This is a genomic window from Acinetobacter sp. S40, from assembly GCF_016624705.1.
GTDB lineage: Bacteria > Pseudomonadota > Gammaproteobacteria > Pseudomonadales > Moraxellaceae > Acinetobacter.
Genome location: NZ_JACVTU010000002.1, coordinates 461,374 through 519,044 on the forward strand (window position 1 = coordinate 461,374; position 57,671 = coordinate 519,044).

48 protein-coding genes and 1 pseudogene (2 of these 49 only partly in view) are annotated in these 57,671 nt (G+C 39.2%); 11 read left to right on the plus strand and 38 right to left on the minus strand.

The window, feature by feature from the left end; translation table 11 throughout:
* The 5 genes from IAE19_RS04760 to IAE19_RS04780 form a co-directional block, all read right to left on the minus strand.
* Positions 1–984, minus strand: partial view of a lipase family protein gene (locus IAE19_RS04760; protein WP_200459779.1) — the 5' portion only. Its footprint begins 264 nt before the window's first position; the window shows 984 of its 1,248 coding nt (coding positions 1–984); it begins with the start codon at positions 982–984; its stop codon lies beyond the left edge, outside the window.
* A 24-nt stretch (positions 985–1,008) separates the two neighbouring features.
* Entirely contained in the window at positions 1,009–3,504 is a 2,496-nt protein-coding gene (locus tag IAE19_RS04765) for a TonB-dependent receptor plug domain-containing protein (protein WP_200459780.1), read from the minus strand.
* Positions 3,505–3,723: 219 nt separating this feature from the next.
* Complete coding sequence (locus IAE19_RS04770; protein ID WP_227612190.1) at positions 3,724–5,091, minus strand: amidohydrolase; 1,368 nt, start codon at positions 5,089–5,091, stop codon at positions 3,724–3,726.
* A 180-nt stretch (positions 5,092–5,271) separates the two neighbouring features.
* Positions 5,272–7,122: an ABC transporter ATP-binding protein gene (locus IAE19_RS04775; protein ID WP_200459781.1), complete on the minus strand. Its 1,851-nt coding sequence runs from the start codon at positions 7,120–7,122 to the stop codon at positions 5,272–5,274.
* Positions 7,119–8,951: an ABC transporter ATP-binding protein gene (locus IAE19_RS04780; protein ID WP_200459782.1), complete on the minus strand. Its 1,833-nt coding sequence runs from the start codon at positions 8,949–8,951 to the stop codon at positions 7,119–7,121. The genes IAE19_RS04775 and IAE19_RS04780 overlap by 4 nt, the downstream gene beginning before the upstream one ends.
* A 287-nt stretch (positions 8,952–9,238) precedes the next feature.
* Here IAE19_RS04780 and IAE19_RS04785 point away from each other — a divergent pair, with 287 nt between their 5' ends.
* On the plus strand, positions 9,239–10,291 hold the full coding sequence (locus IAE19_RS04785) for an ABC transporter substrate-binding protein (RefSeq protein WP_200459783.1): 1,053 nt from the start codon (positions 9,239–9,241) through the stop codon (positions 10,289–10,291).
* A gap of 360 nt (positions 10,292–10,651) precedes the next feature.
* On the opposite strand, the gene IAE19_RS04790 is transcribed toward IAE19_RS04785, so the two are convergent.
* The 8 genes from IAE19_RS04790 to IAE19_RS04825 are packed head-to-tail and all read right to left on the minus strand — an operon-like array spanning position 10,652 to position 20,375.
* A complete protein-coding gene (locus IAE19_RS04790) occupies positions 10,652–11,917 on the minus strand; it encodes an acyl-CoA dehydrogenase family protein (protein WP_200459784.1) in 1,266 nt (421 codons plus the stop codon).
* A 27-nt stretch (positions 11,918–11,944) separates the two neighbouring features.
* Positions 11,945–13,774 carry a dipeptide ABC transporter ATP-binding protein gene (locus IAE19_RS04795; protein ID WP_200459785.1) on the minus strand — a complete coding sequence of 610 codons (1,830 nt, stop codon included), beginning with the start codon at positions 13,772–13,774 and terminating at the stop codon, positions 11,945–11,947.
* Positions 13,775–13,776: 2 nt separating this feature from the next.
* Entirely contained in the window at positions 13,777–14,625 is an 849-nt protein-coding gene (locus IAE19_RS04800; RefSeq protein WP_200459786.1) for an ABC transporter permease, read from the minus strand.
* Entirely contained in the window at positions 14,622–15,773 is a 1,152-nt protein-coding gene (locus tag IAE19_RS04805; RefSeq protein WP_200459787.1) for an ABC transporter permease, read from the minus strand. The genes IAE19_RS04800 and IAE19_RS04805 overlap by 4 nt, the downstream gene beginning before the upstream one ends.
* A gap of 5 nt (positions 15,774–15,778) precedes the next feature.
* Positions 15,779–17,353, minus strand: a complete 1,575-nt coding sequence (locus IAE19_RS04810; RefSeq protein ID WP_200459788.1) for an ABC transporter substrate-binding protein — start codon at positions 17,351–17,353, stop codon at positions 15,779–15,781.
* A gap of 11 nt (positions 17,354–17,364) precedes the next feature.
* Complete coding sequence (locus IAE19_RS04815) at positions 17,365–18,558, minus strand: LLM class flavin-dependent oxidoreductase (protein ID WP_200459789.1); 1,194 nt, start codon at positions 18,556–18,558, stop codon at positions 17,365–17,367.
* Positions 18,559–18,591: 33 nt separating this feature from the next.
* Positions 18,592–19,302, minus strand: coding sequence for a class II aldolase/adducin family protein (locus tag IAE19_RS04820; RefSeq protein ID WP_200459790.1), 711 nt, complete (start codon positions 19,300–19,302; stop codon positions 18,592–18,594).
* Positions 19,303–19,316: 14 nt separating this feature from the next.
* Complete coding sequence (locus IAE19_RS04825) at positions 19,317–20,375, minus strand: ABC transporter substrate-binding protein (RefSeq protein WP_200459791.1); 1,059 nt, start codon at positions 20,373–20,375, stop codon at positions 19,317–19,319.
* Between the two features lie 763 nt (positions 20,376–21,138).
* On the opposite strand from IAE19_RS04825, the gene IAE19_RS04830 reads away from it, so the two are divergent.
* Positions 21,139–22,059, plus strand: a complete 921-nt coding sequence (locus IAE19_RS04830) for a LysR family transcriptional regulator (protein ID WP_200459792.1) — start codon at positions 21,139–21,141, stop codon at positions 22,057–22,059.
* Between the two features lie 38 nt (positions 22,060–22,097).
* Here IAE19_RS04830 and madM read toward each other — a convergent pair whose 3' ends face one another.
* The 10 genes from madM to IAE19_RS04880 all read right to left on the minus strand — a co-directional run bounded on the left by madM (position 22,098) and on the right by IAE19_RS04880 (position 31,132).
* On the minus strand, positions 22,098–22,865 hold the full coding sequence (gene madM, locus IAE19_RS04835) for a malonate transporter subunit MadM (RefSeq protein WP_200459793.1): 768 nt from the start codon (positions 22,863–22,865) through the stop codon (positions 22,098–22,100).
* Positions 22,858–23,271, minus strand: a complete 414-nt coding sequence (gene madL, locus IAE19_RS04840; RefSeq protein ID WP_200459794.1) for a malonate transporter subunit MadL — start codon at positions 23,269–23,271, stop codon at positions 22,858–22,860. The genes madM and madL overlap by 8 nt, the downstream gene beginning before the upstream one ends.
* A gap of 49 nt (positions 23,272–23,320) precedes the next feature.
* Positions 23,321–24,247: a malonate decarboxylase subunit epsilon gene (gene mdcH, locus IAE19_RS04845; protein ID WP_200459795.1), complete on the minus strand. Its 927-nt coding sequence runs from the start codon at positions 24,245–24,247 to the stop codon at positions 23,321–23,323.
* A 12-nt stretch (positions 24,248–24,259) separates the two neighbouring features.
* Positions 24,260–24,859 (minus strand): malonate decarboxylase holo-ACP synthase, encoded by a 600-nt coding sequence (locus IAE19_RS04850; protein WP_413784509.1) that lies wholly within the window; start codon positions 24,857–24,859, stop codon positions 24,260–24,262.
* Complete coding sequence (mdcE, locus tag IAE19_RS04855) at positions 24,856–25,683, minus strand: biotin-independent malonate decarboxylase subunit gamma (RefSeq protein ID WP_200459797.1); 828 nt, start codon at positions 25,681–25,683, stop codon at positions 24,856–24,858. The genes IAE19_RS04850 and mdcE overlap by 4 nt, the downstream gene beginning before the upstream one ends.
* Positions 25,680–26,531 (minus strand): biotin-independent malonate decarboxylase subunit beta, encoded by an 852-nt coding sequence (locus IAE19_RS04860; RefSeq protein WP_200459798.1) that lies wholly within the window; start codon positions 26,529–26,531, stop codon positions 25,680–25,682. Before IAE19_RS04860 ends, mdcE begins: the two co-directional genes overlap by 4 nt.
* Positions 26,524–26,823 (minus strand): malonate decarboxylase subunit delta, encoded by a 300-nt coding sequence (locus IAE19_RS04865; protein WP_200459799.1) that lies wholly within the window; start codon positions 26,821–26,823, stop codon positions 26,524–26,526. The genes IAE19_RS04860 and IAE19_RS04865 overlap by 8 nt, the downstream gene beginning before the upstream one ends.
* On the minus strand, positions 26,811–27,710 hold the full coding sequence (locus tag IAE19_RS04870; RefSeq protein WP_200459800.1) for a triphosphoribosyl-dephospho-CoA synthase: 900 nt from the start codon (positions 27,708–27,710) through the stop codon (positions 26,811–26,813). The genes IAE19_RS04865 and IAE19_RS04870 overlap by 13 nt, the downstream gene beginning before the upstream one ends.
* On the minus strand, positions 27,710–29,389 hold the full coding sequence (gene mdcA / locus IAE19_RS04875; protein WP_200459801.1) for a malonate decarboxylase subunit alpha: 1,680 nt from the start codon (positions 29,387–29,389) through the stop codon (positions 27,710–27,712). Before mdcA ends, IAE19_RS04870 begins: the two co-directional genes overlap by 1 nt.
* A gap of 333 nt (positions 29,390–29,722) precedes the next feature.
* Positions 29,723–31,132 carry an iron-containing redox enzyme family protein gene (locus IAE19_RS04880; RefSeq protein ID WP_200459802.1) on the minus strand — a complete coding sequence of 470 codons (1,410 nt, stop codon included), beginning with the start codon at positions 31,130–31,132 and terminating at the stop codon, positions 29,723–29,725.
* A 266-nt stretch (positions 31,133–31,398) separates the two neighbouring features.
* On the opposite strand from IAE19_RS04880, the gene IAE19_RS16800 reads away from it, so the two are divergent.
* The 4 genes from IAE19_RS16800 to IAE19_RS04900 all read left to right on the plus strand — a co-directional run bounded on the left by IAE19_RS16800 (position 31,399) and on the right by IAE19_RS04900 (position 33,416).
* On the plus strand, positions 31,399–31,593 hold the full coding sequence (locus IAE19_RS16800; RefSeq protein WP_413784510.1) for a CinA family protein: 195 nt from the start codon (positions 31,399–31,401) through the stop codon (positions 31,591–31,593).
* 461 nt (positions 31,594–32,054) lie between these two features.
* Complete coding sequence (locus tag IAE19_RS04890; RefSeq protein WP_200459803.1) at positions 32,055–32,225, plus strand: hypothetical protein; 171 nt, start codon at positions 32,055–32,057, stop codon at positions 32,223–32,225.
* Between the two features lie 95 nt (positions 32,226–32,320).
* Positions 32,321–32,641 (plus strand): hypothetical protein, encoded by a 321-nt coding sequence (locus IAE19_RS04895; RefSeq protein ID WP_200459804.1) that lies wholly within the window; start codon positions 32,321–32,323, stop codon positions 32,639–32,641.
* A 97-nt stretch (positions 32,642–32,738) separates the two neighbouring features.
* Positions 32,739–33,416 (plus strand): DUF421 domain-containing protein, encoded by a 678-nt coding sequence (locus tag IAE19_RS04900; RefSeq protein ID WP_200459805.1) that lies wholly within the window; start codon positions 32,739–32,741, stop codon positions 33,414–33,416.
* Positions 33,417–33,704: 288 nt separating this feature from the next.
* Here the strand turns inward: IAE19_RS04900 and IAE19_RS04905 are convergent, their stop codons facing one another.
* Complete coding sequence (locus IAE19_RS04905; RefSeq protein WP_200459806.1) at positions 33,705–33,950, minus strand: hypothetical protein; 246 nt, start codon at positions 33,948–33,950, stop codon at positions 33,705–33,707.
* Between the two features lie 639 nt (positions 33,951–34,589).
* On the opposite strand from IAE19_RS04905, the gene IAE19_RS04910 reads away from it, so the two are divergent.
* The 3 genes from IAE19_RS04910 to IAE19_RS04920 are packed head-to-tail and all read left to right on the plus strand — an operon-like array spanning position 34,590 to position 38,042.
* On the plus strand, positions 34,590–36,209 hold the full coding sequence (locus IAE19_RS04910; protein WP_200459807.1) for a bifunctional 3-(3-hydroxy-phenyl)propionate/3-hydroxycinnamic acid hydroxylase: 1,620 nt from the start codon (positions 34,590–34,592) through the stop codon (positions 36,207–36,209).
* Positions 36,210–36,222: 13 nt separating this feature from the next.
* Positions 36,223–37,167: a VOC family protein gene (locus tag IAE19_RS04915; protein WP_200459808.1), complete on the plus strand. Its 945-nt coding sequence runs from the start codon at positions 36,223–36,225 to the stop codon at positions 37,165–37,167.
* A gap of 20 nt (positions 37,168–37,187) precedes the next feature.
* Complete coding sequence (locus IAE19_RS04920; RefSeq protein WP_200459809.1) at positions 37,188–38,042, plus strand: fumarylacetoacetate hydrolase family protein; 855 nt, start codon at positions 37,188–37,190, stop codon at positions 38,040–38,042.
* Here IAE19_RS04920 and IAE19_RS04925 read toward each other — a convergent pair.
* A complete protein-coding gene (locus tag IAE19_RS04925; protein WP_200459810.1) occupies positions 38,039–39,121 on the minus strand; it encodes an AraC family transcriptional regulator in 1,083 nt (360 codons plus the stop codon). The genes IAE19_RS04920 and IAE19_RS04925 overlap by 4 nt on opposite strands.
* Positions 39,122–39,596: 475 nt before the next feature.
* On the opposite strand from IAE19_RS04925, the gene IAE19_RS04930 reads away from it, so the two are divergent.
* On the plus strand, positions 39,597–41,927 hold the full coding sequence (locus IAE19_RS04930; protein WP_200459811.1) for a TonB-dependent receptor: 2,331 nt from the start codon (positions 39,597–39,599) through the stop codon (positions 41,925–41,927).
* A gap of 299 nt (positions 41,928–42,226) precedes the next feature.
* Here the strand turns inward: IAE19_RS04930 and IAE19_RS04935 are convergent, their stop codons facing one another.
* Positions 42,227–42,922 (minus strand): type 1 glutamine amidotransferase domain-containing protein, encoded by a 696-nt coding sequence (locus IAE19_RS04935; RefSeq protein ID WP_200459812.1) that lies wholly within the window; start codon positions 42,920–42,922, stop codon positions 42,227–42,229.
* 90 nt (positions 42,923–43,012) lie between these two features.
* Between IAE19_RS04935 and IAE19_RS04940 the strand changes: the two genes are divergently transcribed.
* Positions 43,013–43,426 (plus strand): MerR family transcriptional regulator, encoded by a 414-nt coding sequence (locus IAE19_RS04940; RefSeq protein WP_200459813.1) that lies wholly within the window; start codon positions 43,013–43,015, stop codon positions 43,424–43,426.
* 206 nt (positions 43,427–43,632) lie between these two features.
* On the opposite strand, the pseudogene IAE19_RS04945 reads toward IAE19_RS04940, so the two are convergent.
* From IAE19_RS04945 to IAE19_RS05000, 12 genes and pseudogenes are all read right to left on the minus strand, one after another.
* A pseudogene (locus IAE19_RS04945) lies at positions 43,633–44,870 on the minus strand (NADH:flavin oxidoreductase/NADH oxidase family protein).
* An 826-nt stretch (positions 44,871–45,696) separates the two neighbouring features.
* Complete coding sequence (locus IAE19_RS04950) at positions 45,697–47,184, minus strand: aldehyde dehydrogenase family protein (RefSeq protein WP_200459814.1); 1,488 nt, start codon at positions 47,182–47,184, stop codon at positions 45,697–45,699.
* A gap of 120 nt (positions 47,185–47,304) precedes the next feature.
* On the minus strand, positions 47,305–48,582 hold the full coding sequence (locus tag IAE19_RS04955; protein WP_200459815.1) for a hypothetical protein: 1,278 nt from the start codon (positions 48,580–48,582) through the stop codon (positions 47,305–47,307).
* Between the two features lie 85 nt (positions 48,583–48,667).
* A complete protein-coding gene (gene tynA, locus IAE19_RS04960; protein WP_200459862.1) occupies positions 48,668–50,983 on the minus strand; it encodes a primary-amine oxidase in 2,316 nt (771 codons plus the stop codon).
* A gap of 202 nt (positions 50,984–51,185) precedes the next feature.
* Entirely contained in the window at positions 51,186–52,088 is a 903-nt protein-coding gene (feaR, locus tag IAE19_RS04965) for a transcriptional regulator FeaR (RefSeq protein ID WP_200459816.1), read from the minus strand.
* Between the two features lie 137 nt (positions 52,089–52,225).
* Positions 52,226–53,185: a p-hydroxyphenylacetate 3-hydroxylase reductase component gene (locus IAE19_RS04970; protein ID WP_200459817.1), complete on the minus strand. Its 960-nt coding sequence runs from the start codon at positions 53,183–53,185 to the stop codon at positions 52,226–52,228.
* Positions 53,186–53,245: 60 nt separating this feature from the next.
* Positions 53,246–54,199, minus strand: a complete 954-nt coding sequence (locus tag IAE19_RS04975; RefSeq protein ID WP_200459818.1) for a PDR/VanB family oxidoreductase — start codon at positions 54,197–54,199, stop codon at positions 53,246–53,248.
* A gap of 34 nt (positions 54,200–54,233) precedes the next feature.
* The gene (locus IAE19_RS04980) at positions 54,234–54,971 is read right to left on the minus strand and encodes an SDR family NAD(P)-dependent oxidoreductase (protein WP_200459819.1); all 738 of its coding nucleotides are present in this window, start codon (positions 54,969–54,971) and stop codon (positions 54,234–54,236) included.
* Between the two features lie 9 nt (positions 54,972–54,980).
* Entirely contained in the window at positions 54,981–55,466 is a 486-nt protein-coding gene (locus IAE19_RS04985; protein WP_200459820.1) for an aromatic-ring-hydroxylating dioxygenase subunit beta, read from the minus strand.
* A gap of 10 nt (positions 55,467–55,476) precedes the next feature.
* Positions 55,477–56,754, minus strand: coding sequence for an aromatic ring-hydroxylating oxygenase subunit alpha (locus tag IAE19_RS04990; RefSeq protein WP_200459821.1), 1,278 nt, complete (start codon positions 56,752–56,754; stop codon positions 55,477–55,479).
* Between the two features lie 34 nt (positions 56,755–56,788).
* Positions 56,789–57,313 carry a nuclear transport factor 2 family protein gene (locus tag IAE19_RS04995; RefSeq protein ID WP_200459822.1) on the minus strand — a complete coding sequence of 175 codons (525 nt, stop codon included), beginning with the start codon at positions 57,311–57,313 and terminating at the stop codon, positions 56,789–56,791.
* Positions 57,314–57,354: 41 nt separating this feature from the next.
* On the minus strand, positions 57,355–57,671 hold the end of the coding sequence (locus tag IAE19_RS05000) for an acyl-CoA dehydrogenase family protein (protein ID WP_413784483.1). Its footprint extends 850 nt past the window's final position; only the last 317 of its 1,167 coding nucleotides appear in the window; its start codon lies off the right edge, out of view; it ends in the stop codon at positions 57,355–57,357.

The following is a 57,671-nucleotide window of genomic DNA, read 5'->3' on the forward strand; positions in this document are numbered from 1 at the left end:
CTGCTCAAAAGTGCGCTGTAAAGTCAGGTATTTTTCAGAGGGGTACTCCAGCAGAGCATCAGCAAAACTAAGTTGTTCAAAGGCAACATCTGAAAAAATTTGACCTACGCATTGAGAACGTGAATGCTCCACCAAAGCTGCAGCTTTTTCTGTAAAAACATCGGTTGTTTTTAGGCTCGGATCATATTGTTGCAATACATGAAAACCCAAAATTTGATAAGCTAACGCAGGATTGGGTATTTGACGATTTGCAATGTTTAAGGTGGCTTGTTTACTTTGCTTCGGTTTATAAATAACACCCGTTGCAATAGTGCCTTTAATATTTAAGTCAGGGGCATACTTTTCAGAATACGATGCAGCACCAAATGCAGCCGCACCCCCTTGAGATTGACCAGCAATGATAATTTTATTGGCAATTTTAGGATTTGCTTTTAAAGCGGCACGTGCGCTATCCAAAATATTAAAAGACAACTGCGGAATATTGATTAATAAATGCGGTCCTCCAACGCCTAATCCCTGATAATCTGGTTCAACAATCGCATAACCTTGTTTTAACCATTGATTGAGATAATACGCATTACGATATACCCGTCCTGACCATGAGGGTGCGCATTGATCTGCCAGACCAACTGTACCATGTCCCCAAACCAATAAAGGCCATCCCCCTTCAGGCGCTTGCCCCTTAGGAATGAATAATGAGCCTGAAACAAGTGTGGTAGACCGACTATCTAATCCATTAGTAGATGAAAATAAAATGCGGTATTGCTCCTGACTTTCAGCCAATCGAATCCCTTCATCAAGAGGTTCAATGCGCAACAATAATCCAGGATGTTGGGGAATTTTTTCATTCCATTCATAAAATGCTGAGAGAACTTTATCGCCATACAACGAATTTGGTTGAGAGTGTTCAACAGGTACTGGAAGTGCCTGTACCTGCTGTAAGCCAAAACCAAGCAATCCTCCCACCATGAATTTTCTAATCATGTGCATAATCATTGCTCATTCGGCTTAAAAATCGTAACTTACACGGCCATATAGATAGGTTCCATAAGCCCCCTCTGGTGAGTTAAAGCTATATTTCACAACACCATAGGGTTGAGAAGATATCGTGGTATCCGGGTGGCTGTTAAATAAGTTATTTGCCCCTAAGTTAAATTTAAGTCCTTTAAGAACACGATCAGCTTTATAGCCGATATCCAGATCAGCAATCCATTGTTCACTAAAAGTTTGATCCAGACTTGCAGATGCATTACTTAAAATTTTCCATTTCCCATAACGGCGTACTCCTGTATTTACACTCCACGTGTCATTGCTCCATAACACACTTAAAGTGGTTTTACTGGTGGGTGCTGCAGACTCAATCAAGCTACTGGTGTTACGTCCAGCAATTAAAGAAGACGATAATATCTGGCCTGTTGATGTCACAGCATCACGTTCTTCCGTGATTTCATTCTTATTGACTGCAAATCCAAGATTAAAGCCTAAATCACCGTATTTATCCAAATTCACATCGTGTTTAATTGCTAATTCAGCCCCACGGGTACGGGTATCCAGTAAATTATTGAAAAATGCCGCATTATTGATATTTTCGTAGGCTGTACCAGCAAATGCATTGGTCAAAACACTGCCTGTAATATTGTCAGATAATAAAATTCGGTTATGAATATCTATTTGGTAGGCATCTAATGTAAGCGAGGTTTGCTCCCACGGTTTCCACACGAATCCAAGCGAGTAATTGGTCGATTTTTCTGGTTTCAGTTCACTTCCACCTAAAAGACGTGCAGCCTCACTGCCTGCGGCAAGAGTACGTTGCTGTACATCGTGATAGACGCCCGATCCTGTTGTAGTTTCAACAGCTTGTACGCTATAGGTTGAATACCCCAGTTGCGTCAATGAAGGAGCGCGATAACCTGTGCTTGCCGATCCTCTTAACGTAATTTTAGGGTTAAAATCATATTTGAGTGTAAGCTTACCGTTGGTGGTATTACCAAAATCGGAATATTTTTCACTCCGCAAAGCCACGCCTACATTTAATTTATCAATTAAATCTGCTTCTAAATCGAGATATGCACCGTAAACATTACGATCAATTGTACGTTCATCTTCAGCAGTGATTCCCGCATAAATTTCAGGTGCTGTATTTACATTGTAATAAGGACCACGTGTATAGGCGATAGGATCTCCCGCGAGTTGCTTATATTCCTCCCATCGATAGAGCCCACCTATCGACACGGTTAAAGGACTATGTAACCACGAAATCGCCAGATCACGACTATAATCAAGCCCTGTATTAATTTGAGTAAAAACATTATTCCCTAACGAATACGTTGATGCAGAATCAGGCCCATAACTTGGATTAATGCCATTTTCCTGTTCACTGTGTACTTTATTTCGACCATAGGTCACAAAGCCATCTAGTTTCCCTGTTTTTTGCTCTCCTTTTTTAGCACCCGCAGTAATCGCAAAATCATCCACTGTTACAATGCTAAGCGGAATGCGACCATCGGGATAACGGGCTTTGTAGTAAGCAGATTGGTTGACAGTACTGGTAGACGAAGGCGGTTCATAAAAGTTTTCGCCCATTGTTTCTCGGTGTCCATATGTGCCAAAGCTGTATAAAGAGACATCATCGGTTAATGGCAAGTCTGCGTTGTAACTTAAATTAATTTGATCTTTAATCTCAGGGGCACCAAACTTCCATTTACGGTATGGCGTTGTGGTTTCCGTGTATTGCGCATCTGGACTACTATTCGATGTATAAAACGTTCGTGTATCCGGATTTGTACTGTTTGCGGCAGCACGCTTACCTGCATCAAACGCCAGAGTCAGACTTCCATCATTAGGTAAAGAAAATCCCGTCCATCCTGTAATTTTGTGCTGTTCCCCATCTCCTTGCGTATATCCACCCGCTTGATAACTGACACCGCCCCCTGAGTCTCTGGATTTTAAAATAATATTGACCACCCCCGCGATTGCATCTGAACCGAATTGTGCAGCCGCTCCGTCGCGCAAAATCTCAACACGCTCAACTGCACTGATTGGAATAAGACTTAAATCAGTGCCTGCTGAACCACGTCCTCCCGCAAAACTTTGACGTGTAAAATAAGCGGAAGTATGACGACGTTTTCCATTAATCAAAATAAGCGTTTGATCAGTAGAAAGCCCTCTCAGAGCAATGCCAGGTGCGACTGATGCAGAAAATCCTCCTGCGGGTGTACTCGGCAAGGTAGCAGAAGAAGATAATTTAGATAATGCCTTCGCAAGATCGGACTCACCTGTCTGCTGAAGTTGTTGAGGTGAAATCAGATCGACGGGAGCAGGCGCCTCCAATGCGCTCTTTACGGCTCGACGTGACCCTGTAATCACAACCGATTGTAAAGTAATCACATCCTCTTCTGTCTGAATAGGCGTTTGTTGTCCATTAGCAACAGAAATAGAAGTTGCTAAAACACTTAAGGCAAACAGCGAAGATTTTATAACAAATGGTTTTAACGTTTTATTCATTGGTTTCCCCTTAAAGATGCCTCTTTTAGAGCAAACGCAATGCCAATATTTTTAAGTATAGAAATCAAATGTTTAAAATTTTACTGATATGTTTTTTGTTTTTATAGGAACACTTTTTAGATAAATTGTTTGAAAAGTAACTTTTTAATTTTGTCCTTTCTATCCCAGAGAGTTGTATTTTTTACCACTCTCTGGAACACCATTAAATTGAAGAAAAGGCTATTTAACAGCGTTATTTTGCTTGCCCACTGCGAAAAAATCTAAAATGAAATGGGACAAGGCTTGTTCACCAATAATTAAAACTGAATCATCTACCTGAAAAAAAGGAGAATGATTGACGGCTTTTTTAGGATCAATTTTCTGAGGTGTTACGCCCATTCCAAACGAAACCGCAGGTATATATTTTGCGTATTCCCAAAAATCATCACCATGATAACCACTGACTGTATTTAATTGAAATGATGTTCCATATTGCTTTGCCAAAGTTTCTAAAATGGGTTGTAAACGTTTAGAAAGTTCCGGCTGATTATAACCTGCTGGCCAATCATGCGGATCAATAAAAAAATGTCCTGTTCCCCCATAGGCAAGTGGAAGGGTTTCAATTAATTTTTGCATTTTCTGCAAAACAATGGCTCGCTGATCATTGGATTTTGTGCGTAGTGTACCTTCAATAGTGACCTGCTCAGGAATAATATTATGCTTGGTTCCCCCTGAAATTTGGCCAAAACTGATAATCGGCGCAGGGGCATTGACCAAATCGATCTGTCGACTTGGAATTAACTGAAGTGACGAAATGACCTCTGCCGCAATCTGAATAGGATCGACCCCATTCCAAGGCGAGGCCGTATGAGCCTGTTTCCCCTGAATCGTAATTTTGAACCGGTCTGAGCTCGCTGCAGCGATGCCCTGAGTCAGACTTAAACTTCCTGCTTGCCCTGCTCCGACATGCAACATAATGATCGCATCAGGTTTCGGTGCTGTTAAAACTCCTTCTTTAATCATGAGTTTAGCACCACCTTCTTCATTTTCTGGTGGACCTTCTTCTGCGGGCTGAAAAATAAATTTTATGGTGCCACGTAATTCATCTTTATGCTTTGAAAATGCGTCAGCGACAGCCAGTAACATCACAATATGACTATCATGACCGCAAGCATGCATTACATCTACCTGTTGATGATTCCATTGTGTTTTCACGGTAGAGGCAAAACTCAGTCCGGTTTGCTCTTTAATCGGTAATGCATCAAGTTCAGCACGTAAGGCAATAACAGGACCAGTATGTTTTCCTTTTAACGTAGCGACCACTCCAGTTTTTGCAATTCCTGTTTGTACCTCTAGGCCCAGCTTTGTTAAATACTCAGCAACCAATTGACTGGTCTCATATTCCTGATTTGCCAATTCAGGATGAGCATGAATTTTATGCCTTAGCTGAATTAATGTGGGTTGAATTCGGATAAGGTCTTGGTCAATGTTTTGCTGTAAATGCCTAAATGCAATTGAGGTGGTGGGTTCACTGGCACTTGAAAAAGTGCTGACCAACATCAAGATAACTGCCACTAAATAATGAGCATGCCTTTCTTTGCAATTCATATTTCAGTTCTATTCAATTCAAACAAGGAAACTTGCAAAGTAAAGACCATTATTTTTATTAATTAAAATCATATAGTTATATTTTTCAACACATGCTTGATTGTTGAAATTCAGACAGTTACTGTAAAAATTGTTGATTTGTTCACTAGATTATCACTGCTTTTTTTGCCAAAAAGCAGTTCATGATGAACTGCTTTCATTTAATTGGTGGTTTAAATATGACTGATACAATTGATAATAGTTGCCTTGCTGACTTAAGAGTTGTTGATGTGTACCTTGTTCAACCACGGTTCCATTTTCAATCACTGCAATTTTGTCTGCTTCCTTAATTGTACTCAGCCGATGCGCAATGACAATACAGGTTCGATTTTGACATAATCGTCTTAGTGCATATTGAATTTTCTGCTCGGTATAAATATCAATTGCAGAAGTTGCTTCATCTAAAATTAAAATAGTTGGGTCTGCCAGATAGGCTCTAACCAGACAAACCAACTGGCGCTGTCCATGGCTTAAATTTACTCCCAATGTTCCAACTTGCGTCAAATATCCATTTGGAAGCTGACTCAAAATTTCATCTGCCCCTAATTCTTCAATCGCCTGAACCAGTAGCCGATCTGTTGCTTCGGGTTTTACCAAACGTAAATTATCTAAAATCGTTCCACTAAACAACACATTATCCTGAAGTACAATACCCACATGCTGACGTAAACTGGCTTGATCAATTTCGTCGAGAGGATATCGATCCAAGTAAATTTTTCCCGCTTGAGGTTGATAAAACCGTGTCAGAAGTTGTACAACTGTACTTTTTCCATGTCCTGTAGGCCCTACAATTGCAATAACCTGTCCAGCTTCAATTGTAAGACTAAACTGGTTTAACACAGGCTTGGTGGTATATGCGAACTCAACATTATGAAAACGGATATGTCCGTTAAGCTGATCAAGTTGATGCGCAGAGGGTTTATTTTGTATCGTCGGTTGAGTGTCCAACAATAAAAAAATACGCTGGGCACATGCTGTACCATTGGCAAATCTTTCAAACAAATCCGTCATTTCTTGTAAGGGTGCCAAAAATAAGAACACATAAAAAATGCATTCTGCAAACTGCCCGATGGTAATATTCCCTTCACTGAGTGCATAACTGCCAATCACAAGAAACGCGGCGGTTGCCAGAGTAGAAAGCACACCTGTAAATGGCGCAAACCAACTGGTCCGCTTACTGCCATAGATAATTGATTGATTAAAATCATCTAACAACTGTTGATAATGCCGCTGATTTTGTTCTGCATAATTTAATTGCTGAATAATTTTTGCACCATTTACAGTTTCAACTAAATGTGCAGTAAAACGACTTCGCTCCTCAGCAACACGCCCCCAATGCTTTTGAGACGAGCGTTTAAAAAAAACGGTGACTAAAAGCAAAACTGGAATAACCGCAAATAAGAACCAGAAAAAAGGTGGATAAATAATCCAAAGCAAAATAGAGGCTAATCCACAGCGTAAAATAGCAGAGAGTAATTCAGGTGGTCCCTGTATTAACACTGGTTCAAGGACATCTACATCACTGTCTGCACGAGAAATAATTCGCCCAGCTTTCGTTCGATCAAAATATCCGATACTCAACGTTTGAATGTGTGCAAACAACCGACACCGCAATGCATTTAGTACTTTTAAGCCGGCTAAACCCGAAAGGTATTTGGATGCACCCGCCAGAGCAAATCGTGCAATCCAGCTCAAGCTCAATATCAGCAACGCGATAGCAAGTACATTCCAATTTAAAACCAAACGTTCTACATGTTGAGTAAATCCATGATCAAGAATATATTTGATGACCCAAGGGCGAACAAAAATGCTGATCACTTGAAAAACTTCCACAAGAACTACTGCAAGCAATAAATACCTTACGGGATACACTAACGGCGCTAGTTTTTTGAACATACTCCGATGAATAGATGTTTTTGCCAAATATTCTTCAAGTTGTAGGTCATTCATTTTTCTTGTGAATGTTTGTTCCTGTTTTAAAGCGTGACTCATGGTGTCACCTCTTGGTAGGACGTATTAAATGCCGCACGTGTGATCTGGTCATCTTGATTGAATCCCATCAATTCCCGATAAAATGAACAATGTGCCAACAATTCATGATGAGGCCCTTGTGCAATAATTTCACCATTATTCAACACTATAACGCGATCAGAAAGCGCAATCGTGGTCTGTTTATTTGAATTAATTATCAGAGTTTTCTGGTGACTATGAATCGAAGATTGAGTTAAATTTTCAAGTACATTACGCTCAGTGGTTGCATCCAGAGCACTGGTCGAATCATCAAGGGCCAATACAGGTGAGTTTTTCAAAATCGCGCGAGCCAAAGCAATACGCTGTTTTTGCCCTCCTGAAAGCGTGACACCACGATCTCCAATAACTGTATTTAGACCATGTTCAAGTCGTTGAATAAGTTCAAGCGCTGAGGCTAATTCTAACGCATTAAGCAAATCGACCTCAGTTGCATCAGGTTTTGCAACTCTTAAGTTTTCAGTCAATGTTCCAGAAAAAAAGAAATTTTCCTGAGGAATAATTTGAATCAACGCTCTTAAATCATTGAGCTTTAGCTGATTAAGATCAATCCAGCCATGTTCATCTGAACCCATCAAAATGCGGCCTTCGGTCGGATCTACAAAACGATTTAACAAGTTCATTAATGTGGTTTTACCTGAACCTGTTTTACCGACAATCGTGACGATTTCACCGGCACGAAATTCGGTAGAACACTGCTTCAAAATATATTTCTGAGTTTCAGGCACAAAAATACTGACATTTTCAAGCCGAATGTGAATGTTCAAATTAGAGGTTATTGCTCCTGTACCATCCACAATCTGTGCTTTCTCATCCAACATTTGCCAAATACGGGTTGCTGAAGAACGGGCATCGGCAAAGATTTTTAATACTTGGCCTATGCTCTCAATCCTAAAAACTAAAAGATTAGCCATCAAAACTGCTGCAATAAACTCACCCACTTGGAGTTGCTGTTGGCCTATCAAATAGGCACCGAACCCAATCACCCAAAGATAAGAACAGGCAATAATGACTTGAGGAATCGGTAAGCGCTGAGCACTGGTTTTAATTGCAATCCGTGAATGTTCAATGAAATGATCAATGGCCGTAGAAAAACGAAATTGCAATAAAGCTTCTAGCCGAAATGCTTTAATTACCCTTACCCCATTCACACTTTCAGCTAACGTATCACTGACCTGTTCATAGGCATGAGCCACCTCATGATCAAGATGAACCATATGAGTCGTCAGTTTAAACAACACGGCTAAACCCAATACGATAAACAATAGCGGGATAATACCTAGCCATAATTGATACCAACACAGTAAGCCTACAGTCGCGATCACCACGAGGGTTGATTCAAAAACTTGACGCCAAAAGTTGATTAATGCTTCTTTTAATTTATCGGAGTCACGGGTACTTCTCGACAGAACTTCGCCTAAACCATGTTTCCAATGCCATGAAATATCTAAATGTTGAACCTGACTAAAGATTTTCTCTCTTAAAATCGTCAGTAAATGCTGTCCAATACTTAACGCACTCAACCCTGCAAGATACTGAACTGCTGCACGAATCACCGCAATGCAGGAAAGTAGAATGAACCAGAACCACGGATTGAGAGGATCTGACCACGCATGTTGAAATAAAGTCGCAGGATGACTGTGCTTTAAAGTGTCGATGGCATGACCAATCGAATATTGCTGAATTGCCAATCCTAAATTTGCAACAATAAATAAAAAGGCCGTTAAACCAAACCGAAATGGCATAAATCGATACAATGCCAAACTACGTAATAGAGGGTAATCTTTCAACATAAAAACAGAATCATTGCGATTAATCTTCTGCCTACTGCAAGAAGCATGCCAGTTTAAAAGCAACAATAAAAAAATTTAATTCTATGTTTTTAAATAAAATTTTTAATTCCTTAAGCATTGGAATGTTGATTTAAAAGCAGTCTTCCAAATTTTATGTTGCGATTTCAACAGATATTCAGATAAACACATAAAAAAATGAGATATAAAAAAATTGTATTAATTATCAACAGTTTATTAATTGGCATTAATTTTGCTCTATCGTAGCAAACTAATCAAAGGATGTTGTTATGAGTACACTTACTCCAAGTCGCCTAAATACTCTGTGGTATACCCGTTGTCCTGTACCAACAGGTTTGGGGATTGCCATTCAAAAAGGATGGTTCAATGAAAAATTTAAAACACAAGGAATCGAAATAAAATCGATCCGTGAATCTAATTCAAAGGATATTCGTAACTCTCATTTTAATCATACACTTGAAAATTCTGTACGGCATGGTGGCAGCATTCCTGCGATTTGGGCCTATGCTTCTGGTCAAAAAACCAAAGTGATTGGTTTATCTTGGGCAGATGAAGTGCAATTACTACTGACTCGCTATGATTCCAACATCAAATCTGTTGCCGATTTAAAAGGTAAACGTTTTGGGCTTCCCCTCAATCAAGATGCTCTCATTGATTTCTCACGCGCTCAAGCCATTCGTGGCTTAGAAAATGCCTTAAAGACAGTAAATTTGAAGGTGAGTGATCTTGAGTTAGTTGATTGCTTAAGAGCAGATATTTTAGCAGCACAGCAACTTCATTCCGAAGAAAATGACTCAAGTTTTTATGGCAATCGCAATAAACTCAATGCAAGTGCTGAAATTGTGGCGCTGATCAAAGGTGATGTCGATGCGATCTTTTTAAAAGGAGCGCATGCAGCGCAAATTGCTGATGATTTTGCGTTACATACCATTATTGATATTGGTTCACATCCAGACCCGATCCTACGCTCTAATAATGGTACTCCTCGCACGCTGACAGTAGATGAAGATTTTTTAACTCAATATCCAGAACAAGCCCAATCTATTGTCGATGCTGTTTTGCAAGCAGAACATTGGGCACATACGCATGCAGATGAAACCCATCGTTATCTCGCAAAGGAATGCAATAGTAGTGAACAATGGGTTCATGCAGCCTATGGTGCAGATGCACATCTAAAACTAAATACCAACTTTGATGAAATCTCGATTGTTGCCTTACAGGATTTAAGTGATTTCCTCTATCGCTGGAACTTTATCCCTGCTCAAATCAATGTTCGTGAATGGCTTGCCCAAGACATTTCTATTCAAGCTCAAGTAGCATAATGATTTAAAAAAGGTTGTCATGATGACAACCTTTTTTAAACTTGATTTTATGAATTAACATGCGTTAGGTAAGAAATAGAATACTCAGAAACGTCATCCGCATTTGTTTGAGACAGGCTTCCGTAAACAAAGTATTATTTCTGCGGCTCATCAATTAACTGGTGGTAGTCAACGAATTTTGCGGATTTTAGGCTGCTTTAGTCGCAGCTCAGATTTTGCTTACTTTTTCCGAATGAAAAACCACGTTTCGCAAGATAGGTCGAGCCGATGGCTTATCCTGAAAATGGACGAGAACTCGGCAAGACTCCATCAAGATATTTATTTTCAATATGTTATAAAAATATTTAACTCAAACTCAGCCTAATTAAATTTAGTCACATTCTGTGCCTGTTTCTTTAACAGTACAGAATTATATTCACCTGGCGGAATATTATTTAAATAATAATTTCCAACATGATATAGACGCCAACGAATAGGATCATGCGTGGTGTGTGTCCGTGCATTACGCCAAAAACGGTCAAGATTCCATTTCGATAAGGTCGAACTTGCTCCCAGTAATCCAAAAATTTCGCTCGATATTTTTAAGGAAGCATGATCAGACTGACTCCGTGTAGCAGCTACAGATAAAATCAGTTCTGTTTGTAAATCCTCATCTGTCACGTTGGCTAAATGCTGTTCAAATATTTCTGCCGAACGATCCAGTAAAGCTTCTGCCGAACGAACTAAAACAGCAAATTCACCGATTTGTTTGATGATATGCGATTCATGTGTCGGTGAATCCACTCCACTTTCAACCCAAGGACGTGCATGATGTTGTAGATAATCAATCCCGCCCTCTAATGCGCCTTTTGCAATACCAGTATCCATAGCAGCATGTAAAATCTGGGGCCAAGTCAAACCCGTACGTAAAACAGTTCCTAAACCACCTGTATTACGTTTGGCAATATACCGTTCATCAACAATCACATCTTTAAAATTGACAGTGCCACTGACACTATTATTTTGTCCCATTGCATCCCAATCATCCAGTAACTCGACACCCTGCGTATCACGATGAATTAAAATTGAGACAGGTCCATCCTCACTGCCCGCAAATAAAGAAATCCATTCTGCCAATAAAGAACCCGTAGAATAAAATTTACTGCCATTTAGAATCAATTGACCATGTGCATTTCGTTCTACCCTTGTTTTGTGATGAAATTTATCTTTACCTCCCACTTCTGCAAGTGCATTGCCTAAACGCTTACCACTTAAGACATCACGAAGCAATTGATCGCGGATTTCATCTTCATAACCCGTCAAAATTCCTCTAAACATAGTGAAATGAATCTGCAACAACTGCCCTACACCACCATCTGCGGAAGAAATAATTTTTACCACATTGACCAATGTTGGAATACTGGCACCTAAACCACCAAATTGTTTAGGAACAATAATGGCGGATAAACCAGCTTCCGAAATCAAACGCGCCTGTTCATAAGGTATTGTCTTATTATGGGCAGGGTTTTGAGCAAATCGAGTCAGTTGTTTTGCGACGTCCTTTGCAACCTCAAGTGCTTCTTGATCGCTTTGAATATGTCGTATGCTGCCCAATTCTAAAAAATTGTGCGGATGAATATCGTTCATGTTTAACTCCAGAACATCTGTTCTTTTTTATACGTAAGTGTCTTGATGCGTAAGTTCATGCACATGCTTAAATAGACTAGGCGCATGGCTAAGCAATGTTTTGGTATACACGTGTTTTGGATGGCTAAGGACTTGATCGGTTTCACCATATTCCACAATATGTCCATGTTTTAATACGGCAACTCGATCGGCAATTGCTCTTACTACGCCCAAGTTGTGGGTGACAAATAACAAAGTCACTCCTTGCTGTTGAAGTTGCTGCAACAGTTTTAAAATAGAAGCTTGTACAGAAACATCCAGAGCAGAAGTAATCTCATCACAAATCAAGACGTCAGGCTGACACAGCAAAGCTCTTGCAATGGCCACTCGTTGCCGTTCTCCACCAGATAAATCTCTTGGATAGAGTTCCTGAACTTGTACAGGCAAAGAGACTTGTTTAAGTACCTGCGTGACTTTTTCTATCGCCTCGTGTCGAGATGTCCCAAAGAAATGCTGCACGACCTTAACTAAGGTCTGACCAATGGTATGTGCGGGATTCAGGGCCTTATAAGGGTTTTGAAAGATATATTGCAGTTTATGACGTTGCTGCAAATGACGTTGTTGTCCACGTAAAGATAAGGCTTCCCCTGCTAAAATGATTTGTCCATCCGCATTTTCATTTAATCCAGCAATGACACGTGATAACGTCGTTTTACCTGACCCGGATTCACCCACCAAGGCTAAACACTCACCTTTTTTTAATTGCAATGAGATATTAAAAAGTGCCTGTTGCTGTCCATACCATGCATTAATCTGTTCAACTTTTAACAACACTTCGCTGTCAGCTTTCAGATTGACCCCGTGATGCTCGATCTCTTTAAAACGAATTACATCCACTTGATCCACGTGATGACAAGCAACAAAATGTGGGTCGAATTCATCTTTTAACTGAATCAATTCTGGTTGCTGCTGACGGCATATTTCAGTCGCAAAAGAACAACGTGCAGCAAAGGCACAACCTGCTGGCCGATCATTCGGCGAGGGTGCATGCCCTTCGATCGGCGCTAAATATTTACGAATTGCCACATCAGGAATGGCATTAATTAAACCTTGTGTATAAGGATGTTTAGGCATGTCAAATAATTGCGTTAATACCGCATCTTCAGCAATCCGCCCTGAATACAGCACAATAACCCGATCTGCGATATCTTTTACGACCGTTAAATCATGTGATACATAAATAGCTGTAACGTTATATTCGTTGCATAATTTACGAATAATATTAAGTACTAACGTTTGGGTGGTAACATCCAGTGCCGTTGTGGGTTCATCCAAAACAATTAGCCGTGGCTGCAACAGAAACGCCAATGCCAATAAAATTCGTTGCTGTTGACCACCAGACAGTTGATGAGGATAACGCTTTAAAAAATGCTCATCCTGAGGCAAGCCCACTTCATCCAAAATCTTGGCCACTTTTTGTTGGCGTTCGGCACTCGATATCTTTGATTGATGCACCTCTAATAGTTCAAATAAATGCTGGCCAATACTTAAAGCTGGATTAAGTGCGGTTCCAGGATCTTGCGCGACATGACTAATCTTATAACCACGAACCTGACGTAAGGCAGGATCATCCAGACGAAGAATGTCCTCTCCATCCAGATCAATAGTTCCTTGAATAATTTTGGCCCCATGTCTCGCGTAACCTAATAAAGCACTGGATAGTGTAGTTTTACCTGAACCACTTTCTCCAACCAGTCCTAGAACTTCCCCCTCTCGTAGACTGAATGAAATATTAGAAACTACATCATTGCCAGTGTTTACCAATGCAACTGTTAAATCTGTAACGGTTAATACTGTATTTTTAAAAGTGTTTGCCATGCTCATTTTTCCTCAATCCGAGCTGCTGCACGGCCCACACCTTCAGCCAGCACATTGGTTCCAAGTGCAAATAAGGCAATTAAAATCACGGGTGCAAAAACAGCCCACGGTTGAACCAATAGCCCTGCACGATTTTCATTAATCATGAGCCCCCAGTCTGCTGCTGGTGGTGCGACGCCATAACCAAGGAAAGCTAAACCAGATAACATACCAACCGCCCACGTCAGCATCACACCCAGATGAATCAACAACGTTGTCAGCATATTCGGTAGAATTTCATGAAATAAAATATAGCTTTTTGAGTAACCAAGAATTTTTGCTGCTTCTACATATTCTTGTTCAACTAGATTGAGTGCAACACTTCGAGCAAGACGTATTACCCCTGGAATAAATGCAATTGAAACGGTCAATACAATTAACCAAGGCTGCCGTCCTAACATTGAAACAATTAATAGAACTAAAATCAGATCGGGAAATGCCATAAAAATATCAGTCAACCATGTCACGAACTGGTCGACCTTGTTACGAGCGAAAGCAGCCAATATGCCCAAACTGGAACCAATGATTAAAGCCAATAAACTTGCAGCAAGGGTCATCCAGATCATAGAAGCACCGCCAGCCAGTACACGTGACCAGACATCATGCCCAATATAGTCGTAGCCTAGAAACGAGCGTCCCTCAGGTGCGCCATAAGTCATTCCCACCAGAGCAGTAGGTTCAAACGGTACCCATGCAGGGCCGACCAGAGCGAAAATCAAAACCAGACTTGTCACTACAAAACCAAAACGGACTTGTCGCTCACGTATTAACGTTTTAAAAAATGTTCGTTCATACCAGTGAAGTGTGCTCATTTCTCACCTCCCACTTGAGTATTCTTCAATGCATTGCGACGATCGACAGGTTTCACTGTAATTGGCCGCCCTGATTTCCATAAACGTATTGCCTGACGCAGACCGGGTGAACGTGCTTTATGTTTTTTCGCGGTGCGTATTTTTGGAGTGAGTAAAGTTGTAATTAAATCTGCAATTAAATTAACCACCACCACAGAAATGGTTAGCAATAAAACTACCGCTTGTATAGTAGGAATATCTCGCATTTCAATGGCTGCATTAAGCGCATTACCAATCCCCGGATAGCTAAATACCACTTCAATAATTAAAGCACCACTCAGTAAGACCCTGATCGTCAATGCAGTACCCTGTACCACGGGCACTAAGGCATTAGGTAAAACATGCTTCCAAATAATTCGACGCTCAGGAATACCACGTAGCCGTGCAGAGGTCACATAATCTGACTCTAAAGCATCAATCATGGAACCACGTACTAAACGCATCAGATAAGGAATGAGAGATAATGCCAAGGTTAATATGGGTAAAATTAAAAACTCTATCTGGCTAAAAGGGGATTGCCCTGGAATCAACAACGATGCTGCGGGTAAGATGTGGAGAACTGAGGTTGAAAAAAACATCATTAACCAAATCGCGATCACAAAACCAGGAACTGCCTTAAACACAATAGAACTGGAGACAATGATTCTATCGAGTTTGCTATCACGTCGAAGGGCTAACCAGACACCCAGTACCACAGAAACTGGTACAGTTATGACCACCACTAAACTCGTTAAAGCAATCGTATTTCCAAAATAATTCTTAATAATTTGTGAAACAGGAACGTTTGAATCAATCGAACTTCCAAAATTCCCTTGTAATAATTGACTGAACCAATTCCAGTATTGAAGCAAGATGGGTTGGTTTAACCCCAACTGTTCACGAAGTAATTCAACCGTTGCCTCAGGTGCTTCTGCCCCTAAAATGACGCGGGCAGGATCAGATGGAAGTGCCTGTGTGGCAACAAATACGATTAAGCTAATCACAAAAATCACTAGCAGCCCTGATACAATACGGGTCAAAAACCAAGGTAACCATGCTGGTAATTCAAATGATTTGGCGAGTGCTTGCTGTTGAATCTGTGTCTCTACTTTGCTGGCCTGAGTCGTCATAGTCATTACCCTCTTCGCCAGAATTCATCTGTACGCCATGCAGCAAAACCCGTGCGATCAGGCGTTACTCCTCCAATTTGGCTAGAATGGGCATCAAGTACATTGTTGAACCCCCAAATCAACAAACCACCTTGCTCATGCTGAATCTTTTGAGCTTCATGAACCAAAACTTTACGTTTCTCCAGATCAGGCTGTTGCAAAGCTGCATGAACCAATTCAGAAAAACGTTCATTATTAAAACGAGTTTTATTATTGGCTGCGCCTGGCCCATCAATTTGCAAGACTGTTAATAAGAAAGGCCGCGAAACATTCGAACCCGTACTAAATACCCAATCCTGTTTAACTGCATCTGCAAATGTTGCGGCCTCAACCTGTTTAACATTGACAATTACACCTGCTTGCGCTGCATGTTGGGCAAAAACCAATGCCGCATTACTATCAGGTCCCGTATACAGATCAACCTTTAGGTTATGGTCAAAACCTGCTTGTTTTAATAATGCTTTTGCTCTCGCCAAATCTTGCTGACGCTGAGGAATATCATGGTTGTAAACAGGATCGCTAAAGGAGTACAAATCATTGGCAATACGTCCTTGTCCAGCTAACGCTCGTTTGACTAAATCATCTCGATTAGCAATTAAGCGAAATGCCTGCCGTACCCGAGCATCATTAAAAGGAGCTTTGCTGGTATTCATGTCAAAGGACTGCCATGCATCTGTTTCAGAAGCAACTACATTCAAGTGCTTATTGGCTTGAATTAAAGAAAGGTGCTCAGCACTGATTCCCGAGGCAATATCAATCTGCCCTGATTGCAAAGCAGCAAGGCGACCTGTTTGATCCTTAAAATCAATAATCTCAATTGCGTCAGCATAAGGCTGATGCTCTTTCCAATAGTTTTCAAAACGAACAAAGCGTGAACGCTGTCCTGGGTTAAAGCTTTCAAGTTTAAATGGACCTGCTCCCACCACATTTTTAACAGGATCATAATCGGTAGGCACAATGCCCCCCCAACTCATCCATGCCTCTGGCAAGGCGACCAATCCTTTACCATGTGCAAATGGGATCTCAACCGTGTAATCATCACGCTTTTTGATTGCATCGCGTTGTAAGGAATAAAGGTATGCTGCAAAAGGCGAAGCAAGTTTAGAATCTGTTAGACGACGCAAAGAGAAAATCACATCATCTGCAGTTATAGTTTTACCGTGATGGAACTCAAGTCCTTTTTTTAAACGAATTGTCCATTTAGTTCCATCTTCATTCGGTTCAGCAAATTCAGCCAGCGCCAGTTTAGGCTGGATATCACGCCCCCACTCCCATAACTTGGCATATAAGGGCCAACCTCGAAATGCACTGGACATTCCAATCGGTTTATGTGCATCTAAATTTCCAGCCTGATTACCATTAATTACCCCAATTTTAATAACTCCCCCCTTTTGTGGCGTTTCATTTTGGGAAAGGTTTGAATCAGCTTCCTTCGATGGAATGGAATCAGAACGAGAGCATCCCACGAGACTGACAGCAGCAAATGCACCCAAACCTAAACCTGTCTGTTGAAGGAGTTCTCTACGTGTGATTTTAGTCATATCTCTTCCCCTTAAATCACGACGTCTTGATTCAACACAGAACCAACAGATACGTGTTGATTCAACTTGGGTAACTCAAACCCATGATCAAGCTCAAGGAGAGGAAAGAGTAAATCTGCCACACGATAAGCTTCCCCAATTAAAGGGAAACCCGATAGGATGAATGCTGATACACCGTAGCTTTCATATTCTTTAATTCGTTTAGCAATATTTTCCGCACTACCAACTAAAGCAGTACCGGCGGCTGGGCTTAAAATATCGAAACCAAATAAAGATGGCCCTGTCCATACATTAGGATAAATTTCAAAATCTTTAGCTTGCGGTAAAATACCCTGACGCAACAATTCCAGATTTCTTTGGACAATTGGATTGGTACTTTGATAAGTTTCCAACGTCTCATGCGGTGGCAATTGGCGTTTTACTGCTTCAATTGCATAGCTAACATCAATTTTATCAAGTAAGGATTGAGCATACTGCCAAGCCTCTTCTTCTGTTTCCCGAACAATAATTTGCAATCGGGTGCCAAACTCTAAATTACGATTAATTTTTGCAGCTTCAGAAGCAACTTTTTGAAATTTTTCACCTAATAATGGCGGTGTATTTGCAAAGCTTAGATACACATCCAGCAGTTCAACCGAATGCTGAACACCTTTTGCAGAGGTTCCAGCTCCCCAAAGCGGCACACTCTGTTTTTGTGTTGGGCCATGCCAAGTTGACATTGGCGAACTGCCCTCCTGACGTGGAGAAATCTGGATAAACTCCCCCTGAAAGCCAGCCTTATTTCCTAAGTAGTTTTGCTGAAAAGCAGTCCAATATTCTTTACTAAAGTTATAACGTTCATCATGGGAATAATGGATTCCTAAAGCAGCCAACCCCTTATCATTGCCATTGACCACATTAAACAACAAACGCCCTTTAGAAAATGCATCAAAAGTTTGTGCGTACTTTGCTAAAACTGCTGGTTGGACTTCACCTGGATGCTGTGCAACCAAAAATTTCAAACGTTCAGTAAATGGAATTAGACTCGCAGCAACAGCCAATGTTTCATACTCGCTTGTCCCCATTAATGAACCGTAAAAACCAAGACGATCTGCGGTAATTGCAATTTGTTGCAAATGTTCATAATCGGTATCCCAACGACCAGACTCTAACCAAGGATAGGGCCCATCGGGAGATGTGAGATACCATAAAAGTTTTACAGCCATAGTGTTCTCTATATTTATTTTCAAATCATATTTTTAATGAAGGGGAAGTAATCCAAGCGACTTCGCTTTATCGGTTAAGCCACTCATTCGCCACTGCTGTTGTAAAACACCCTGCCCGTATTCACGACTTCCACCAGCCAATTCCGCCAAGAGCTGAATCTGAGCTCCCTCTTCAAGTAAAAGGATAAATTCAGCTGTCTCTTGCAAACCTTGTCGCCCCCATACCGTTGCACCGCCATTGGCTTCCAAGATCGCGCGATATTCAATATCAACGTTGAGTTGATCCAAAATAAAATCAACTTCCGCCTGACGACGGTCAATATAAATCGGCAACTCTTTAAATAAATGGAAGCGTTGAACAGGCACATAACGAAGCGGTAACGTACGATGTGTTTGCGCCCAAGCACCTAAATTAGGAGCATGTACATGAGATATCGTCGTAACGTCGCTATGTTCACGAAAAAGTTTGTTGTAGCGCCCACCCGCCCCTTTTCGTCCCAATAGAACTTCGCCATCAAGTGTTTCCACAACCACTTTACTTTTTTTATCTCTAGACCAAGGGCCGGCATAGTTAAAAGTTACCAAGGTATTTTCAGGCGCACGTTCAACAAAATTGACTGTTCCATTTGCTGTGATCGTGCCTGTTTCACGAAATACATCAAATGCAAATTCAGCAATTTCACGGTGCTGTTCGATAAAATGAGTTAATTCAGCAGAAAGTGGTGTTTGTATAAGAGTAGTCATGTTCAATATCCTCTTTAAAATTGTTTATTTTGACGGCGCTTAAGGACTTCTTGTAAAGGTCGGTGATCTACCCAAGCATTGAGATCGACATCTTTTTCCAAGAAACCATGTAGCCAGAGAAAGTCTTTTTGTTGTTTTAAAAGCTCTAAACGTTCTTCGCTTAGTGAGGGATGTAACGATTTATGGAAATTATTACGATAAGCCGTGGCAACACTTTCTGCTCCAGCAATAGTCTCATCTTCAAGAATCACCAACACCTCATCCAAATGATCTTGCGCCCAATCCGCGGTATCAAATAGTTCTTCCAGAAAATCAACAACCACATCAAAGTGATCTTCTAATAAATCCTGATGCACAGTGATTGGTCGAGGGGTTCCATTGTTTACACGTGAAGTTACATCTGCAAATTGATCCAGATCAATCCCCACTTTTAGACCACGTTTGGTTGCAGCCTCAACAGCAGATGCACCTTTAACATAAACAGCATCCACTTCACCGGTAATCAAGGCATCCAGACCTGACCAATAAGCACTGGCATCACGATCTTGTTTAGATTCAGCTCTTTCAGGAACTTCAACAAAATTAACGTCGCGGAAGGTTAAATTAGCAAGTTGCAACGCACCTCGAACACCCTGTAATGACATTGCCCTGAAAATACTACCAGCACGTTTATCGGCATATTCTGGTAAAGCAATTTTTACGTTTTTTAAGTGTTCTGGCTGGCTAATCTGCGAATCAGGTCGAACAATAATGACTTGCCACTCATCAATCCACGTCAGACCAATCAGGCGACTTGGCGCACCCTCTGAACGAGCAGCCAATGCTGGCACATTGCCTCCTTCACGAAATAATGCAGGAAGCTGATGATCAAAGTGATGAATAGATAATCCCTTACGGGCATCCTGCAGTACAGCCACATCAATCCGATGTTGCTTAAACTTTTCAATCAAAGTACCACGCTTTAATGAAATGCCAGTTGCGGTTGGGACTGGACATCGAGTGACCCATATTTCAGACAGCGCGCTCTTAATGATCTCTTTAGAATCTTCTTTTTTATCGACAACAAGTGACATAGGTATTCCTTAGGATATTTCCAATTTCATATCACTTGTATAGAGCATCTTTTATGCCAAACTTTATTTTTTATATTTTTCATAGACTTAATTAAAAAGCGAGATCAATTTATTGTTTATATTTCATCATTTTTAAAAATCAGTGTTGTTTTTACAACATCTAAAAAGAAAGTCTGCCTTATTCACTGAAAAACAGTTCGTATATGAAGCCTATAAACCCTCCATCCTTATCCAATTCGACAATTTTGTATTCATCAAAAGAAACGAGTTAAAAACGCTCATCTTTACCCGTTTAAATCCAAGTATTCGTTTTAAACCTTTTGCTTTTTCAATTTAAAGCGTGAGCTAACTGCTGCAATCCTTTCTGAAAATGCTGTACATGAGTCAAATGATTGGATCTTTGAGAGCCGTCTTGCGTAGGATAGTTTTATTCCAATCCAAAAATTTTATGGCGCGTAGAACAAAGGCACAGATAAGAAAATAAGCACTTGTAAAAACAATAGCTTATTTAAAAACTTAGTAAAATATGTTAAATTTCAATTTGATACTCAATTTTTCAGTAGATACCACTTAGGGTTAATTTATCAACAAATTAAAACTTCATACAATCGATTAAACTTTATTGTTTTGCCAAGTTTTGTGATCAAGCTGATGCTAAGAAGCCACAATTTAAAGATTTTCAGCTAATAGAAAATCAATAGATATATTCTTATCTATACAAGGATTAAATCTTTAACACTTTCAAAAATGGATAAACGTTAAAATGGAAATTGATGAAGAATTAACTTTAAAAAAAATTCAGATTTTTTTAGCTTTTATGCGAAATGGAAATCTGTCCAAAACTGCTGGAGAAATGCAAATCAGTAATGTCAGTGTTCATAAAGCATTACATTCACTGGAAAGTGCACTAAGGTGCCCTTTATTCAAACATGAAGGTAGAAATCTGATTCCCCTCAAAAGTGCTTATGTTCTACAGGAACATGCGCATAAACTTGTACAGGATATTGTGACAACTGTGAATAAAACCCGTGAGGCGGCAGGTTTTGCAGCTAAGGTGCTCAATTTGGGATCTCTATATTCACTTACAGTGAATACTCTTCCAAATGTGATCAGTCGATTAAAACTAAGACGTGGGGAACTCGATATTCAGTTACTGCTTAGTTCCAATTTAGATCTTGTCAAAAAATTGAAGTCTACCGAATTAGATGCGATTATTGTAGCGTTAAATGAAACCACTCAAGATTCAGACTTTGAGAGTCTACCCATGTTTCAAGATAGCATTTATCTTGCCGTCAACACACACTCACCAATCGCGAAACTGCATGAGGTTGATTTAAGTATACTTAAAGATGAAACCTTTTTAACACTATCTAAAGGTTTTGCAACGCGTAATGATAGTGATATTGTTTTCGAGAAAGCGGGAATCGACCCCAAAGTGTTTTTACAAGTAAGTGATATTTTCACCTTGATTAGTATGGTCAGTACAGGAGTAGGATTAGCATTGCTACCAGGACGTATTTCGAGTATTTATGAAAGCTCTGTCAAATTAATACCGTTACAAAAGCCTTATCAAATTAAGCAGGAAATTGGGCTGGTTTTTTTAAAAAGTAAGGAAAGAGATCCTAATTTATTGGCATTGATTGCGGAGTGCAGAATGTTTGCCAAACAATATATTCAAACCTAAATAAGAGTAACTGATCTTATAATCAGTTACTCCAAAAGTTAAGCACCAATCAGCGCTTTCACTGCAAAAAATAGTACGGTTGGTCCCATTAAACAACCTAAACCAGTATGGAACGTCGCAGTCAATGCCCCATAAGGAACTAAACGGCGATCTGTGGCAGCCAATCCAGCAGAAACACCACTTACTGTCCCTGCGAGTCCACCAAAAATCATAGCAGATCGAGGATTATCCAATCCCATAAATTTAGCTGTCATCGGGGTAGAAACCATGACACAAATTGCTTTAACTAACCCTGTAGCAATAGACAACGCCATTACATCTGAACTTGCTCCAATTGCAGCGCCAGTCACGGGTCCAACAATATAGGTCACTGCACCTGCACCTATAGTAGTAATACTGACAGCATCTCGATATCCAAATATCCACGCAAAAATGCATCCCACGATAAAAGGTAAAATTGTTCCTAACAAAAGTGAAAATACACCAATAAATCCTGCTTTTTTTGCTTCGGTCGCTTGCACTTCAAACGCTGTGGCCACAATTGTGAAATCACGTAGCATTGCACCGCCCATAAGCCCAACACCAGAGAAAAGTGCAATATCAGTAATGCCTTTTTGTCCACCTGTATAAGTCCCACCAATCCATGCCAAAACTAATCCAATAACAATTGCGATTGCAGAGCCATGTACTCGTCCGCGGGTCAGGTATTTGGATAACTTTGTAGAGAACCACATAATCAAAGCAATCAAGGCAAATGCGGTAATTAAACCCAAATGTGTTAGATCTTTAAATAGCATATCAACCATGAGCTTTACCTCCTACACTTGCCATTGTGATTTCTTCTTTAGGCAAAGGCGTTCCTTTTTTATAGCGACTTAAGCCAGCAATCGTTAAAGTACATACAGCAACCGTACAAATAGCGGCTAATACAGCCATATGACCACTTGTTATGGCTGAAACTACATTCTGCTGTGCTGCCATTGCCACCACAACAGGAATGTACATCATTCCCCAAAACACAACCCCTTTTTCTGTTTCAACTTGCATCAATCCACGCTTCTCCATCCATAATCGGATAAAAATCAGCAAAATCATAGCAATACCAACACCACCAACATTGGAAGGTACACCAAGCATTACACCCAATGCATCACCAATAATCACACCCACAAGGGTGCATAATGCCAATAAACCAACTCCATAGATAATCATTGTAAATTTCCTCTATCCTTTGAGTGTCATCATTCTTTCTGATATTGATCTATACAAAATTCTCTTGCTTTTGCATTGCAATAATCAGACTTTCAAGTTGTGTATTCTGAAACGATAAAAGCGTTCCTTCTTTAAATACTTTTCTCGCTAAACCTGTGAGTATTGTTCCTGGGAAAGCCTCTATCTGTAAACGGACACCTCGTTCCCAAGCTGCCTGAACCGTATTGTGCCAGTCAACCACCCGACTCATATTGAACGCCAAATCATCCACAATCTGCGTATCTGTTTTGAGTAAGCGTGCGGATGTGCCACTTAAATATTGAATCGTTGGTTGTTTAGTTGGTATTCCCTCCATAAAGCAAGCGAGTTGCTGTGCTTGCTTTTCTAGCAATACACAATGTGATGGCACACTGATCTCAATCTTCTTAGCAGTTGCTCCAGCTTCATGAGCAGTCGCTACTAACTTTTGCATGGCCTGTACCGAGCCAGAAATAACCACTTGATTTTCAGCATTCAGATTTGCAATAAATACATTGGTATGCTCATCAATCTGGGTAATCCACTGCTCCACCTGTGTTCGATCAGTTCCTAAAATCGCAGTCATACCATAGCCACTTGGGTATGCTTCCTGCATAAGTTGACCGCGTTTTGCCACTAAACGTAAACCATCTTCAAAGCTCATTACATTTGCTACGGTTGCTGCTGCCCAAGCGCCTATCGATAAACCCGCAACAATTTTTGGTTTTAATCCATGTGCTTGTAATAATGCAGAACTAATTACACCAGCCAAATATAGGCACAACTGAACTGAATAAGTTGACTTCAACATCTCAGCCTGATCCAGTAACATCACATCTGTTTTTAAAATATCAGAAGCATGTTCAAGATATTGCTTGACCAAGTGATGCTTAGGAAATTCATGCAACATATTGATCCTTTGCGCACCTTGCCCTGGATATACCCATATCGAGCTCATATCACGCCTCCTTTAACACCACGGATTTTCAACCAAAACGGCATTATCATTGCGTTTTAGGAGAACTTTGCCTGTTGTGGTAGCCCATTCTATGAGTGCAACTCCTCCAGCAGGTGTTTGCAGCTGTATATCAAGCTTCATCTCCAATGAATCAAGTCGTAGCAAAATGTCTTGGGCATCGGTTTTTGACATGGCTTTTCTAACGCGAATCAATAGGTCAATATCACTATTTTCTGTAACAGTTCTCAATCCTGTTGCCAATTCAAAACCCACACTACCCGTATATCCCCAAGGCAAATTTAGACTTTGCATAAGCGGATAAATATTTGCTAATTTCGCTCGAAGATGCGGAAATACATTCAGATCCCTTTCGATTAAACTTTCAGGCTTTACACACTTTTTAATCATGGCAACAGGCATTTGTAACGCAAAACGTTGATTACGTTGTTTACCACGTATGCCGACAGGGATCATATTGTTCCAAGATTCAGCCCTTCTTACGACAACGGGACTATAATCATTTACAGTATCAATCACCCATTGAGGTGCATCATCAGATAATATTTCCGATGTCATGCCCCACAGCAAATCATGTGGCTGCAAAGAAATCATAGCCATTGCTCATGTAAAAGTTCACGAACATGTCGAGATGCGCTACGATTTTCTGCACTCAAACGATGCTTAAGATCATGTTTACCTTGTTGACGAATATCTTCAAAAGTGTGAATCAATACCTGCTTGATATAATCAATATCTAAAGCTGTAGGATCATCTGGATCACTTACTTCAAGCAAATCTGTCAACAATCCTAATGAGTTATAGCTTTCAATGTCATACGCCATTGGTGGAATACTGGCTGCTAATTTTTCAAGTTCATCAATTGTTCTTAACGTTACGCGTGCCGCAGATTCCTTACCCATAGCATGTACCATCACGCTCTGATCTTTTAATGCAAGAACACGATTCGCCTGATAACCATGAGCCAAAAATGCACCAGACATTGCTTTGCCGACCAGTAAACTCACGATGGGATGTCCCGCAAGTCTGGCACGTACATAACTATCCACAGCACCAGCTAAAGCCTGATGAATGCCTAGCAGTTCTTCACGACGTCCATAGGCCTGACTAGGTACATCCACAATACAAAGAATGCCACGCTTTTTTACAAGGTTTTGATCTGCCTGAATCACCTTATCTACAGCCTGAGCAAGTGACCACCCTTCCAACAAACCTACTTCCCCTCTATTTGCACGTGGGAAATGATTATGATGATCCTCAATAACACAAAATATGCTTAATGGTTCCGCCTGCAATTGCCCAGTAGCAATAAGCAAAGAGTCTATACCACTATCAACTGCTTCAAAATTTTGGGTCAAGGCATGAAACCAGTGTTTGCCTCTTATCGAATTTTTAAGGTTATTTACGTCCATATTCACGACTGATCTCCTTGATACAATGCTCGAACCTCAACCGGTAAAATTTGCTGTGTGGTGTCAACCTGAGCCAATTTGGATAAATAAAATTCGGCCTGAGTACTACGCTGAATCGGAGGGAGCCCTAGATGGATGTATTCAGTTACCCGCCCTCTAATTTGATCACGGTCATCCTCGACATAAGCATCAATCAAACTACTGGCAAAGCGCTGTTCACCACCTGTAATACTCCAGATAAATGGACGATCTTTGGCATTATATTCTTCAATACCTGCCTCTTGCTCAATCACTTGCGGCCCATTCAAACCTAAACGGCCTTCTTGCGTCATAATCAGATAACTACATAATCCTGCCGCAATTGACATGCCTCCGAAGCACCCAACACTCCCTGCAATCAAACCAATTACAGGCTGATACTGTCTTAACTCAACAATTGCAGAATGAATTTCCGCAATTGCAGCTAATCCCAAATTAGCTTCCTGTAAACGCACTCCACCAGTTTCTAGTAATAAAACAGCTTTGGTGGGAATATTATTAAGGTTATCTTTAATCGCCAGCTCAAGTGCACCAGCGATTTTGGCACCACCGACTTCTCCTAAACTTCCGCCCTGAAAAACACCTTCAATTGAAATAACCACCACGGGCTGTTGTTCGATCTGCCCTTTCATCACCACTACACCGTCATCGGCCTGTGGCACAATATTTTGTTTTGGTAGCCAAGGGGACATTACTTGAGCAAAAGGATCTAGCAGTTCTTTAAAACTACCTTGATCTAACAAATATCTAGCACGTTCACGTGCATCAAGCTCAATAAAGCTCTGCTTATTAAGTAAATAATCAATATCAGCCATGTTGTACTTCCTCAAATGCTTGCTCTAGTCGTAATCGAACAACACCAGGGGTTGCACCAAAATCATGAATATCAATATGAACTGCGGGGACATTTTGTTCTAAAAAAATACGCTCAAACAAATTTTTCCAACGCTGCTCACTACCATCCACAGACGTCATTACCTGAATGGTCGTTTTTCCTGATATACCTGGTTGCATCAAAATCTCTAAATCACCCGATCCGACACAACCGACACGAGTCATTTTTAGAGGCGGGCGATTTGCCATAAATTCAAAATTTAATATTTCCATTGATATCTTCCCTGTAATTCCTTGACGTTATATTGTTCAGCCTGATCCAGGAACAGCAGTGTCGCGAGTAAATCTGCGGCACCTCCAGCTGATGCTCGCATGGCGAGTAAGCGTTGTTCCAACTGTTCAAATCGTTGCTGCCCTTGATGTGTTGAACATCCTCCTAGGTCAAGTACCTCCTGAGCACCACGCTGCATTTCGTAAAGTCCATCAAGTCCTGCCCGATGAATCACACACGTATCCGTTAGTTGTGCCATCATCGCAAGTAATGCATTCAAATTAGCTTGAGTTTCTGTCATTCTTAAATTACGGCTACGCGCTAATTGAGGTAATCCAAATTTCAAAATAACTGGAAACCCTTGCTGCGCTTGCTCCTTAGCACCACTTACACCAAATTTCTGATGTGCCAGTTGTCCATGGCTCAATGTCTGCTTTGGAATAAAACGATCTTCAATCGAAGCAATTTCACCCGCTAAAGTGCATACTTTCTGTATAAAATGTGATTCATCGTTGCCTATATTTAAAGCCGCTGCTGTTACCACCAGCCCTATAGACCAGATTGCTCCACGATGAGTGTTCACGCCTTGCGTAACTTGCAACATACGCTTTTCACCATGTCGGCCAAGTTGTCCAATATCTTCTCGAAGTGCCTGACAGACTTCGCCATGTAATTCCGCTGCTTCTGCCATCGCTTTAAACATAGAAAATAGGCTGTGTGCAGATTGCTCCATCAACTCAAGGTTTAAATCATCATGAGCACCACTTCCACGACGATCAACCAATGCTGGCTTGGGTGTCAAATTCACTTCATCTAACAAGGCCTGAACTGCAAGATCAGCCAACTGTTCAGCCGTAGCAAAACGGGACTTTTTAAAAATCGCATTCATTACCAGCTCCGAAATTTGGCTGGTGGCTGATACAGTCCATCTGACCATGTCACTAGATCTGCAATATTTTTTGCAGCCAAAAGCTCACGCGTTGCATCCGTACGTCGAATTCCCAAGTCTTCAGGAAATACCACCAGCCCTTCCTGACGCAATTTTTGTGTCTTCTTCGGATCATGATTGAGCCCAATAGCAGTTACACCCGCAACGGCAGCAATCATATCTCGACGTTCATCCAAGCTTCTGGCTTTATATAGATAGGCAATGCCTTCTTCTGTAAGAAGGTGGGTCACATCATCGCCATAAATCATAATGGGTGCTAAATCCATTCCTGCTTTTTTGGCCACATCCACTGCATCTAAAGTTTTAACGAATGTTGGTTTTCCGCCTTCTTGATAGGTTTCAACCATTTGTACAACCAGTTTCTTACCCCGCGCGAGATAAGTATCAGTTTCAGTATTTCCAGCAATCCGCATATCCATCCACGCTGGTGTAGCATGACGGCGACCTCGTGGATCGTGCCCCATATTGGGCGCACCGCCAAACCCCGCCAGACGTCCCTTAGTGACTGTAGAGGAATGCCCATCACCATCTACCTGTAGGGTGGCACCAATAAATAAATCAACCGCATATTGACCGGCGAGTTGGCACATCATTCGATTCGAACGTAAAGATCCATCTCTGCCCGTGAAAAACACATCGGGACGCGCAGCTACATATTTTTCCATTCCCAATTCAGTGCCAAAGCAATGCACACTTTCAACCCAGCCTGTTTCAATCGCAGGGATTAAAGTAGGATGCGGGTTTAGTGTCCAGTTTCGACAAATTTTCCCTTTTAAACCCAAGGATTCCCCATAAGTAGGTAAAATAAGTTCGATCGCTGCCGTATTAAAACCGATACCGTGATTGAGTGATTGCACCTGATGCTTTTCATAAATACCGCGAATCGCCATCATCGCCATGAGCACATGAACAGGCTTGATATGTTTAGGATCTCGGGTAAATAAAGGTTCAATATAAAAAGGTTTATCAGCAACCACAACGAAATCCACCCACGAAGCAGGGATATCGACACGCGGTAAATCTTTAACATCATCAACCAGTTCATTTACCTGAACAATCACAATACCATCGCTAAATGCAGCCGGTTCAATAAGTGCAGGTGAGTCTTCTGTACTTGGACCTGTATAAATATTGCCTTGACGATCTGCCATAAAACCAGCAGACAGCACGACATTCGGAATAAGATCGACCAACAAACGAGAATATAATTCGATATACGTATGGATTGCGCCAATCTCCAGCAAACCATCTTCAAGTAATTGGCTGATCCGTAAACTTTGTGTGCCAGCAAATGAGAAATCTAGTTTTCGTGCGATACCATTTTCGAATAAATCCAAATGTTCAGGTCGACCAACACTTGGCATAATCATATGCAAATCATGCAAAATCTCTGAGTTAGCTTGAGCAAGTGAGCGCGATAAAAAATCTGCTTGTTTTTGATTATTACCCTCTAAAACAACTCGATCTCCCGGAGCGATTAAAACTTCCAAAACCTTAATGATGTCCTGAGTCGGGATAACAGCACCATTTGTATATTTCTGAGCCATTTCCAGTTTAAGCTGTTTACTATGCCGACGAGTTGTCCATAATCGCTCTTTATGTTGAACAGAACCTTCCATGTACTTTTCCTTGGTTATGTCTTGATCCGTTCCTTATCAAAAACCTTTTTAGTATTCGGATCAATCAACCAAAATGCACATTCATTAACTTGTAGTTAATAATGGAATCGTTATTTATTTTATTATCAAATACTGAAAACAGCGAAATTCACTAAATCCTCTATATGATTCGTCTATTTTTTGCCACCAAGTCCCTCTGATCTAGCCTCTTCCTAAGGTCAGGTTTATCGACATAAATTTCATCTTATTATTTAAAGCCAAAAATATGTACACCAAAGCTCTGTATCAAACGTAAATTACGAGGAAGTATACGATCCACCATCGCACACTTATTCAACGCGCTGGAACCGTTAAATAGGGAAATAAAAGTTCAGCATATTTACGGGTACTCCATAGACCTATGCCTTGATGATGAAATTCAGGAGCCAGAAAAGGCATTAATTTACAAAACTTCAGCTCAAAACGATCTGTCTGGTCAACTTTAGCCTGCAAGTTTTGCAGTTGCTCATCCAGCATATGGCGAAATAGATAATCTTGTAGAGGCTCGACTTTACTCAAATTATTTTTATAAGGTAAGACTTTTGATGCATGTTGTTCTCCCCCCATCCAGTCATGAATAATCTGTCTTTCTGCTGGGGTAAATACGCCATACATTTTTCCCTCTGCATGACTGATCATTCGCCAAAACACACTTTCTTCTGGGTTACAATTCAATTTAATCCATTTTTTTTCTACCAGTTGATCAATAAAACTGCCAATCTCCTGAGGATTTGTCAGCCACTGATTGATAGTTTTACAACCAATCTCTTGCTGGTCGTTATGTACCCATTGCCCCACCAATGCTTTACGTTTGAGGATTGCATGAACTAAGTTTTCTAAATTAAGATTTTTAATGATGTGCACGGAGGATATCCCTTGCTGATTTAGGGCATAACCACGTTTGACCTTTTCCATAAAAGCTTCTTTATCTTTATATTTTTTATAGATATTTTCAAAAACTTTGAAAGATTTATGGGCATGTCCATTGTCTAAATTATCAATGGTAATATGCAAGTTAAAATATTTGGCATCGATACCCAACTCTTTTAGTTCATAATTGGTAATTAAAAGATGTAATGGGAGTTGTTCATAACCAAGATTAAAACCAATAATTTCTGGGATAAATACAGGCGGTGCATACGCTAGAGCCAATTGAATAGCAGGTTGATGATAATATTCATCCTCAAGGAAAAGCTCAAAATCCTCCAGTCCTAGTTTGCGCAATAAATTATCATAGATACATACATGATTAGCTTTGGCTTGACCTAAACCTAATTCTTCCAGATAGATTAAAATCAGATCATGAAAAACAGGATCACTCCAATATTTCATAAGGCTGTATAACCATGACCCATCAACTTTTTTTACAGGGGCCACCTTGATCAGAAATTCAAAAGCCTGCCCCACATTTTTAAAATATTCTCGCTCACTGCCCGCTTTGCGTCGATTTAAATAGTCTTGATAACATTGACCCACAATTTGATTTTCATTTTTATACGATTCTTTAATGTCTTGAGGATGATGAGGTAACGAAATTTTATCGAGCTGAATCTTATCAAGTTCATCATTTAATAGATAAGTTGCTTTTTTCTCTTTTTCTAAGTTAGAAATATCGCTATCCAAAAAGAAAGAGACCAATTCATAATAATTATTATGTTCATCCTGCAATAGATTCCCTAATGTTTTTTTTACAACTACAGGCATTTTCATTCTCCGAATTGAAAATATAAAACTACCTTACGTTACTCCTCCCTTATTACTACCGAAATTTTGTTAAATCAGGTTAATGATGAAACAGAAAAATTTAAAAACCTTTTATCTATCAACTAAATAAAAAAACCTTATCTTACATTTTAATATTTTGAATTACTTATTGAAATAATACGCGTTAAAATAATGAATACGTTAAGAAATATTCTTCTGAGACCTTAATATTTGGACAATTATGTAGGTTACTGGCTCAAAGGAAATTGGCTATTTTCTTTATTGAAAGTGCTTCAGCAGGCTATTTATCTTATCAATTGTTATTAAGTTATTTCTCAGAAAAAATTTTATATGAAAGTCTGGTTTGTTATGATCTTAAAATGAAAGAAAATATATTAAACATTCCACACAGTCTCTTAAAAAGTATAGAGCTGAATCCATTGAAATTACGGAAGAAATGATTAAAAAAGACAAAAAATATTAAAATCTGATATTTATATTACCTATATAGGATTACTTAAATCAGGACGATCAGAAACTAAAGAAAGACCCATTGGAATTTTTTATTACATAAGTTATAAAAATAAACTTTGTCATTTCAAATACATATTTAAATAAAAACCTAAAATTAAATTAAAAAACCATTGAAAAATATATCTAAAAGCATGATTAAAAAATTAATAAATAAGCAAAACACCTTATGTTTATTTATGTTTCTTTTCTATCAAATCATATGACTACTGTTATATTTTTCAACCTCTAAAAACTTTAACTTGTTCAAAGTTCTTAGTTTTCTAAAATCTCTTCTTTACATTTAAACATAATGAAACAGGTTATCACTATTAATTAAAATAAAACATGTTTTAATCAAATCATCTGATTTACTCAGATATTATTTATAACCAAAGTAAGGTGTAGAATCATGAGTAATACCAACAATCAACGTAATGAAGAACGTAATAATCAACGGCAAAAAAATCCTAACCATGACAATCGTCAGCAACAACAGCAAAATGACAACCGTCAACAACAAGGGTCTAACCAAAAAGATGTTAATCAGCAAGGATCTAACCAAAATAATCAGCAAAAGTAATATTTGATTATTTTTTAATTCAAGAATATTTAGGAGAATAAGATTAATATTCTCCTAAATTTTATCCAGAGTAAGAAACTTATTGGAGAATTATAATGGCTAATCAACCGACCACGGATCAAAATGCTCAAGGTTTACAGTTAGACACAGATTCTCATAAACACTGGCGTGAAAATTATCAAACTCGCCCCTATTTTCAGGAAGCGCAACTTGAAACCGAAGATTTAGATTATGACCGAGATTTTTCAAAGGCCTATGAGCTGGGTAGCCGTGCACGTTCAGCGTATAATCGTGATACACGATTTGAAGAAGTCGAAGGTAATCTGAAAGAGTCTTGGGAAGAACTTAAAGCTGAGTCAAGATTGAAATGGGAACATGCCAAGCAAGCCATGAAAGATGCATGGGATAAAATATAAAACCTGTGATCCTATAAAATGAGCTTATTTAAAACATAAGCTCATTTTTTTTGCGTAGAATATTATCAACTATTTATTATAAGAACGAGTATCCCTGATGGATCTAATCGATATTTTTCTCCATGACACAACTTGGGGTCTTGTTGTGGAAATCATCATTCGATGTTGTGTCATGTTCCTTCTTATTCTGATTTTTTTAAAGCTTTCTGGAAAAAGGGGGATTAGACAGCTCTCTATTTTCGAGATTGCAATTATTCTTAGTCTTGGAAGCGCAGCGGGCGACCCGATGTTTATTGATGATGCACCGATTGCTCAAGCTTTTGTGGTCATGTGTACCATTATTATTCTATACCGGCTTGTAACTTGGGCCATGATGAAAAGTAAAAAAATTGAGATTTTTTTGGAAGGTAAGCCTTTATGTATTGTAGAAAACGGTCTAATGGTGACCCAGGATATGCGCAAAGAAAAATATTCCCATGATGAATTCTTTGCTGAAATGCGTCAGCAAAGTGTAGAACATCTGGGGCAAATTAAAGTGGCTCTATTGGAGACTGACGGGTGTCTAAGTATTTTGTTTTATGGCAAAGATGAAACAAAATGGGGGCTGCCGATATTTCCCAATCACTATAAAAAGTCAAAAAATTTGGATAGCGATGTTTTTTATTCGTGTATGTATTGCGGAATGACACAACGTTTAATCCATTTAGATCATGAATGTCCTCGATGTAAAGGTAAAGACTGGGCAGAATCATTAAATACGGCACATATAAATTAATAGATACTAACGCTATAGAGTTTCTTAATTATTTTTAAATATTTAAACCATAATTTGTTAACTCCTATTATATGGAGTTGGCGATAACTTTTACATCTATTCGGGGGGCTGATTGTAATCATTTAAAATACGAGTTAAATAATACAAAAAATTTTACAATATCGGAAAAATATTATAAATTCTTTTTCCTTATTTTTTTAATCGGCACTCCCTCTGTTAAAAAGAAGACAAAAGTAATGCTAACTTTTGTCTTCTTTTTAAAGGCACTTAAATATAAGATATTTGAGCTTAAGGATTGGATTGAGCATGTCCAGTCTGGGCACTCGATGTACCCTGTTCAATCGCTACAGGAGCTGAAGTTTCTCGTAGGTCATCATGTATTTGGTTAGCTGGAGTTACAGGTTCTGCCTCCATAGAATGAGGAGTGGTTGTCTCACCTTGAGTTACGGGATCATTCGTATCTTGCTTTTTTTCACAGCCTGCCAGCATAAAAACAAAACTTAATGCTAAGCTGCTTGCCAATAATTTTTTCATTTCCTTTACCTCATGCTTAGTTGAATAAGTCACTTAAATAAATCTCAATGACTTGTATTATTTATTTCTATGAATTATTTATATATTCATATTCTCATATAAAATACATAAACCAATAAAGTACTTTCCCACTTCAACACAAAAAATCCGATAAAGAAATTGTATTAACTTTATTTTAAGTATTTTTATGTAAACTATTCTCTATATTTTCTTTTAAGATAAAACGCAATACAGATAAAGCATTAACCATAAAAAATAAATCAAAACATTAACCACTACCCTTTAAAACAAAACATCCAGATACAAATAATCTCCTTCAATGCATTCATTAAATTTTACTTTTACTTATAATTCAAAAAACTTATTTTAAATATTGATTTAATTTTCAAAAATAAGTAGTGTACAGATCAATTAAATATTAATAACCCTATAGTTTCAAAATTTATTTTTATTTAAAAAAAATGAAAACTTCCGAAAATGATAATTATTTTTCCGAAAATGAGATTATATAGGAAGATGCTCTGGTGATATTTTAATTCTAGCTAGACAGGTAAAGCTCTAAATAAAATTTGGATAAGAACATTATTTAGAAATTACTAGCAAAGATAAGGGTTTATGATATTTCAAGGAGTTAGAGAAATGAATAAAAATCCAACCAAGACAGATTTCGATGTTATTCAAATAGGTTATGGCCCTGTTAGTAAAGTTTCAGCTTTATTATTAGAGAAATTAGGCTGGAGTGTCGGAATATTTGAACGATGGGGCGAGGTCTATCCTTTACCAAGAGCAGTATGTATTGATCATGAAATCTATAGAATGCTGCATGCCGCAGGCTTGGGAAAGATTGTAAATCAGGTTACTCAACCCGCTCCAGCTTATCGTTGGTTTAACAAGGACTGGAAAGAACTGTTAAAAATAGACTGGCCACAGGGTTCTGTTTCGGGCACATGTGAAGTTAGATTTATTCATCAGCCCTCTTTTGAAAAAGAACTCGACCTTGAAGTTAGAAACAGAAACCAAATCCATGTCTATTTTGAACATGAATGTATACAAATTCAGCAATTTTCAGATCATGTTTTGGTTGAAGTAAAAGATATCATCAGTGGTGAAACTAAGACATATTCAGCTAAATATCTTCTCGGTGTGGATGGTGCAAATAGTTTGGTTCGAGAATCACAAAATATCTCGCGTACCGATCTAGGATTTGAAGCTGATTGGCTTGTGGTTGATTACACGCTCAATGAAAATCTTACAGCGAAAGACTTAGGTCTGGTGGAATGTGGTCAATATTGCAACCCTGAACGCCCAACGACAATTGTACCTGGCGGAACAATAGATGGTCGAGAAAATAGACGCTGGGAATTTATGCGTTTACCTCATGAAACTAGAGAGGAAATGCTTCAGGAAGATAAAGTTCATGCTTTATTAGGTAACTGGATTAAACCTGAACAAGGCCATCTGGTACGTCATGCATTATATACGTTCCGTTCTCTTATTACCGATATATGGGTGAATGAACGTATTATTCTTGCAGGAGATGCTGCACACGTTATGCCTCCATTTATGGGGCAAGGAATGTGTGCGGGACTGCGTGATGTATGGAATCTAAGTTGGAAATTACACAAAGTTTTGAGTCATCAAGCGGCTCCTGAATTTCTAAAAACGTATGAGCTTGAACGTAAACCTCATGTTACAGAAGTGATTAAACTCTCGATGTTTCTCGGTAGCATTATTTGTATGCCTGATCAGGATCAAGCTCAAAAACGAGATGCAGCCTTTCTCTCAGATCATCCTCCACAGCTTCAACCGTTTCCACACCTCACTTCTGGTCTATTAGCTCAAGATGATCAGGGTAAGCCATTATATGGTGCAGGAATGCTTTCTCCACATGGCATGGTTCGCTTTCAACGTAGAACGGGCAGATTGGACCGCTTCACGGATTGCAATAAATTTAAACTGTTGATCGATCAGTCTATCGATCTAACTGGATTTGATGCTTATCTTACTTCATTGATTCAACAATTAGATATTCAAATCATCCCTGTTGCCCCAAAAGAACATGCTTTAGATCATCAATTTACCGATACCCAAGGGCAGATCTTATCTTTCATGAATTCGCTATCAGTACATGCGCTCCTAGTTCGACCAGATCACTATGTTTTTGGGACAGCTAAAAATAAGCAAGAATTGAGTTGCATTCTCTCGCAACTCAAAGAGCAAATTGCACAATTTGATTGTCAATTGGAACTGATTGCTTGAAAGGAGAATTGCGATGACAGATATATTTATTAAACATGTCGCCCTGAATATCCCTGAACAGGATGTTGAATTGGCCAAGGCATTTTATCAGGATTTTGGATTACGAATTTCTCATGAAGCAGCAAATCGCATCAATATTTACTGCGATGGTGTTGATCATCCCAGTATTGTGCTCTTGATAGGTCATCAAGATAAGGCTTTAGATCATCTAGAAATAGGTGTGAGCAATCGCAAGATGCAAAAAATTAAAGCACGATTAGATCAACATCACATCGAGAGCCATATTCAATTTGGACAGTCCGAAATAGGAATCTGGTTTTCTGATCCTCAGGGTATTTTATTTCATGTTATAGAAGCGGAAGACAGCTATAAAGAAATTGCTGTTAATCCCTTTATGATTAATGCGCCAGGACATAAAAATCGTATTAATCAGGGTGCTTTACCCCCTAAATCGACATTGCCAGCAATTCGACCACGGCGCATGGGACACGTTTTGTTATTTACACCTGATGTGAATGCCTCACTCAAATTTTTAGAACAAATATTTGAAATGCGTTTATCAGATCGTTCAGGAAATGGGGTAGTTTTCACTCATTGCGCCGAAGGCAGTGAACATCATGTCATTGCGTTTGCTAAATCCAGCCATATCGGATTTCATCATGCGAGCTTTTTAGTGAGTTCTCCTGATGAAGTCGGATTAGGTGGACAACGTATGCAGGAAAAAGGACATCAAAAAGGCTGGGGATTTGGCCGGCATTCTATCGGATCAAACTTCTTTTATTATGTGGCAGATCCATGGGGAAGCTATGTGGAGTATTACGCAGACATGGATTACATCCAAAATAGTAATGAATGGCGAGCTAAAAATTGGCCTCAGGAAGATGCTTTACATTCATGGGGTCCTCAACCGCCTCACGACTTTACTCACAACTATGAACCAAATCATTTACGCGCCTAATATTTAAAAGGAATTATGCTATGAAACTTGCAAAATTTAGTATCGATAACACCATTTCATTTGGTTTAGTAACCCAAGATGGAATTATTGATTTTAAGAAAATTAATCTGCCCTACTCTGATTTAGAAAGTTTAATCTGGACTGGAAATGATGCTTTGGCTTTTGTTCAGCAATTATGTACTGGCGTTAGTGCGCATTATTCACTTTCAGATGTTACATTTTTAGCACCAATTTCTCGTCCTGGAAAATTTCTGGCAATTGGTATGAATTATAAAAAGCATCAGGAAGAAGCGGACAAGCTAGGCGTAGAAAAACGCAGTCATCAAACATGGTTTAACAAACAAATAACCTGTATTAATGATCCTTTTGGTGATATTCATCCTGGCGTAACTGAAAAATTAGACTATGAAGTCGAGTTAGGAATTATTATTGGTAAAAAATCTAAATATCTAACAACAGAAAATGTACGTGATTCCATTTTTGGTTATGTCGTTGTGAATGACGTTTCTGCTCGTGATTGGCAATTCCACACTCCAACGTTTACCATGGGTAAATCATTTGACACACATGGTCCAATTGGCCCGTGGATCGTAACTGCAGATGAAATCGAGGATCCACAAAATCTGGAATTACGCTGTTATGTGAATGGTGAATTACGTCAGGAAAACAACACGTCTGAAATGATACACAACATCAATGATCAACTCATTTATTTATCTAATGCGTTTACGCTTGAACCCTGCGATATTATTGCGACAGGAACACCCGAAGGTGTGGGTGTTGCCATGGAACCACCAGTCTTTTTAAAAGAGGGTGATCTTGTTACCTGTGAAATCGAACACATTGGAAGTATCAGAAATAAAGTCACACGTTAAGGTTGTTCGCAGTAGTTGTCGTTTAACCACAACTGCTGCCTAAATTTTTCAGGTGTAATCTGATTATTTTTCAAAAAAGCTCGATAAAAATTTTGCACATGACCATAGCCTAAAGAGAAAGAAATTTGTTGAATAGATAAACTACTTTCTTTTAAATATCTGCATGCTAATTCATTTCTTACTTCATTTAAAATCTCGCGATAAGATGTCCCCTGCTTCGATAAATGTATGCGTAAATTACGATCAGACATATGTAACTGATCAGCAATATTTTCAACAGTCGGAAGCTGATTAAAATTACTGGTTAATAAAATATGTTTAAGTTGGTTAGATATCGAGTTTTTTGTTTTAATACTATTTAAAATAGTTTCTACCTTATTTTCACATAATGAAAAAATAAAAGGATTTCCTGTATTTAACCTGAGTGATAACCATGAAGCAGGCACACATAATTGCATAAAGGGTTGATCAAATAGAATTTCACCCAAAAAGTAATGAACATAATCATTATTATATGCAGGTGCTGGATAATTACATTTTAATATGCATTCACTCCAATCAATATTTTCTGGTAGTTGAGTTTGCATGAGTGAAATACCACAAGTGACAACCTGTTCCATTAAAATAATATAAAGTTCTTGAGAAAGTGGGGATTGAGCATTATACGTAATGACTAATTGATCGTTCTCTATACAATGGCTAATGCTCAATGACTCATAAATGGTATCAAAAATTTTATTTGCAATTTCAGTGAATTGCGTATAATTCTCACTCGACATTAAGGCATAGCCATAAATTCCAAAATTCCGTACAGTTTTCATGGCACCTAAGCGTAGCCCCAATCCGGGTAAAGATAATTTTTTATTGCTACGAACCAGAAAATCCAGATATTGTTGAAATGTAAATCGTACTGTTTGTTGCTCAATATCATTTAATGAAAAAGATAATTCTTTAAAAAAATGCTCAAGTTCATTTTGATCAAGGTTTTTTTTTAATAATGAAGTCAAATCAGAAAAATAGCTATTTAAAATCTTTTGCTTTTCTTGTTCAAACTCATTAATTAGACTGACTCTTTCCATATCTACTCATACTGTATAACTACAGGGATAATCATCAAATTGAAAAATTACAACAAATTATGGATAGAAATTTTATATAAATTAACACCAAAACTCTAGATATATAACTCTCTTTTAATTGGATTTTGATAGTTTAATGAAAAACATGAACTATTGTAACGATAATCTTCATTTAGAAGTATAAATATCTGTTTATTTTCAAAGAAATCATTTTTTATTGGCATACTCTTGCATGATTAAAGGAAAGTAGCTTTCAATTAAAATATGATCAAGATATGAAAGGTATAGCGTGTCTGTATCTTTTTATCTACGCTCAAGATTATAGCCGTTAAAACATGAGGTTTTGACTGACTTGTCCGCATGACTGCTGACGTGATTTTAATTTACAAATTAAACGCTATATTTTCAAAGCATATCAATTGACCCACAATATGTTACGTTATAACATACCAATAATAACATATGGGGTGCTTTGATGTTCTATCGTTTTATTACTTTATCTTTTTTAGCCAGTATCCACTCTAGCCATGCTGCAGATGATTTGTCTGAACTGACTAATCTTCCAATCATTCATAGTGAAGCAGAACATTCTTCAACGGTGGATAGCATCGCAGTAGTCAAAAACACACAGGCACAAAACAAAACTTTAGGAGATATGCTCAAACAGATTTCTGGCGTACAAAGCAGCTCATTTGGGCCTAACGCTGGCGCGCCTGTGATTAGAAGTTTAACAGGCAGCCGCGTTCAAATTTTAGAAGATGGACAAAGTATTCTGGGCATGAATGCGTTGAGTGGTGATATTAATATTCCTTTTGATCCCTTATTTATTCGTTCTGTTACGGTAAATAAATCTTCAGATAGTGTGCGCTATGGTGGGCACGGTATTGGCGGAAGTGTGGATGTCGATACAGGAACAATTTCACGAAAAATGGAAGATAAGAGCCATGAAATTGAAATCACCGCACGTAAAGGATTTAATGATGTTGATGCTCGAGGTATTCGCTTAAACGTTAATAACCAAAGTAATCTATCAACCAATTTACTTTTCTCCTCACAACGTATTTCTTCTTATAAAATCCCAGGGAATAGCAAGGCTGATGCTTGTAACAATCAAGTATTTATAAACAATGGCGGTATCAATAGTTCCCTTGCCGACTCTTGTCAGAAAGAAGTTCGTATAAATGAACTCTATAATAAAGCATCACAGCCTTATATTGATCAATTTATGACGGAAAATCCTGATTGGGCGGATGGTCAGTTTTCTTTTTATACGGATAATCCTGTCTCAGTCTGGTCTGGCAAAGAATATCATAACCCTGTAAATCCAGACTATGTTCCAGGTACAACTGCCTTTACTCAACAAAAAATTAACAAAGATATTACACCTGACTATAAACATAAACTGGGCAATAGTTATCTAGAAAATCAACATTTTGCGATTGGAAGTACCTATTTTTTTGATCAAGGTTATGTGGCTGCAAGCCTTGACTCTAAGGATAGTCAATATGGTGTACCGGGATTTTCTATGGAAAATAAATCCTTTTATTCAAATGATGAAGGACTACCCGTTGGCGTCAAGACCAAGCAAACCCGTTATACACTCGAAGGAAAATTATTAAAACCTCTCTCTGTATTGGAAAATGTAGAGGTTCATCTTGCACAAGTGAACAATAAATCAGGTGAATATCTTGGAGCATCCAATGCCAATGATTATAAATTCGATACAAAGCAGGCAGAATTATTACTTTCGCAGCGTCGTATAGGTCCATTAAGCGGACTGATCGGCTTAAATTATCAGCGCAGAGATGTGAAAGGTTCAGGTTCACAGCGTTATTTACCTGACGTAAATACTCAAACCGACGCTGTTTTTATTCAGCAAAAATTAGATTTCAACTGGATTTCCTTTAATGCGGGTTACCGCCATGAACAAGTGGATCACCATATCCAAAATGATCAATTTATACGCTCAAGAAATTCAGCTAATAGCACTCTTCAAGATCAGTCATTTCATCTAAACAATTATAGTGTGGGATCTTATATTAAACTTGGTTCATTATTTGGCACTAAAGTTAAATATTCAGTGTCTGAACGGGCACCAGAAATTAACGAGTTATACGCCAGCAATCCTCATTATTCAATCATGACCCAAGAAGAAGGTAACCAAAACCTTAACCCTGAGCAAAACAAAAGTCTTGAATTAACAGGATTATTTCAATACGCAGGTTTTGATCTAGCTGCAACGGTATATCAAATGAAATTTGATAACTATTTATATCTCGGACATTCAGGCATGCAAGTCCAAAATCGCTTACCCCTTAAGTATTGGAAACAAACCGATACCTCTGTGAAGGGTTTTGAGCTCGATTTATCCCAAAAAATTGACTTAAAACAATATGGACAATTTAAAGTATCGGCACTGGCTGATCTCGTTAAAAATGAGGCCACTAATCCTGATTCACTACGCTCGCACAATGACGGCGTCTATCTGCCAAGTATGCCAACTAACCGTTATGGAGCCAGTTTGTCATGGGAGAACCAAAGCTGGTTTGCCAAACTTTCCAGTATGTATTATGACAAACCTCGCTACCTTGGAAAAAATGTTTTGGAAGAAGTCCCTTTATCTGGCTACAATCTAGTTGAAATGGAAATCCGCAAAACGCTCAATCTTAAAAATGCAGACGTTGACATATTTTTAAATGGCACGAATTTGCTCAATCAAGAGGCTCGTCCACAAAACTCGCCATTAAAATATATTGCCCCATTGCCTGGTCGAGGGTTCCAACTCGGTGTTAGCATGCGAATTTAGCAATTAAACCGTCAAAATTTAAAATATCCCCGTGCTATGTTCATTCAATGCCAAAAGATCATTTATTTTTGGTCTTGAATGACTCCGAACACATGATCAGCACGGGATATATTTAAAATATTTGCTTGCCGTATTCAGTAATGAGGATCATTAAAAGCGCTCATAATTTAGTTTCTAAACCTATGTATATATCGCCTTTTTTAGTTTTTATATATCGAATGACCTCGTGCTATAAAATCCCAATATAGCGCTATTAGTAGAATTCATTGGGGACTTTATATTCCTCAAAGTCCATCCAATCAGCTATTTTCTTCTAAGGCCGCAACAATTGTTTTAGCAGTAACACGTGCAGAAAAAGGGTTTTGTCCAGTTATTAAATGTCCGTCTTGTACAACATTGGGTGTGAAAGGAATGAACGTTCTTTGATAATTTGCGCCTCTTTCTTTTGCTAATTTTTCTGCATTATAAGGAACTTTCTTGGCAACTCCTGCCAATACTTCTTCACACCATGCAAAGCCAGTCAATTTTTTGCCTTGAATCAGATATTTATTATTTGAAAGTCGCACATTCAATAAACCGCAATAACCGTGACATACACTTGAAACAATACCACCTTTTTCATAAATATTTTTAGTGATTTCCTGAAGATCAGGATTATCCAAAAAATCCCACATTACCCCATGCCCACCCGTGTAATAAATCACGTCATAATCTTGCCAATTAATCTCAGATGGTTTCTTGGTATTTTCAAGCAATTTCATAAAGCTTGGATCATTTTTACGTTTCAATACCGACTTATCAGCGACAAAGCGCCCTAATGATTTAGGTTCGATGGGAGAACGACCACCCAATGGACTGACAATATCTTGAATATAATCGTGCTTTTCAAATTCATCATAAGCATGAGTAAGTTCTCCCAACCACAATCCAGTTGGGTACTTTAAACCCTTATATTTATCTATATTAGTGACAATGTGTAAAATTCGTTTCGTCATAACTGCCTCTGTTTTTTCAATTTTATTAATATTGCTTTTGATACACTATAAGTCTAAAGTTAGCTTTAATGTCAAGAGTAATTAAGTGAAATGAATATTAGCGAGCTATCTAAAAAGAGTGGATTGAGCACTCCTGCAATTCGTTATTATGAACAAATTAAGTTACTTCCAAAGGCAAAGCGCAAAGCAAATGGCTATAGAGAATATAGTGAAGATGACCTGAAGCAATTATTTTTGATTCAACAAGCTCAGCAAGTTGGTTTTTCTTTGAATGAAATCAAAGTCTTCCTTCCTTCTAATGTTATAAATTGGGATCATGATATTTTAATTGGTTTACTAGAAAGTAAAATTCAGGATATACAGGATTTAGAACAAAAGTTATCGATCAGTAAAAATAATCTACGTAGCATGATCAATGCCATTAATAACAAACCCGACGAAATGACGTGTGAAGAAAATGCCCAACGTTTGCTCAATCTTTATTACACAAATAACAAAGGTTAAGTTTTGTATTTATTGCTGAATGATAAAAAATATAAACCTTAAATCTTAGCATTTAGTTAAATGAGTTATTTCAGCTTGCCTTTATTATGGACAACTAAAGTTACTTTAAGCCACAAGCAAACAGCTTCACGGGCGTTTAATTTACCCGCATAGCCATTTGTACCACATAGTATGCAATGTGCTTTTATTGCATTTATTCCCATTCATTAAGATGAAAATGCCCCATTACGCATACGACTTTTATATTGACGAGTACGACGAGCCATCGTGACTTGCTGTAGTATCAATGCCTACAATGGAGAGATTCTAGGATTTGTTTTTTTACCGAGACTCAGTTTTCGTAGCTGGAATTTAACTGTCGCCATATTTGCGAGTGAAGCTAGGGTTTTATTTTTCCAATGGATGGGGTTTAACTCAGGCGAAACATTTTTTCCTTGTTTCCATTTATTGGGTAAATTCGGGTCAAGCGCTAATGCAGTCGCAATTCCAACCATATCTACACCACTTTCAACGACTTTTTCAGCAATTTGTTTACGACGAATGCCGCCTGTTACCATCACGGCATGTTTGAAACTTTGCGAATCTCTTGAGCAAACTCCAGAAAATAGGCCTCTCGTGCTAAAGTACGGCCATCTCTTGCTTGTCCTTGCATCGCTGGTGCTTCGTGACTTCCTCCCGAAAGTTCGATCAAATCAACAGATAATTCATTTAGCATGCACACCACTTGTTGTGCGTCTTCAACACTAAAACCGCCTCGTTGAAAATCAGCAGAATTAAGTTTAACGGCAACAGTAAAGCTTGGCGAAACCACAGCACGAACAGCATTGACAATTTCAATTAAAATACGTGCCCGATTTTGTAATGAGCCACCCCATTGATCCTGACGTTTATTGCTTAAAGGTGAAAGAAATTGGCTTAATAGATAACCATGTGCTGCATGAATTTCAACCCCTGTAAAGCCCGCTTTTTCGCCTAAACGCGCAGTGTTGGCAAAACGTTGAATAACTTCATCAATCATATCTTGAGTCATTTCAACTGGAATATTAAAGCGATCTGACATTTTGCCTAAATCAAGACCCATAGCTGAGGGCGCCCAAGTTTCCTGACCCAAGTTTGATTGCATTTGACGACCAGGATGGTTGATCTGCAACCACACTTGCGCACCTTTGGAACGCGCAATTTGTGCCCAACGTTTGAAAATATCTAAATGCTTTTCATCTTCGAGTACCACTCCGCCTGGCCCTGTCATGGCACGACGATCAACCATGACATTTCCTGTAATAATTAAGCCAGCGCCGCCCTCTGCCCATGCCTGATATAAACGCATAAGTTCCTCTGATGGCGCTTGCTCTAAATCTGCCATGTTTTCTTCCATCGCAGCTTTAGCAATACGGTTTTGAATTTGGGAGCCATTTGGTAAAACTAATTTTTTAAATACGTCCATTGCGGTGTCCACTTTTGAGTATGGTTACACTGTAAGATTAAAGTAAACTTCAATGTCAACACTTTTATTTATTATTCAATTCATTTGTCTTTTCTAACTCATTCTCTAATTTAAATATAGATCACATGGTTATTATGTAGTGGGATTACCTGTTTTATTTAATGCTACAGCATTACTGGATATGATCGGATGGAAAACTATGAATATCGCGCTTATTCCTTGGTTAATCATTACAACCTTGTCTTTAGTATGGCTGCATGCAAAAAATCAAGTGATCAAAAAAAGAGAGTTTAAAACTCTCTTTTGAGACACTAAAATCTAAATATTTATTTCAAATCTTTTGTATTTTTAAATTTAAGGCCTGAACGACTGCTACAATCTCTTTTGAATCCCCGACACCTGATTCAGATTATTTTGCTACTGCCATGGTCTCGGTTTGATTGGTTTGGTCGGATTATCGCATAGTGGTGTTGTTTCTTAAGATTAAATCCACATAATATGGCTGTAATTAATCGACAATGACCCCATTGTACTCTTAATCGGGTCAGTACATAGCAGTAGATTTTGACCATTGTTATAGAGAAAATAATGCCTTAGATTGGTGCATCCAAAAGAAGTATATAATTTCTTATTTAAAGAGGTAGATCAAATCTCAGCCCACCCTCATCTGGCATCAAACTAAACTATGTTTTCTTTTCCCAATTAAATATTTATTTTCAATTTTATGAAATCTGAGCTACAGAATATTAGAGTGCTCTTATTAGGATATTATTCCTAACAAGAATATCCCCATAATTCAACTAAACAATTAAATATAAAACATATTTTAATAACGAATCATCACAGATTTCAATTCTGTATAGTCTTCGATAAAAGTATCAGAAAATTCACGACCAATGCCCGAAGCTTTAATTCCACCAAAAGGTACGCAAGGGTCCAGAAAAGTATGCATATTAATCCAGATTGAACCTGCTTCAATTTGTGGGACGAGACGCAATGCTTTGGATAAATCATTGGTCCAGAGGCTGGCAGTTAAACCAAAACGAGAATGATTGATCATTGAAATCAGCTCTTCATCATTTTCAAAAGCAATGACATCTACTACGGGGCCAAAAGTTTCTTCAATAAATAAGGGATCATCCACACCCTGCACTTTTAACAACGTCGGTTCAACAAAATAACCCATTTTTGATATAGCGTTACCGCCACAAATGATTTGATTATTTTGATGGGCAAGATCAAGATAATGTTTGACCTTATCAAAATGGGGCTTATTTGAGAGTGGGCCAAACATACTGGATTCATCCAATGGCGAACCAATTTTTAATTGTTGGATGGCACTCGTCATCTTTTCCACCAATTCATCATACTTAGACTGGTGAACAAAGAAACGTTCTGGTGCTGCACACACTTGTCCCTGATGAACAAAGGTCGCTTGCAACAAAATAGGCAAAATTTCATCAAGATGAGCATCAGCCAAAATTGCTGCGGCATTTTTACCTCCCAGTTCTAAGCTAACGCGGGTTAAGTCATTCTTCATCGCTTGTTGACCAATCGCGATGCCCGTAGGGACCGAACCCGTAAAAGAGACTTTTTTCACTAAGGGTGAATGAATCAAATGCTGCCCAGCATCACCGTTACCCGTGATCACATTAATCACACCAGCTGGAATCCCTGCTTCAATAGCAAGTTCAGCCAAACGTAACAAGGAAAGCGTGGTGAACTCACTCGGTTTGAGCACAATCGTACAACCTGTGGTTAATGCCGAACCAATTTTCCAGCACCCGATCATTAAGGAGAAATTCCACGGTACAATACCGGCTACCACACCTACAGGTTGACGTAAGGTATAAGCAGCATATTTTTCTCCATTCATAGAGGGAATCGACGGCTGCATAGTCTGGCCATTAATCTTTGTAGCCCAACCTGCAAAATACCTTAAGAACACCACCGTTTGTGTAACTTCCAAGTGTCGAGACAAATTAATCAGTTTACCTGTAGTCAACGTCTCTAACTGTGCCAGTTCCTCAGCGTGTTGTTCAATCAGATCGGCCAATTTATTGAGTTTTAGACCACGCTCATAAGGAGAAGTATTAGCCCAAGTATTGGTAAAAGCCTCGTGCGCGCTTTGAACGGCCTTTTCAACTTCTTTTTCAGTCGCAACGGCAATCGTTGAAATGACTTGTTCAGTAGCAGGGTTGATAAGCTCAATTCGTTCCTGCATTTCTGGTATTGTCGTTTTTCCATCAATAAAATGACCATGCTGACGTGCCATAAATTGCTGTACACTTGCTAAAATCTGTACTTCACTCATTTTATTTTCCTCTTTTTGATTTTTGAAATCCTGTCATAACAGCAACTATTTCTCTGATTTCATCCTTACTTCATATCTCTGACTACACATTTGATAAAACACTGTTTATCGCTATCCGATTTAATAGCTGTATTGCAGAATTAACTGCGCATACGCATTGGTTTTGTCATCATAGTTCTGAGTACCGCCATTCTGGATATCATGCTTTGGCTTATAAAGTCCGATCAGAGGTACAACAGTGAGATTGTTGTTGACCGACCAAACCGAAAATAGATCTAGCTCCTGCCCATCCATATTGGTTAATGACTTATTTATCGTTTTAAATTTATAAGCCAAGACGCCTAACATAAAATTTTCCTTCAAGTTCATTATGTAAGAGACTTGATGAATATCAGCATTTTTATTGAAAGGCCCTGCATAATTTCCAGCAACTTCACCCTGAAACCATGTACCGAACCCGACCGTATTTCCATAAAACATCGGGTCGTATTGGTCCGAAAAATGGCTAAAACGATAGCCTAATGAGGGTGTATATTTTGAAGATAAAAAGTTATAGCTCAGTGCTAAGTAGCCAGCATTTTCTTGACCATCTTTTTTATCTTGCACAACAAACTCAGTTTTAACTTGTAGTTCTGGTAAAGGCTGATAATTCAAACGTAAAGCGTAGTTTTTAAGATCTTCGCGCCCTGAAACCTGTTCAGTATCTTTAAGGTCTAATACATCTAAATAAGTAAACCCAACGCCCTTATCTTTGAGCTGATACATGAGATCAGTCACAAAAAGTTCTGGTGAAAATTGTGCTTTATTGTCCGATTTTAAGTAAGCCAGTTTTAGCGTTGTATTTTCTTGCGGTTTGTACTGAACCAAGCTAGTAAAATCAAAACTTCGACGTGCTGCCAGATAATAGGCCCCGCCCCGATCCAATGCGCCATACGCAGGCGGTTTACCGAGGTTTAATGCATCACCCGCAATGAAAAATCCGTCACCAATCATGATGTTTTGTCGACCAATACTTAAATCATAAGTCGTCAACTCATCTTTATTGATACCGTCTTTAAAACCAATAACCCACTCATTCACATCTGTTTTACGTTCTTTTCCATTACTATGTTGACCAGCGTCCCCATCTCCAAATGTAGCTGAGCTAATTCCGCTTAAACTTGCATAGAGTTGGTTGTTATTAAATGTATATTGTCCTTTGGCACCATATTTAAGATGGCCTTCTTGCCAATTAATTCTTTCATCATCCAAGTTTTCGCCGTTATAGCTTTTATCACTACTAAAAGCCCCGAAAGTTGCTTCAAATGTTGGTTTAATTTCAACCTCACCTGCGTGTACAGTTGAAAAAATTGAGACAAAGAGAGTCCCTTTCATCACTTGAGAAAGTAGCGTTTTCATACAAAATTCCTTTTTGTAAGCAGACTGCTGGACGCTCAGCTTGGGGTAACCTTAAGTTACCCTTTCTGACTCATCTGCATTTTTTTTAGTGATGGTCGTGCTGCGTGTTTTGTTCTTCTTCACCCAAGTTTAACGTCGGGGTACTGTCAAAGAAGTTCCACGGTTTGATTAAGGTATAAACCCACTCGGTCGGCATAATTGGCCACTCTTCAGCACGTGCCACATGGGTTGTGCCTGTTGTCATCCACACTACAAGATCTTTATTTTCAATATTGTCATTGTTGCTAATGAATTGACCTAAACCAGTGTCATGAGTGGAACGGTTTGAATATTTCCCTTCCGGATAACGTTCCTCAGGCTTATATTGCGTCACCCAGATTTGTTTATCCATAAAGTTAAGGCGTTTAAATAGCCATTCATCTTTGGCAAAATTTGCGCCTTTGGCGACAGGATGTGTTCCACCAGCAAATGGAATCAATTGATAAGAAACTGGATTGCCTAATTTATTTTCCTTGTTGAAATTCGTCAGTAACCGAATGGTAGAAGGATCAAATTTCTCAGCCGCATTTTGCTCATTGCTAATCACTTTACTGTCAATTTGCATCGTGCTTGTACGCACACCACCTCGATCATTGGCCTTCACCACAGGATCCATATGCATAAAGCTGTTGTTCTCACCATCTACATCCATATCTAAGCGGAAGTTATAGATGTGTTGATGCGTTGTACCCACAATATTATGGTCAATCAAAGTGCCATACTTGGTGTCTTCTTTTGCAGTACTGTCATGCATAGTACGAGTTTTAACGCCTTTAACTGCTTCAATGCCCGTTGCGCCCGCATTGATGCCAATTACACCATTTTGGGCAAAGACCCAGTCAAACATGTAGTCATAGTTGCCAACAGTACTTATCCAGCGTATCACTAATTCACGACGGGCTTCACTGGCATCCTGATCCCCAAAAATTTCCTGATGCTTATACTCGGGCCCTGCATAACGTTCAAAAATGGCGATTGCATTTGGAATCACTTGCGGCTGGCCTTTATAGTCTGCAATGACCGCATCCAGCAACACTGCATTTTCTGGCGCATCAGTTCCCGGTTGAATAGAAGAAGTAAGGGTTCCCATCCCGTACTCACCTGAGTCCAGATAAGATTTAAAGTACCATCCCATATCTGGATCACCATACGGAACCACCATACCGCCCAGATTACCTTCATACATGACTTTGCGTTTTACGCCTTTGTCTTTGTACGTCACTGTTGAAAGCTGTAACCCAACACGAGAGTCCAGTGCAACATGGAAACACCAGTTACCCCAATGCACGGTTTGTCCCGTAATGGTAAAGTTCTTGCCTTCAGGTTCACTGATATTGAGCGGTTTGATTTTCGATGGCTGGGTATTCTTTGTGACGTATGGTCGGTCTGCCATTGGTACAGGAATCATGGCGCCTTCTTCAATTTTAATAATTTTTTCTTTATCTAAATCCACCACTGCAACGAGATTTTCAATTGGATGGGCCCAATAGTTACCATCGCCCGTATCGAGATAGGATACAACTTTTAAAACATTCAGTTGCTTGTCTAAACCATCTTTACCCCCAAAATAGCCAACAGTTAATGGATTGGTAATGACCTTTTTAACGTCAGTAATGCCACGTTTGCGTAACGCATCCTGATAGTCTTGACTTGTCTCAATCACACGCTGTACGGTCTCAAAGTTATCTATCAGCACCATGCCGTGTGTATCTTTAAGGACATTCCATTTCGTGACTTGTTGGGTATTCAGATTCACTTCACCTTCAATCGCCTGATTGCCTTTTAATAAAATAAAAGAGGCCACACGATCTTCTTTATAATCTTTATGGTTGATAAAGAAATCCCACACTTTTGCCTTTTCAGGCTCTTTGAGTTTTAACTCGGCAAAACGCATGTTGTTATAGGCATATGGTGAATGATTAATCACGTCAAATGTCTTTTTTATTTCATCGCTATTTAAACTATTCAGTGGATGAAACGTATTTTCAATTTTAAAGGTCTGATCTAAACCAGACTGGAAGACCTCATTAAAAAAATCTTTGTAAATAAATGGCTTACCTTCTTTAATTAAGACAGGTACACTAAGCTTTAAAGGTTTTCCATTGACTAAAACCTGATCTGAATTAGGCTTAGCTCTGACCACAATAGAACCTTTGGTAATCGTATAGGTATTGGTAAAATCATCTTTGACAACTTTAGCACCCTGCTCACTCATATTTTGATACAACGGTACCAATTCGGCAGCCTCACCATGTGCATAAGCAGTGTTATGAACAGCGCACAAGCTTGCAGCGATGGCTAAGTTAAACGCCAGTATTTTTTGTATCTCTTTGAATAATCTTTGTTTACGCATCATGTTAATCCTTTTCATCTATCCCTGAGCGATCTGTATCAGATCGATAAAATGCTCTTTGCTCTGTGTGCAGCGACTAAAATCAACGTCATATTTCAACTTGATTGAAGCGCTCTTAGCTTTCCTTATTGGTTTAATTTCAACACAGTTGCATGGGACTAGCTTGTTCAGGAATGACCTCGAACTTGTCTAAAAATGACATCGAAAATGTTTATGCCAGCATCGTCTCTCGAAATTCTTTCGGAGATAAGCCATAGGTTTTTTTAAAGATTTTTGAAAAATGAGCGCCATCCCAAAATCCCCATTTCAAGGCAAGTTGGGTAATCGAACTTTGTTTATTTTTTTTATCCAGCAGGTCTGTTTTAATTCTTTCCAAACGTTTGTGCTGTATGTATTTGTTAATGGATAAGTTTTCTTGAAGAAATAACCGATAAAGATGACGTAATGAGACTCCTATGTGTTCAGCAATCAGCTTAGGGGAAAGTTCAGGTTTTGACAAATTTTCAATGATATAGCGCTCAGCCTTTTCCATAAGATGATTGAGCTGATTAAGATTTTTATAATTAATGGTCGGTTTAATTAAAGCAATTAGTGCATCTTCAAAAGCATTACCATCTTCATTTGCATACCAAAGTTGAATATTTTCAGCAGACATATTTTTCAAAATATTTTTGAGTAAAAAACCACTCATATTTTGGGTAATAAGCTTACCAAAATATTCAGAACTAATATTTTCTTTAAGTAACTTTTCTCGGGAAAGATGAACTGAAATATGACTAAATAGACCTTGCGGATACATCATAATATGTTCCTCTGAGTCGAGTAAGACCACATCACCTTCACTCAAGAATAGTGTTTCATTGCGATAGTTAAGTAGCATTTTTCCCGTATATTGCAAAATCAGGAAACAAAAACGATCTTTAACTCGATCCAAAATTTCAGGTTTTCTCTCAATAAAATTCGCATTACTTTTAATAAACGCAATTTCAGTTTGACCCAGTAAAAATGCTTTTACCTCGCCTATAAACAATGAACTTTGTCCATCAAATCGAGTTTCAAATTCACCACACACACCTTGAATATGCTGTGTCCATGTACTGATTTCATTTTTCATAGAATCATTTACCTCCGTGTATTTCACCTTAAATAGATGAAATCATGAGGAACTATTATGTTCCGCCTAGTATGGTCAAAATCCTAACAGCCCCCATTGATTAACAAATCACGTACTTGATTTGTCACTTGCTATGTTTACATGATGCCCGCGATATCCTTTAAAATTTTAATAAAAATTTCTTTTTCATTTGTTGAATATTTTGCAAACACTTCATTTTGATGGCTATCAGCAATATCAAATAGATAATGTGCGGTTTTCTTGCCTTTTTCAGTGAGTTTAAAAAATCCATTACTTTCAATCAGGAGGCCATCCTTTTGCAAAATTGAAGCTGCCTGCTCTACTTCCCGCATCGGCATGGCAATATCCCGCGGTAAGTCTGCTTTATTGGATGCGGTGCCACTGCCTAGAACTAGCAATAAACGTGCTTCACTAGTACGAAACCCTGTCACTAATTGCTTAGGAATATAATCAGTCTGATAAAATTTAAAAGCTCGACTCATCAGATAACACACATTGCTATATAAATGCCCTTGGTGTAATTGTCCTAAATCCTCTTCAACTTCCACCGTATCTTTTAACTGAAGTAAAGGATGGGGGATCACACCCGAATAAGCACCTTGGTGATATACCAATGGACTACGTCCTTCATCACGAAAATTCACTACCTTACCAATAATAATCCAGTGATCCCCACCTTCAATAATGTCATGACGTTCACATTCAAATACCGCAGAACAGTGATCCAAAATCGGTGCTTGCCCCACTCCTGTCTGATAACGGGTGTCTTCATATTTATCAATATTGCGGCGTGAAAACTTATTGGATAACTCAATCTGCGAACCTGATAAAATATTGACTGCAAAATGTGAAGCTTGTTCAAATACAGGGAAACTAGATGACTTTTTATCAATGCTCCATAAAATCAGTGGTGGATCTAAAGACACTGAATTAAAACTATTGGCAGTCACCCCCACCTTTTCCCCTTGTTCATTTTGCGCAGTCATGATAGTGACACCTGTAGTAAAATTTCCCAAAGCCCGTCTGAATCGCATTGGATCTATTGTGATTTCATCCATTGATTTTAGTGAATTCATTATTCTCTCCTGAATCTTTTATCCTATTGCTGGTCGATATTGGATACCGATTTATCCTGATTAAATATCCAGTACCAATCGTGCTGACTTGGAACGTGAACAGCACACTAAAATCTGTTCATTACTGGCTTTTTCCTCATCGGTAAAATAAACGTCACGATGATCAGGTTCGCCCTCAACCACATCGCACATACAGGTACCGCAAACACCTTGTTCACATGACATTTCAATCTCAATGCCTTCACGAGCCAATGCCTGCAAAATGGTTTCTTCTGCATTGACCATAATGATCTTGCCACTTTGCTGTGCCACGACTTCAAACGCATCGCCACCTGTTTCAATGTCAACCTGAAAATATTCCTTATGAATCTGCTGTTCAGGAAAATTCTGTGTGAAGGCTAAATTGATCACCCAATCCATAAATCCATTTGGGCCACAGGTATAGATATGACTGTCTTGATCAATGTCTTGAATAGCCGACTGAAAAAACTCACGATGATTCGCCCCTTCCGATTTAAAATGAAAGGTCGTGAAAGGCGCCAAGATGCCGTGCTTAATTTCATCGACAAAAGCACAGCGTTCTGGGCTTGCGCCGCAGTAATGCAGTTCAAAAGATGTTCCTTCCTGTGCCAACTGATAAGCCATCGTAATCAGTGGGGTAATCCCAATACCACCACCCACCAACACGGCATGTTTAGATTTCACTAAAGGAAACAGGTTTTTCGGTTCACTGACCTGAATCTGCATGCCATCCTTTAAATCATCAAACGCCGACACTGAACCGCCACGTGATTCTGGATCGCGTAAAATCCCGAGTCGGAACTTACCGACATCATTCGGATTTTGGCATAATGAGTACTGACGCACTATGCCATTCGGGAGGTGCACATCAATATGCGCGCCCGCTTCAATTCTGGGTAATACGGTCGAATTTGCAGATTCAAATTCCATGACTGCAACATTCCCACCCTCGACATGACGGTTTTTTACCACCACGTTATATAGTATCGTCATGATTTCTCTCCCTGATATGCATCTCGCCTGAGGCTTAACGCATAAATAATCCACCGTTAATATCCCATGTTGCCCCTGTCACGAAGGCAGCACTTGGGCTTGCCAATAGAGCGCAGGTCTCGGCAATAAATTCCATGCTGCCTAATGCCTTGACGGGAATATTTTGAATAAATTGCGCCATTTTTTCGTCAGACACGACGCTGTGTACAATCGGTGATTCCATTGGCCCAGGCGCAATCGCATTTACGGTAACACCTTGGGCTGCAAACTCTTTGGCAAAGATTTTGGTCAGGGTAATAATGGCGCCTTTAGTCGCTGCATAATGCGCACCCGTTGCAGTACCGCCATTTTGTCCGGCTAGAGATGCCATATTGACGATACGACCATAACCTTGTGCTGCCATATATTTGCCAATGATCTGGCAAGACTGGAACGTACCACGCTGATTCACTTGCGTGATCATGTCAAAATCCGCGGCACTGATCTCTAAAACAGGCGTTGCTTTGGTCATGGTGGCATTGTTGATTAACACATCCAGTTTTGAGAATGTCTGCTGAATCCACTGCACAGTTGCATGGAAATCGGCCTCAACGGAAATATCCAGTTTCAGTGGAAATAGATTCTCTGCATGTGGACTACGCGCTTTGGCTTGCTCTGCTTTCTCTAAAGTACTGGCAGACAGGATCACCTGATGCCCTTGCGCTGCAAAATATTCGGCAATGACATTCCCTAAACCAGAAGCGGCACCTGTGACTAAAACAACCTGTTTCATTTTTTGCTCCTAGAGAATGTAACTGATACCCGCCAAGGTATCGGTCGAGTTAACTAAATTGATAATTTTGCGGTTGATCTTAAACCCTTGTTCTGCATCACGAACCAAATAGAAAGTCACGTCAGCGGTATAATGTTTAAGATTTTCTTTGCGGAACTCACGCAAGTTTTGTGCGCAACGTAAGATAATTTCACCCTCTTCATCTTTGAGAATACGAACGCGTGACACACTACGTACCGTATTTGCTTTTGGCGAAGCTGAAATCGCCTCGCCATTTTCCAGACGCGCAACGCGTAATTTACGCATGTGATGATCGTCATACGCATAGTTCAGATTATTTTCATAATCCGTCAGTTTTGGATCGATCGGGATGATGTACACGCCTTTTTCATTCCAGAGATCCAGCCAGCTATCATGCTCAGAATGATCAAGCATATCCGCTTCTGCCCAGACAAATGCAGTCACTTCATTGAGTAAATTTAAATCGGTTTTCATGGCACTCTCCTTAAGCCGTCATCAACTTTTTCCACTGCTGATAAGCAGCACGCATCCCTGTTTCAGCACTCACATCGCTTTTTAAGCCATCTTCAGTTTTGACTTCACCTGGCAGACCGCGATTCAACATGATCCATAAATCATTACCGGCATTGGCACCATGTTGTACACGCTCCCATGCTTCCGAATCATCAGGCGTACCAAAACCAAATGGACCCTGAAAATGTTCATGCAGACGTAAACGATACTGGTTGGCAATTTGTGGACCGCCATCCATGGTAATGACGGAATGGTGAATTTCAGTTTCATTCACCGAAATCGGTTGCATGACACGGAAGAACGCCATTGAGCAGGCAATATTCGGGAACAAGTTCAAGTTAAATCCAGAACCTCCCACTGCACGGACAATACGGCGGACTTCCAGCTCTTCATGACCTTCGTCACGTAAAGCTTGAGCCAAGTCTTCAAAACGTTCCTGAATCGGACGCTCCATTAGTTCTTCATCCAGATCAACCAGTTCAGGTATCATCACCATCACACTGTGACCATTGCCTAAGTCTTCGACATAGCCCGGCTGATTTTCAAAGTTAAACAGTTCTTCGGTTTTTTCATCGACTGAACTTAAGAATGACTTGTGTACCAATGGGAAGTGGTAAGCATCGGTAGTATTTTCCAGCTGGATTTTCCAGTTACCCGGAAAACGGAAACGGTGTTCACCTAACACTTTGATCGGATAACCTGCGCCTTGTTTCATGAATAAGTCGATCCACTTTTTCGCAGCGCCGAGGAAATCTTCTAAAGGTTCAATATCCTGTTTAAAGGTCGCGAAAATCATGCCGTTGTATTCTTCAACACGCAGGCTGATTAATGGAAATTCGGTTTTATCCAGACATTCGCCATAGCTTTCAGGTGAAGGCACGCCGCGTAATGAACCATCCAGTGCATAACTCCAGCCATGATATGGACAAACAAAACTGTTGGTTTTACCTTTTTTATGTTCGCACACGGTTGCGGCACGATGACGACACCTATTCAACAAAACATGGACTTTTTTCTTACGATCACGGACTACGACAACTGGTTGTTTCCCAATATTGATTGTTTTATAACTGCCTGCATCAGGAATTTCACTGGCATGCGCCACCCAGACCCACGTGCTGTAATAAATTTTTTCCATCTCATCTTCAAAGATGCGTTCATCTTTATATAAAGATGTGTGGGCACGATCACTCTGAACTAACTCGTTGTAATCCATTTCAATGTTATGCATTGGAATAATACTGTTCATATCAACTATCCTTTTCGATCTATCCATTAGTTTATTACTGAGACGGTACTAGCAATGTGGCTGTACTATCCCAGTGAGATACAGGGCGACTAAAAATGTTTTCAGTCTGAAAATGTTTGATCTTCCAGCGACCATCGCTTTGCTGTTTAAATTGCACCGTGAGTTTGGCGGCATTTAAATGGCTACGACCATCACGGAAGGTTGAGGTTTGCAACATCAACCAACTGGCATTGGCCTGATCGGCTTCGATATAAATTTGTTCTGAGTTAACAAAATGCGCATTCATGACAAAATGCGACTGTTTTTGGGTATAGCTTTTGAACATGTCATAAATGGCTTGCCAGGATGCATAACGACCAAAAGACTGAGCATATTTCTCGCCGATTCCTTCCCAAATGCTGTCCTGATCAAACAAATCCATCAATTCATTCAGGTCGGTATCGGCATTCAAGGCATCACAAATCTCCATATAACGATTGATGCAGTTACGAATCGCGTTTTGAGCTTCAAGCTGTTGCAAGCGTTGTAACAGTTCCGTTATATCCATTGGCTCATTCATGTCATTCATCCTTGCTACCACGATCTTTAATCAAATTAGGCTTATAAATAGCCCGGTGCTGGCTTCATACCAAAGCTGACCAAACTTGCGTTCTGTAAAGTGGCATCCCCCATAAAGGCATGCTGAGTTACCACATTGGTATCATTCACAAAGCGACTAAATGGGTTATGGGTATAAATCGCGGTCATCCCTGCCAACATCTGGATTTTGCGGGTTACACGGGCACAAACACGTGCCACATGCGTGCAGGACAAACGCATATCACTGATCTGTTCTACGGCTGGTGTACGTCCTGCTAGTACTTCATTCCAGACGATTTGCATGGTGTCGTAGAACCAGACGCGTGCAGCCTTAAACT

What these genes read in the sequence shown, in the direction of transcription:
- IAE19_RS04765 (WP_200459780.1), bottom strand. Translation starts at nt 3,504, where the DNA reads ATGAATAAAACGTTAAAACCATTTGTTATAAAATCTTCGCTGTTTGCC.
- IAE19_RS04770 (WP_227612190.1), bottom strand. Translation starts at nt 5,091, where the DNA reads ATGAATTGCAAAGAAAGGCATGCTCATTATTTAGTGGCAGTTATCTTG.
- IAE19_RS04775 (WP_200459781.1), bottom strand. Translation starts at nt 7,122, where the DNA reads ATGAGTCACGCTTTAAAACAGGAACAAACATTCACAAGAAAAATGAAT.
- IAE19_RS04780 (WP_200459782.1), bottom strand. Translation starts at nt 8,951, where the DNA reads ATGTTGAAAGATTACCCTCTATTACGTAGTTTGGCATTGTATCGATTT.
- IAE19_RS04785 (WP_200459783.1), top strand. Translation starts at nt 9,239, where the DNA reads ATGAGTACACTTACTCCAAGTCGCCTAAATACTCTGTGGTATACCCGT.
- IAE19_RS04790 (WP_200459784.1), bottom strand. Translation starts at nt 11,917, where the DNA reads ATGAACGATATTCATCCGCACAATTTTTTAGAATTGGGCAGCATACGA.
- IAE19_RS04795 (WP_200459785.1), bottom strand. Translation starts at nt 13,774, where the DNA reads ATGGCAAACACTTTTAAAAATACAGTATTAACCGTTACAGATTTAACA.
- IAE19_RS04800 (WP_200459786.1), bottom strand. Translation starts at nt 14,625, where the DNA reads ATGAGCACACTTCACTGGTATGAACGAACATTTTTTAAAACGTTAATA.
- IAE19_RS04805 (WP_200459787.1), bottom strand. Translation starts at nt 15,773, where the DNA reads ATGACGACTCAGGCCAGCAAAGTAGAGACACAGATTCAACAGCAAGCA.
- IAE19_RS04810 (WP_200459788.1), bottom strand. Translation starts at nt 17,353, where the DNA reads ATGACTAAAATCACACGTAGAGAACTCCTTCAACAGACAGGTTTAGGT.
- IAE19_RS04815 (WP_200459789.1), bottom strand. Translation starts at nt 18,558, where the DNA reads ATGGCTGTAAAACTTTTATGGTATCTCACATCTCCCGATGGGCCCTAT.
- IAE19_RS04820 (WP_200459790.1), bottom strand. Translation starts at nt 19,302, where the DNA reads ATGACTACTCTTATACAAACACCACTTTCTGCTGAATTAACTCATTTT.
- IAE19_RS04825 (WP_200459791.1), bottom strand. Translation starts at nt 20,375, where the DNA reads ATGTCACTTGTTGTCGATAAAAAAGAAGATTCTAAAGAGATCATTAAG.
- IAE19_RS04830 (WP_200459792.1), top strand. Translation starts at nt 21,139, where the DNA reads ATGGAAATTGATGAAGAATTAACTTTAAAAAAAATTCAGATTTTTTTA.
- madM (WP_200459793.1), bottom strand. Translation starts at nt 22,865, where the DNA reads ATGGTTGATATGCTATTTAAAGATCTAACACATTTGGGTTTAATTACC.
- madL (WP_200459794.1), bottom strand. Translation starts at nt 23,271, where the DNA reads ATGATTATCTATGGAGTTGGTTTATTGGCATTATGCACCCTTGTGGGT.
- mdcH (WP_200459795.1), bottom strand. Translation starts at nt 24,247, where the DNA reads ATGAGCTCGATATGGGTATATCCAGGGCAAGGTGCGCAAAGGATCAAT.
- IAE19_RS04850 (WP_413784509.1), bottom strand. Translation starts at nt 24,859, where the DNA reads ATGATTTCTTTGCAGCCACATGATTTGCTGTGGGGCATGACATCGGAA.
- IAE19_RS04860 (WP_200459798.1), bottom strand. Translation starts at nt 26,531, where the DNA reads ATGGCTGATATTGATTATTTACTTAATAAGCAGAGCTTTATTGAGCTT.
- IAE19_RS04865 (WP_200459799.1), bottom strand. Translation starts at nt 26,823, where the DNA reads ATGGAAATATTAAATTTTGAATTTATGGCAAATCGCCCGCCTCTAAAA.
- IAE19_RS04870 (WP_200459800.1), bottom strand. Translation starts at nt 27,710, where the DNA reads ATGAATGCGATTTTTAAAAAGTCCCGTTTTGCTACGGCTGAACAGTTG.
- mdcA (WP_200459801.1), bottom strand. Translation starts at nt 29,389, where the DNA reads ATGGAAGGTTCTGTTCAACATAAAGAGCGATTATGGACAACTCGTCGG.
- IAE19_RS04880 (WP_200459802.1), bottom strand. Translation starts at nt 31,132, where the DNA reads ATGCCTGTAGTTGTAAAAAAAACATTAGGGAATCTATTGCAGGATGAA.
- IAE19_RS04890 (WP_200459803.1), top strand. Translation starts at nt 32,055, where the DNA reads ATGAGTAATACCAACAATCAACGTAATGAAGAACGTAATAATCAACGG.
- IAE19_RS04895 (WP_200459804.1), top strand. Translation starts at nt 32,321, where the DNA reads ATGGCTAATCAACCGACCACGGATCAAAATGCTCAAGGTTTACAGTTA.
- IAE19_RS04900 (WP_200459805.1), top strand. Translation starts at nt 32,739, where the DNA reads ATGGATCTAATCGATATTTTTCTCCATGACACAACTTGGGGTCTTGTT.
- IAE19_RS04905 (WP_200459806.1), bottom strand. Translation starts at nt 33,950, where the DNA reads ATGAAAAAATTATTGGCAAGCAGCTTAGCATTAAGTTTTGTTTTTATG.
- IAE19_RS04910 (WP_200459807.1), top strand. Translation starts at nt 34,590, where the DNA reads ATGAATAAAAATCCAACCAAGACAGATTTCGATGTTATTCAAATAGGT.
- IAE19_RS04915 (WP_200459808.1), top strand. Translation starts at nt 36,223, where the DNA reads ATGACAGATATATTTATTAAACATGTCGCCCTGAATATCCCTGAACAG.
- IAE19_RS04920 (WP_200459809.1), top strand. Translation starts at nt 37,188, where the DNA reads ATGAAACTTGCAAAATTTAGTATCGATAACACCATTTCATTTGGTTTA.
- IAE19_RS04925 (WP_200459810.1), bottom strand. Translation starts at nt 39,121, where the DNA reads ATGGAAAGAGTCAGTCTAATTAATGAGTTTGAACAAGAAAAGCAAAAG.
- IAE19_RS04930 (WP_200459811.1), top strand. Translation starts at nt 39,597, where the DNA reads ATGTTCTATCGTTTTATTACTTTATCTTTTTTAGCCAGTATCCACTCT.
- IAE19_RS04935 (WP_200459812.1), bottom strand. Translation starts at nt 42,922, where the DNA reads ATGACGAAACGAATTTTACACATTGTCACTAATATAGATAAATATAAG.
- IAE19_RS04940 (WP_200459813.1), top strand. Translation starts at nt 43,013, where the DNA reads ATGAATATTAGCGAGCTATCTAAAAAGAGTGGATTGAGCACTCCTGCA.
- IAE19_RS04950 (WP_200459814.1), bottom strand. Translation starts at nt 47,184, where the DNA reads ATGAGTGAAGTACAGATTTTAGCAAGTGTACAGCAATTTATGGCACGT.
- IAE19_RS04955 (WP_200459815.1), bottom strand. Translation starts at nt 48,582, where the DNA reads ATGAAAACGCTACTTTCTCAAGTGATGAAAGGGACTCTCTTTGTCTCA.
- feaR (WP_200459816.1), bottom strand. Translation starts at nt 52,088, where the DNA reads ATGAAAAATGAAATCAGTACATGGACACAGCATATTCAAGGTGTGTGT.
- IAE19_RS04970 (WP_200459817.1), bottom strand. Translation starts at nt 53,185, where the DNA reads ATGAATTCACTAAAATCAATGGATGAAATCACAATAGATCCAATGCGA.
- IAE19_RS04975 (WP_200459818.1), bottom strand. Translation starts at nt 54,199, where the DNA reads ATGACGATACTATATAACGTGGTGGTAAAAAACCGTCATGTCGAGGGT.
- IAE19_RS04980 (WP_200459819.1), bottom strand. Translation starts at nt 54,971, where the DNA reads ATGAAACAGGTTGTTTTAGTCACAGGTGCCGCTTCTGGTTTAGGGAAT.
- IAE19_RS04985 (WP_200459820.1), bottom strand. Translation starts at nt 55,466, where the DNA reads ATGAAAACCGATTTAAATTTACTCAATGAAGTGACTGCATTTGTCTGG.
- IAE19_RS04990 (WP_200459821.1), bottom strand. Translation starts at nt 56,754, where the DNA reads ATGAACAGTATTATTCCAATGCATAACATTGAAATGGATTACAACGAG.
- IAE19_RS04995 (WP_200459822.1), bottom strand. Translation starts at nt 57,313, where the DNA reads ATGAATGAGCCAATGGATATAACGGAACTGTTACAACGCTTGCAACAG.